The sequence below is a fragment of the Streptomyces longisporoflavus genome, from assembly GCF_014649775.1.
Lineage (GTDB): Bacteria > Actinomycetota > Actinomycetes > Streptomycetales > Streptomycetaceae > Streptomyces > Streptomyces longisporoflavus.
Genome location: NZ_BMTR01000011.1, coordinates 1 through 56,161, shown reverse-complemented (window position 1 = coordinate 56,161; position 56,161 = coordinate 1). Strand labels below are relative to the sequence as shown.

56 protein-coding genes (1 of these 56 cut by a window edge) are annotated in these 56,161 nt (G+C 71.1%); 20 read left to right on the top strand and 36 right to left on the bottom strand.

Translation table 11 applies throughout. The features are described from left to right. Positions 1–26, top strand: the 3' portion of a protein-coding gene (locus tag IE226_RS22710) for a hypothetical protein (protein ID WP_190083168.1). 910 nt of this gene lie to the left of the window's left edge; the window shows 26 of its 936 coding nt (coding positions 911–936); its start codon lies beyond the left edge, outside the window; the stop codon is at positions 24–26. Positions 27–53: 27 nt separating this feature from the next. On the opposite strand, the gene IE226_RS22705 is transcribed toward IE226_RS22710, so the two are convergent. The 3 genes from IE226_RS22705 to IE226_RS22695 form a co-directional block, all read right to left on the bottom strand. Beyond that, positions 54–938: a pentapeptide repeat-containing protein gene (locus IE226_RS22705; RefSeq protein WP_190083167.1), complete on the bottom strand. Its 885-nt coding sequence runs from the start codon at positions 936–938 to the stop codon at positions 54–56. Between the two features lie 184 nt (positions 939–1,122). Further along, positions 1,123–2,790, bottom strand: coding sequence for a DEAD/DEAH box helicase (locus IE226_RS22700; RefSeq protein ID WP_190083166.1), 1,668 nt, complete (start codon positions 2,788–2,790; stop codon positions 1,123–1,125). Positions 2,791–2,884: 94 nt separating this feature from the next. Continuing rightward, the gene (locus IE226_RS22695) at positions 2,885–3,088 is read right to left on the bottom strand and encodes a cold-shock protein (RefSeq protein WP_037661310.1); all 204 of its coding nucleotides are present in this window, start codon (positions 3,086–3,088) and stop codon (positions 2,885–2,887) included. Between the two features lie 374 nt (positions 3,089–3,462). Here IE226_RS22695 and IE226_RS22690 point away from each other — a divergent pair, with 374 nt between their 5' ends. After that, positions 3,463–4,425 carry a tyrosine-protein phosphatase gene (locus tag IE226_RS22690; RefSeq protein WP_190083165.1) on the top strand — a complete coding sequence of 321 codons (963 nt, stop codon included), beginning with the start codon at positions 3,463–3,465 and terminating at the stop codon, positions 4,423–4,425. A gap of 22 nt (positions 4,426–4,447) precedes the next feature. On the opposite strand, the gene IE226_RS22685 is transcribed toward IE226_RS22690, so the two are convergent. Then, positions 4,448–5,173 (bottom strand): vWA domain-containing protein, encoded by a 726-nt coding sequence (locus tag IE226_RS22685; protein ID WP_190083164.1) that lies wholly within the window; start codon positions 5,171–5,173, stop codon positions 4,448–4,450. Positions 5,174–5,240: 67 nt separating this feature from the next. On the opposite strand from IE226_RS22685, the gene IE226_RS22680 reads away from it, so the two are divergent. Next, positions 5,241–5,972, top strand: a complete 732-nt coding sequence (locus tag IE226_RS22680; RefSeq protein ID WP_373307020.1) for an SDR family NAD(P)-dependent oxidoreductase — start codon at positions 5,241–5,243, stop codon at positions 5,970–5,972. A 53-nt stretch (positions 5,973–6,025) separates the two neighbouring features. Further along, entirely contained in the window at positions 6,026–6,922 is an 897-nt protein-coding gene (locus IE226_RS22675) for a chitosanase (RefSeq protein WP_190083162.1), read from the top strand. A gap of 22 nt (positions 6,923–6,944) precedes the next feature. Here IE226_RS22675 and IE226_RS22670 read toward each other — a convergent pair whose 3' ends face one another. The 6 genes from IE226_RS22670 to IE226_RS22645 form a co-directional block, all read right to left on the bottom strand. Continuing rightward, entirely contained in the window at positions 6,945–7,778 is an 834-nt protein-coding gene (locus IE226_RS22670) for a carbohydrate ABC transporter permease (protein WP_190083161.1), read from the bottom strand. After that, positions 7,775–8,731, bottom strand: a complete 957-nt coding sequence (locus IE226_RS22665; protein ID WP_190083392.1) for a carbohydrate ABC transporter permease — start codon at positions 8,729–8,731, stop codon at positions 7,775–7,777. Before IE226_RS22665 ends, IE226_RS22670 begins: the two co-directional genes overlap by 4 nt. Before the next feature lie 52 nt (positions 8,732–8,783). Then, a complete protein-coding gene (locus tag IE226_RS22660) occupies positions 8,784–10,082 on the bottom strand; it encodes a sugar ABC transporter substrate-binding protein (RefSeq protein ID WP_190083160.1) in 1,299 nt (432 codons plus the stop codon). A gap of 297 nt (positions 10,083–10,379) precedes the next feature. Further along, on the bottom strand, positions 10,380–11,840 hold the full coding sequence (locus tag IE226_RS22655; protein ID WP_190083159.1) for a glutamate synthase subunit beta: 1,461 nt from the start codon (positions 11,838–11,840) through the stop codon (positions 10,380–10,382). Next, on the bottom strand, positions 11,833–16,428 hold the full coding sequence (gene gltB / locus IE226_RS22650) for a glutamate synthase large subunit (RefSeq protein WP_190083158.1): 4,596 nt from the start codon (positions 16,426–16,428) through the stop codon (positions 11,833–11,835). Before gltB ends, IE226_RS22655 begins: the two co-directional genes overlap by 8 nt. A 308-nt stretch (positions 16,429–16,736) precedes the next feature. Continuing rightward, positions 16,737–17,468 (bottom strand): VIT1/CCC1 transporter family protein, encoded by a 732-nt coding sequence (locus tag IE226_RS22645; protein ID WP_190083157.1) that lies wholly within the window; start codon positions 17,466–17,468, stop codon positions 16,737–16,739. A 212-nt stretch (positions 17,469–17,680) separates the two neighbouring features. Between IE226_RS22645 and IE226_RS22640 the strand changes: the two genes are divergently transcribed. The 7 genes from IE226_RS22640 to IE226_RS22610 all read left to right on the top strand — a co-directional run bounded on the left by IE226_RS22640 (position 17,681) and on the right by IE226_RS22610 (position 26,043). Continuing rightward, entirely contained in the window at positions 17,681–18,679 is a 999-nt protein-coding gene (locus tag IE226_RS22640) for an ADP-ribosylglycohydrolase family protein (RefSeq protein WP_190083156.1), read from the top strand. Positions 18,680–19,362: 683 nt separating this feature from the next. Continuing rightward, positions 19,363–20,586, top strand: coding sequence for an ADP-ribosylglycohydrolase family protein (locus IE226_RS22635; protein WP_190083391.1), 1,224 nt, complete (start codon positions 19,363–19,365; stop codon positions 20,584–20,586). Next, positions 20,537–21,724, top strand: a complete 1,188-nt coding sequence (locus IE226_RS22630; RefSeq protein ID WP_190083155.1) for an ADP-ribosylglycohydrolase family protein — start codon at positions 20,537–20,539, stop codon at positions 21,722–21,724. Before IE226_RS22635 ends, IE226_RS22630 begins: the two co-directional genes overlap by 50 nt. Further along, a complete protein-coding gene (locus IE226_RS22625) occupies positions 21,721–23,100 on the top strand; it encodes an ADP-ribosylglycohydrolase family protein (protein WP_190083154.1) in 1,380 nt (459 codons plus the stop codon). The genes IE226_RS22630 and IE226_RS22625 overlap by 4 nt, the downstream gene beginning before the upstream one ends. Then, on the top strand, positions 23,097–24,005 hold the full coding sequence (rbsK, locus tag IE226_RS22620) for a ribokinase (protein ID WP_190083153.1): 909 nt from the start codon (positions 23,097–23,099) through the stop codon (positions 24,003–24,005). The genes IE226_RS22625 and rbsK overlap by 4 nt, the downstream gene beginning before the upstream one ends. Beyond that, positions 24,002–25,189: a CaiB/BaiF CoA transferase family protein gene (locus IE226_RS22615; RefSeq protein ID WP_190083152.1), complete on the top strand. Its 1,188-nt coding sequence runs from the start codon at positions 24,002–24,004 to the stop codon at positions 25,187–25,189. Before rbsK ends, IE226_RS22615 begins: the two co-directional genes overlap by 4 nt. Before the next feature lie 20 nt (positions 25,190–25,209). Then, entirely contained in the window at positions 25,210–26,043 is an 834-nt protein-coding gene (locus tag IE226_RS22610) for an HpcH/HpaI aldolase/citrate lyase family protein (protein ID WP_190083390.1), read from the top strand. A 60-nt stretch (positions 26,044–26,103) separates the two neighbouring features. Here the strand turns inward: IE226_RS22610 and lgt are convergent, their stop codons facing one another. The 10 genes from lgt to IE226_RS22565 form a co-directional block, all read right to left on the bottom strand. After that, positions 26,104–27,084 (bottom strand): prolipoprotein diacylglyceryl transferase, encoded by a 981-nt coding sequence (lgt, locus tag IE226_RS22605; RefSeq protein WP_190083151.1) that lies wholly within the window; start codon positions 27,082–27,084, stop codon positions 26,104–26,106. A 100-nt stretch (positions 27,085–27,184) separates the two neighbouring features. Next, positions 27,185–27,961 (bottom strand): DsbA family protein, encoded by a 777-nt coding sequence (locus IE226_RS22600; RefSeq protein WP_190083150.1) that lies wholly within the window; start codon positions 27,959–27,961, stop codon positions 27,185–27,187. A 63-nt stretch (positions 27,962–28,024) separates the two neighbouring features. Continuing rightward, positions 28,025–28,840, bottom strand: coding sequence for a tryptophan synthase subunit alpha (gene trpA, locus IE226_RS22595; protein WP_190083149.1), 816 nt, complete (start codon positions 28,838–28,840; stop codon positions 28,025–28,027). Next, positions 28,837–30,123, bottom strand: a complete 1,287-nt coding sequence (gene trpB, locus IE226_RS22590; protein ID WP_190083148.1) for a tryptophan synthase subunit beta — start codon at positions 30,121–30,123, stop codon at positions 28,837–28,839. Before trpB ends, trpA begins: the two co-directional genes overlap by 4 nt. 99 nt (positions 30,124–30,222) lie before the next feature. Further along, complete coding sequence (trpM, locus tag IE226_RS45265) at positions 30,223–30,444, bottom strand: tryptophan biosynthesis modulator TrpM (protein ID WP_373307012.1); 222 nt, start codon at positions 30,442–30,444, stop codon at positions 30,223–30,225. A gap of 8 nt (positions 30,445–30,452) precedes the next feature. Further along, complete coding sequence (trpC, locus tag IE226_RS22585; protein ID WP_190083147.1) at positions 30,453–31,262, bottom strand: indole-3-glycerol phosphate synthase TrpC; 810 nt, start codon at positions 31,260–31,262, stop codon at positions 30,453–30,455. 187 nt (positions 31,263–31,449) lie between these two features. Then, positions 31,450–31,893, bottom strand: coding sequence for a DUF2752 domain-containing protein (locus IE226_RS22580; protein WP_190083146.1), 444 nt, complete (start codon positions 31,891–31,893; stop codon positions 31,450–31,452). Positions 31,894–32,002: 109 nt separating this feature from the next. After that, positions 32,003–32,242 (bottom strand): HGxxPAAW family protein, encoded by a 240-nt coding sequence (locus IE226_RS22575; protein WP_190083145.1) that lies wholly within the window; start codon positions 32,240–32,242, stop codon positions 32,003–32,005. A gap of 101 nt (positions 32,243–32,343) precedes the next feature. Then, the gene (locus IE226_RS22570) at positions 32,344–33,015 is read right to left on the bottom strand and encodes a TIGR02234 family membrane protein (RefSeq protein ID WP_190083144.1); all 672 of its coding nucleotides are present in this window, start codon (positions 33,013–33,015) and stop codon (positions 32,344–32,346) included. A 7-nt stretch (positions 33,016–33,022) separates the two neighbouring features. Further along, the gene (locus IE226_RS22565) at positions 33,023–34,534 is read right to left on the bottom strand and encodes an anthranilate synthase component I (protein WP_190083143.1); all 1,512 of its coding nucleotides are present in this window, start codon (positions 34,532–34,534) and stop codon (positions 33,023–33,025) included. 78 nt (positions 34,535–34,612) lie between these two features. Between IE226_RS22565 and IE226_RS22560 the strand changes: the two genes are divergently transcribed. After that, entirely contained in the window at positions 34,613–35,080 is a 468-nt protein-coding gene (locus IE226_RS22560; RefSeq protein WP_190083142.1) for a hypothetical protein, read from the top strand. Here IE226_RS22560 and hisI read toward each other — a convergent pair. Further along, complete coding sequence (hisI, locus tag IE226_RS22555) at positions 35,061–35,441, bottom strand: phosphoribosyl-AMP cyclohydrolase (RefSeq protein ID WP_190083141.1); 381 nt, start codon at positions 35,439–35,441, stop codon at positions 35,061–35,063. The two genes, IE226_RS22560 and hisI, sit on opposite strands and share 20 nt — an antisense overlap. Positions 35,442–35,523: 82 nt before the next feature. Between hisI and IE226_RS22550 the strand changes: the two genes are divergently transcribed. After that, positions 35,524–36,159 carry a TIGR03085 family metal-binding protein gene (locus IE226_RS22550; RefSeq protein ID WP_190083140.1) on the top strand — a complete coding sequence of 212 codons (636 nt, stop codon included), beginning with the start codon at positions 35,524–35,526 and terminating at the stop codon, positions 36,157–36,159. Beyond that, complete coding sequence (locus IE226_RS22545; protein ID WP_190083139.1) at positions 36,159–36,560, top strand: VOC family protein; 402 nt, start codon at positions 36,159–36,161, stop codon at positions 36,558–36,560. Before IE226_RS22550 ends, IE226_RS22545 begins: the two co-directional genes overlap by 1 nt. 9 nt (positions 36,561–36,569) lie before the next feature. Here IE226_RS22545 and IE226_RS22540 read toward each other — a convergent pair whose 3' ends face one another. The 10 genes from IE226_RS22540 to hisD form a co-directional block, all read right to left on the bottom strand. Beyond that, the gene (locus tag IE226_RS22540) at positions 36,570–37,826 is read right to left on the bottom strand and encodes an MFS transporter (protein ID WP_190083138.1); all 1,257 of its coding nucleotides are present in this window, start codon (positions 37,824–37,826) and stop codon (positions 36,570–36,572) included. Between the two features lie 14 nt (positions 37,827–37,840). Beyond that, complete coding sequence (locus IE226_RS22535) at positions 37,841–38,446, bottom strand: ArsR/SmtB family transcription factor (RefSeq protein WP_190083137.1); 606 nt, start codon at positions 38,444–38,446, stop codon at positions 37,841–37,843. Positions 38,447–38,565: 119 nt separating this feature from the next. After that, positions 38,566–39,321 (bottom strand): imidazole glycerol phosphate synthase subunit HisF, encoded by a 756-nt coding sequence (gene hisF / locus IE226_RS22530; RefSeq protein ID WP_190083136.1) that lies wholly within the window; start codon positions 39,319–39,321, stop codon positions 38,566–38,568. Beyond that, positions 39,318–39,725, bottom strand: coding sequence for a RidA family protein (locus IE226_RS22525; RefSeq protein WP_190083135.1), 408 nt, complete (start codon positions 39,723–39,725; stop codon positions 39,318–39,320). The genes hisF and IE226_RS22525 overlap by 4 nt, the downstream gene beginning before the upstream one ends. Then, positions 39,722–40,450: a bifunctional 1-(5-phosphoribosyl)-5-((5-phosphoribosylamino)methylideneamino)imidazole-4-carboxamide isomerase/phosphoribosylanthranilate isomerase PriA gene (gene priA / locus IE226_RS22520; RefSeq protein ID WP_190083389.1), complete on the bottom strand. Its 729-nt coding sequence runs from the start codon at positions 40,448–40,450 to the stop codon at positions 39,722–39,724. The genes IE226_RS22525 and priA overlap by 4 nt, the downstream gene beginning before the upstream one ends. A 17-nt stretch (positions 40,451–40,467) precedes the next feature. Continuing rightward, complete coding sequence (hisH, locus tag IE226_RS22515) at positions 40,468–41,109, bottom strand: imidazole glycerol phosphate synthase subunit HisH (RefSeq protein WP_190083134.1); 642 nt, start codon at positions 41,107–41,109, stop codon at positions 40,468–40,470. A 17-nt stretch (positions 41,110–41,126) separates the two neighbouring features. Beyond that, positions 41,127–41,291, bottom strand: coding sequence for a CG2302 family histidine operon protein (locus tag IE226_RS22510; RefSeq protein WP_190083133.1), 165 nt, complete (start codon positions 41,289–41,291; stop codon positions 41,127–41,129). A gap of 4 nt (positions 41,292–41,295) precedes the next feature. Then, positions 41,296–41,889, bottom strand: a complete 594-nt coding sequence (hisB, locus tag IE226_RS22505; protein WP_190083132.1) for an imidazoleglycerol-phosphate dehydratase HisB — start codon at positions 41,887–41,889, stop codon at positions 41,296–41,298. Continuing rightward, on the bottom strand, positions 41,886–43,004 hold the full coding sequence (locus tag IE226_RS22500) for a histidinol-phosphate transaminase (protein ID WP_190083131.1): 1,119 nt from the start codon (positions 43,002–43,004) through the stop codon (positions 41,886–41,888). Before IE226_RS22500 ends, hisB begins: the two co-directional genes overlap by 4 nt. Then, positions 43,001–44,323, bottom strand: coding sequence for a histidinol dehydrogenase (gene hisD, locus IE226_RS22495; protein WP_190083130.1), 1,323 nt, complete (start codon positions 44,321–44,323; stop codon positions 43,001–43,003). Before hisD ends, IE226_RS22500 begins: the two co-directional genes overlap by 4 nt. Positions 44,324–44,572: 249 nt before the next feature. Here hisD and IE226_RS22490 point away from each other — a divergent pair, with 249 nt between their 5' ends. The 5 genes from IE226_RS22490 (at position 44,573) to IE226_RS45530 (ending at position 48,682) form a co-directional block, all read left to right on the top strand. Then, entirely contained in the window at positions 44,573–46,087 is a 1,515-nt protein-coding gene (locus IE226_RS22490) for an oxidoreductase (protein WP_229871500.1), read from the top strand. A gap of 190 nt (positions 46,088–46,277) precedes the next feature. Further along, complete coding sequence (locus IE226_RS22485; RefSeq protein ID WP_190083128.1) at positions 46,278–47,285, top strand: hypothetical protein; 1,008 nt, start codon at positions 46,278–46,280, stop codon at positions 47,283–47,285. Positions 47,286–47,296: 11 nt separating this feature from the next. Beyond that, positions 47,297–48,037 (top strand): LON peptidase substrate-binding domain-containing protein, encoded by a 741-nt coding sequence (locus IE226_RS22480; RefSeq protein WP_190083127.1) that lies wholly within the window; start codon positions 47,297–47,299, stop codon positions 48,035–48,037. Positions 48,038–48,054: 17 nt separating this feature from the next. Continuing rightward, positions 48,055–48,567: a Cys-tRNA(Pro) deacylase gene (ybaK, locus tag IE226_RS22475; protein WP_190083126.1), complete on the top strand. Its 513-nt coding sequence runs from the start codon at positions 48,055–48,057 to the stop codon at positions 48,565–48,567. A 40-nt stretch (positions 48,568–48,607) separates the two neighbouring features. Continuing rightward, positions 48,608–48,682 (top strand): hypothetical protein, encoded by a 75-nt coding sequence (locus IE226_RS45530; protein WP_467690357.1) that lies wholly within the window; start codon positions 48,608–48,610, stop codon positions 48,680–48,682. A 48-nt stretch (positions 48,683–48,730) separates the two neighbouring features. On the opposite strand, the gene IE226_RS22465 is transcribed toward IE226_RS45530, so the two are convergent. From IE226_RS22465 to IE226_RS22450, 4 genes are all read right to left on the bottom strand, one after another. Continuing rightward, a complete protein-coding gene (locus IE226_RS22465) occupies positions 48,731–49,459 on the bottom strand; it encodes a DUF2567 domain-containing protein (RefSeq protein ID WP_229871473.1) in 729 nt (242 codons plus the stop codon). Positions 49,460–49,514: 55 nt separating this feature from the next. After that, positions 49,515–50,333 (bottom strand): ABC transporter permease, encoded by an 819-nt coding sequence (locus tag IE226_RS22460; RefSeq protein ID WP_190083125.1) that lies wholly within the window; start codon positions 50,331–50,333, stop codon positions 49,515–49,517. 106 nt (positions 50,334–50,439) lie between these two features. After that, positions 50,440–51,474 carry an ABC transporter ATP-binding protein gene (locus tag IE226_RS22455; protein WP_373307011.1) on the bottom strand — a complete coding sequence of 345 codons (1,035 nt, stop codon included), beginning with the start codon at positions 51,472–51,474 and terminating at the stop codon, positions 50,440–50,442. A gap of 152 nt (positions 51,475–51,626) precedes the next feature. Then, positions 51,627–52,904, bottom strand: a complete 1,278-nt coding sequence (locus IE226_RS22450) for an NYN domain-containing protein (RefSeq protein WP_190083123.1) — start codon at positions 52,902–52,904, stop codon at positions 51,627–51,629. Positions 52,905–53,151: 247 nt separating this feature from the next. On the opposite strand from IE226_RS22450, the gene IE226_RS22445 reads away from it, so the two are divergent. After that, positions 53,152–53,337 carry a hypothetical protein gene (locus tag IE226_RS22445; RefSeq protein WP_190083122.1) on the top strand — a complete coding sequence of 62 codons (186 nt, stop codon included), beginning with the start codon at positions 53,152–53,154 and terminating at the stop codon, positions 53,335–53,337. Positions 53,338–53,430: 93 nt separating this feature from the next. Here IE226_RS22445 and dnaE read toward each other — a convergent pair. Then, positions 53,431–56,161 (bottom strand): DNA polymerase III subunit alpha (gene dnaE, locus IE226_RS22440; protein WP_190083121.1); only part of this gene is annotated, 2,731 nt, incomplete at its 5' end.

The following is a 56,161-nucleotide window of genomic DNA, read 5'->3' as shown; positions in this document are numbered from 1 at the left end:
GGTCGGTGCTTGAGTGCGACACGTAGAAGCACGGGGGCACGCGCCCTGCCCGGCTAGCTCCAGTGCGCGGGGCGCGCGAGGGCCGGCGGGAGTTTCGTCGCGGCGTCGCCCTTCGCCGCGTTCACCTGGGACTGGGTCAGGAAGATGCTGCCCGTGAGGTCCGCGCCCCGCAGGTCCGCGTCCCGGAGGTCCGCACCGATCAGATCGGCCCTGCGGAGGTCGGCGCCACGGAGGTCGGCGGCGATGAGGTAGGCGCCGCGGAGGGTGACGCCCCGGAGGTCGGCGCCCTTGAGGCGGGCGCCGAACAGGTCCGCTCCCCGGCGGTCCTTCTTCTTCCGGCGGATGTCCGCGCGCACGAGTTCGCTGGTCCGCAGCAGCAGGACGTTGACGTCCTCACGGTGTGCGGCCACGTCCGTTCCGGCCACGTCGGCGGGGGCGCCCCGGGTGAGGTCCTCTGTCCTGTCCAGGGCGCGCCGGAGCTCGGCACCGATCGGGCGGGCCTCCGGCAGGGCGATCGCCTCGGTCAAGTACCAGAGCAGTTCGTGGAGTTGACGCATCACCGGGAAGACGTCGAACATCTGGCGGGCACTGTCCGGGTCCTGCCGCCAGTCGGTTCCGCCGTACGTGGTCTGCGAGACCTTCTGGCCCGCGCCGAAGCAGTCGTAGACCGTGCAGCCCGAGAAGCCCTTCTGGCGCAGGTCCTGGTGGATGCCGCACCCGAAGTCCTGCCGGAGGTTGGCGCAGGGCGTGCCGGCAGCCTTGTCGACGGGGAAGTCCGCTGACTTGGCGAAGGTGAGGGCGACGCAGCAGAGCCCGAAGCAACTCCCGCAGTCGGCCCGCAGATCCTGCCGGTCGTCACCGACGAGGGGCAGCAACTGAGGCTCGCGCGACGGCTGTCGGGTCTGCTCCGACGGCTGCCGGAGCTGCTTCTCGGACATCAGGTCGTTCATCCCGTTCGCTCAGGACTGGACGCGGGGTATCGGGCGGGCGGGAAAGGCCCGCTCGGCAACGGAAGACAACGGAAGGCAACGGAAGCCGCCGGGCATCAGGATGCCCGCCCGGCGGCGGGGCCCGGCACCCGGCAGCGGGGCCTGGCACCCGGCCCGCCGCCGAGCACAAGCACTAAGCCGCCTTGCGCCCCGCACCGCCACCGGAGGGACGGCGCCGGGCGCGCCCCCCGCCGTTCCCGCTGCCCGCGACGGGGCGACCACCGCCGGCGGCGGGACGACCGCCACCCGAGGCGGGGCGACCACCGCCGGCGGCGGGACGGCCGCCACCCGCGGCGGCGGGCTTACCGCCCTGCGACTGCGACTGGGACTGCCCCTGCGGCCGAGCCCGGCGCTGTCCCCCGCCCTGTCCCCCGCCCTGCCCGGCGGGACGCCCCCGCCGACCGCGCTGCGGCGAAGCCTGCTGCTGCTGCGGGACCTCGATGACCACCGGCACCCCGGACGGCTCCCGCGCGCCGGTGATGCGTGCGAGCTCCTCGTCCGTGGACTTCACCCGCGCCGTGTTCGGGCTGATCTCCGCGTCGGACATCAGCCGCGTCATGTCCCGCTTCTCGTCCGGCAGGACGAGCGTGACGACACTGCCGGACTCACCGGCACGCGCCGTACGCCCACCGCGGTGGAGGTAGTCCTTGTGGTCGGTGGGCGGGTCGACGTTCACGACCAGGTCGAGGTCGTCGACGTGGATGCCGCGGGCCGCCACGTTGGTGGCGACGAGCGCGGTGACCTGCCCGGTCTTGAACTGGTCAAGGGTCCGGTTGCGCTGCGGCTGCGAACGTCCGCCGTGCAGCCCCGAGGCCCGTACACCGTTGGCGAGCAGCCGCTTGGTGAAGCGGTCCACCGCGCGCTTGGTGTCCAGGAACATGATCACGCGGCCCTCGCGGGCGGCGATGCGCAGGGCGACGGCCTTCTTGTCGGTCTCGTCCGCCACGTACAGGACGTGGTGCTCCATCGTCGTCACGGCGCCCGCGGACGGGTCGACCGAGTGCACGACCGGGTCCGTCAGGAACATCCGGACCAGGCGGTCGATGTTCTTGTCGAGCGTCGCGGAGAAGAGCATCGTCTGGCCGCCCTGCTCCACCTGCTTCAGGAGCGCGGTGACCTGCGGCATGAAGCCCATGTCGGCCATCTGGTCGGCCTCGTCGAGGACCGTCGTGCGCACCCGCGAGAGATCGGCGTCGCCGCGCTCGATGAGGTCCTTGAGACGTCCGGGGGTCGCCACCATGATCTCGGCGCCGCGGCGGAGCGTGCCCGCCTGCTTGGCGATGGAGAGACCGCCGACGACCGTCGACATGCGCAGGTTCACGGCCGTGGCGTACGGCGTGAGGGCGTCCGTCACCTGCTGTGCGAGCTCGCGCGTGGGGACCAGGACCAGGGCGAGCGGCGAGCGCGGCTCGGCGCGGCGGCCCGCGGTGCGGGCGAGGAGCGCGAGGCCGAAGGCGAGGGTCTTGCCGGAGCCGGTGCGTCCGCGGCCGAGGATGTCGCGGCCCGCGAGGGAGTTGGGGAGGGTGGCGGCCTGGATCGGGAAGGGCTCGGTCACCCCCTGTGCGGCCAGCGTCTTGAGCAGGGCCTCGGGCATGTCCAGGTCGGCGAATGCCTCGACCGCGGGCAGTGCGGGGGTGATGCTCTCGGGCAGGGCGAATTCGCCCTGTACGGGCCGCGCCTTGGGCCGGCCCGGCTTCTTTGCGGCACCCCTCGCCTGGCCGCCGCCGGTCACCGGGGCCTTTCCGCGTGCGTTCGTGGAGCGCCTGCGGGCAGGACGCGCAGGGCGTTCGGAGCGATTCATACGGAAATGCCTTCCTGGGCCTTGGGACAGCACAAGCCGGGACCCGCACCAGTCCGGTGCGGGCCCCGGCTATGAGGTTCGCGTGCTAAGACGTTCAGGCCGGAACGATGTTCTCGGCCTGCAGGCCCTTCTGGCCCTGCGTGACGTCGAAGGAGACCTTCTGGCCCTCGAGGAGCTCACGGAAGCCCGAGGACGCGATGTTCGAGTAGTGGGCGAAGACGTCGGGGCCGCCGCCGTCCTGCTCGATGAAGCCGAAGCCCTTTTCCGAGTTAAACCACTTAACGGTGCCAGTTGCCATGTCAATCTCCTCAACAGGGGCAGAGTAAGGAAAACCACGGAATTGTGGATTCCAAGCGCTGCAATGACCCCCATCACCGGAGAGACCGGAGAAAAAACAATTGTGCGCCCTCGGAGCATTCCCGTCAGGCGCACATAAAGTTCATGGGTACCAAAACTGCGACGCATAAGCCTAACACGGACGGAGGACTGCCCGTCCCGGCCCCCTCGCCCCCTCGGGTACCTGCCGCGCGCCCCCGGCACCTGCCGCCCACCCCCGGGTACCTGCCGCGCACACCTTCCTTGTGCCGGGGCGTCCCGCTACCTTCGTCAACCAAACAATCGCTTGGTTGAGCGACGAGCGGCCACGGCGACCGCTCCCGAGGAGGCGGCCCGATGCGCATCACCCGCACACGTACGGCGGCACGTACAGCGGCACGCGCGGCAGCCGGAGTCGCCGTCTGCGCGCTCACGCTGGGCACCCTGCCCGCCGGGGCCGCCGCCCATGCCGCAACCGCCGCGCCCGAGCGCGTCCATTCCCGCCCGGCGTCCGACGGCGTACGCCTGATACCGCTCCAGGGTGCCGTCAATGTGCGGGACCTGGGCGGTTACCGCACCTATGACGGCGAGCGGGTCCGCTACGGGCAGGTCTTCCGCGCCGACGCCCTGTCGAAGCTCACCGACACCGACGTCGCCGTTCTCGCCCGGCTCGGCCTGAAGAAGGTCGTCGACTTCCGGGTGCCCGCCGAGGTCCGGTACGACGGGCCCGACCGGCTGCCCGCCGGGCTCGCCCCGACGGCCCGGCCCGTCAGCGACAACGGCCTCTTCGCGACGCTGACGGCCGTGATCGGCTCCGGGGACCCGGTCAAGCAGGAGGAGATGCTGGGCGGCGGCAGGGCGGACGCCTTCATGCGCGAGGTCTACCGCTCCTTCGTCACCGACGGCCCCAACCGCGCGCAGTTCGCGGCGACGCTGCGCGACATCGCGTACGGCGGCAAGGGCTCACCAGGATCACCGCTGCTGTATCACTGCACCGCGGGCAAGGACCGCACCGGCTGGACCAGCTATCTGCTGCTGCGCGCCGTCGGCGTCCCCGGCCAGAGCGCCGTACGCGACTTCCTGGCGTCCAACACCTACCGCGGGGCGTACGACGCGAAGGTGCGCGAGGGCCTGAAGCAGAGCGGCCTGATGCAGAACCCCGATCTGCTGATCCCGCTCCAGGAGGTGCGCACCGGCTATCTGGAGGCGGCGCTGGCCGAGGTGAAGGCGGAGTACGGAAGCCTCGACGGCTATCTGCGGAAGGGGCTCGGGCTTGATGTGCGGACGATTCTCGCGCTGCGGGAGCGGATGGTCGGCTAGGAGATCCGGTGGGCGGCGGGGGTCAGGCGGTCACGATCCCCTGTGCCCGCGCCGCCGCGAGCCAGGCCGGGAACTCGCCCACCAACTGGTCGTACAGACGGTCGTCCGGGATGGTGCGCGGGTCCTGCCCCGCGTGGAAGAAGCCCGCGTTGTCGACGGCGCGCTTGGCGGGGACGGCGAGTTCGTCGAGCTTGCGGAGGTAGTCGAACTGCTTGCTCTTCGCGTCCCCGAAGCCGATGAACTGCCAGAACAGCGGCAGCTTCGACGCCTTGCACAGATACCGCTCGGCGGCGAGCTTGTTGATGGGGCCGCCGTCGGTCTGGAAGACCACCAGGGCGGGCGCCGTGGAACCGCTGTCGACGTAGTGGTCGATCACGGCGTCCATCGCCAGGTGGTAGCTGGTCTTGCCCATGTGACCGAGCCCGGCGACGATCTCGTCGACGCGACCGTGGTGGCGGTCGAGGGCGATCTCCGTGACGGCGTCGACGTCCGTGGAGAAGAAGACCGTGGGCACGGTGCCGTCGTCGTCGAAGTGCGCGGACAGACCGAGGACGCGGTCGGCGAGGGCCTGGACGGTGCCGTCCTTGTAGTACGGCTTCATGGAGCCGGAGTAGTCGACGACGAGGTAGACCGCGGCGCGTTCGCCTGCCAGACCGTGCTTGTCGAGGCTGGCCCCGGCGCTCTTGTAGAGGTTCACGAGGGCGGGCGCCGCCTCTTCCACCTTGCTCAGGCTGATCGCCGGTCCCATGTGCCGCTCCACTCTCCCGTCCCTGCCGGACGGCCGAGGGTACGGGAGAGGCGGGAGGCGTGAAGTGATCTCTTACGGACTGGAGGACAAAGCCGTACTGATCACCGGTGCGGGCCGTGGGCAGGGAGCGGCGGAGGCGCGGCTCTTCGCGGCGGCCGGGGCGCGGGTCGTGGTGACGGATGTCCGGGAGGAGGAGGGACGAAAGGTCGCCGAGTCCCTCGGCGCGCAGGGCCTTTTCGTACGCCATGACGTCACGGACGCGGAGAGCTGGGCGTCGGCCGTGGCGGCCGGGGTGGGGGCCTTCGGCCGACTGGACGCGCTCGTGAACAACGCGGCGCTGTGGCGGACGGCTTCGGTGGAGAAGGAGACGTACGAGAACTTCGACGCGCTGATCCGGGTCAATCTCCTCGGGCCGTTCCTGGGCATCCAGGCCGTGCTGCCCGCGCTGCGGGAGGTGGGCGGCGGCTCGATCGTGAACGTGTCATCGACGGCGGGGCTTGTGGGGATACGGGGGCACGCGGCGTACGGGTCCACGAAGTTCGGGCTGCGGGGGCTGACGCGGTCCTCCGCCCTTGACCTCGCGGAGTACGGGGTGCGGGTCAATTCCGTCCATCCGGGGGCGATCGACACCCCGATGATCTCCTCGGCCTCCGCCGGGCGGGACTGGTCCCATCTGCCGCTGGGGCGGATGGGCCGTGCCGAGGAGGTCGGGGAGCTTGTCCTCTTCCTCGCGTCGGAGGCGTCGTCGTACATCACGGGGGCGGAGTTCGCGGTGGACGGCGGGTCGACGACGGGGTGATCCGCCGGATCCGGAAGGCGCGCTACCGCGAAACCGCACGTAATCTTGTGCGAATGAAACGTGCAGGACTCCTCCTTCTCGCCGTCGCCCCGGTCGCCACGGTCGCCGTCTACTTCCTGGGCGGGGACTCCGACAGCGACGCCGCAGCAGGTCAGCACGGGCCCGGCACCCAGCGTCCGTACGACCAGGACAAGTCGGCGGCCGAGATCAAGGCCGACGACAAGCTGATCGCGCAGCTGCCGCCGGGCCTCGCGGCGCCCGCCAAGAAGGAGCTGGCCCAGAAGCTCGTGACGAGCGCCGAGAACTCCACGCTGAACTGGCGCGGCCAGTACGGCTACATCGAGGACATCGGCGACGGGAACGGCTACACCGCGGGCATCATCGGTTTCTGCACCGGCACCAACGACCTGCTGACCCTCGTCGAGCAGTACACGAAGGACCACCCGGACAACGGCCTCGCCCGCTATCTGCCCGCCCTGCGCAAGGTCAACGGCAGCGACTCGCACGAGGGCCTGGACCCCGGCTTCACCAAGGCCTGGAAGGCGGAGGCCGCGAAGCCCGCGTTCCGCAAGGCGCAGGACAGGACGCGTGACAGCGTCTACTTCGACCCGGCGGTCCGCCTGGCCAAGCTCGACGGACTCGGCACGCTCGGCCAGTTCATCTACTACGACGCGATGGTCCTGCACGGCCCCGGCACGGGCCCCCGCGGTTTCTACGGCCTGCGCGAGGCCGTCCTGAAGGAGGCGAACACGCCGGCCCAGGGCGGCAAGGAGAAGGCGTATCTGGACATCTTCCTCGACATCCGCACCAAGGCGATGAAGGAGAAGAAGGCCCATCGCGACACGACGCGCGTCGAGACGGCCCAGCGCCAGTTCCTCTACGACGGCAATCTGGACCTGAAGACTCCGCTGACGTGGAAGGTGTACGGGGAGACGTTCAAGGTGCGCTGACCCCGAACGCCTCCCCGGGGGCTCAGCCCTTGACGGCTCCGGCCGCCAAGCCCGAGCCGAGTTTCCGGTGCACGATCACGAAGAAGATCATCACCGGCACGGTGACCAGCGTGGAGCTGGCCATGACCGGGCCCCAGGCCGTGGAGTTCTCGCCGAAGAACTGGTAGATGCCCACGGCGGCCGTGTACTTGTCGCTGCCCTTCATGAACGTGTACGCGAAGACGAACTCGTTCCACGCCGTGATGAAGGCGAAGATCGAGGTCGCGACGAGTCCGGGCGCCACCAGCGGGAGCAGCACGGAGCGGAACATCCGGAACCAGGAGGCCCCGTCGATGTACGCGGCCTCCTCGACCTCCTTGGGCACGGTCTGCACGAAGCCGCGCAGGGTCCAGATCGCGAAGGGGAGCGAGAGCGCGACGTAGACGATCGTCAGGCCGAGCAGCGAGTTGAGCATGTCGTAGTCCCGCATCTGGATGAAGAGCGGGATGACGAGCGCCTCCAGCGGCACCATCTGCACGATCAGGACCATGATCAGTACGGAGGTGCGGAACCGGAACTTGAAGCGGGCCACCGCGATGGCGGCGAAGAGCGAGAGCACCCCGGCGGCGAGGATCGTGCCGAAGCCGACGAGCGCCGAGTTCAGCAGGTACGTGCCGAAGTTGCCCTTCTCGAACACGTAGGTGAAGTGCTCGAAGCTGATGCCGCTCGGCAGCACGTCCGAGCCGCGGGTGACCGCCTTCGGGTCGAGTGCCGTGGAGATCATCCAGTACACGGGGAAGAGCGTGAAGAGCAGCAGCGCGGCGACCGCGACGGGCAGGCCGATGCGTGCGGCGGGTGTGGCGCGTCGGACACTCACAGGTCCTCCTCCCCCTGCCGGAACAGCGTGCGGATGTAGACGATCGTGATGGCGAGCAGCAGCAGGGTCAGCAGGACGGCGGCTGCCGCGCCGGTGCCGTAGTCGTTCTTGGCGAAGGCCTGGATGTAGGAGAAGACGCCGAGGTTGTAGACCTCTTCGTTGGCGCCGTCGCCGCCCGGCATCAGATAGATCTGGGTGAAGACCTTGAAGTCCCAGATGGTGGAGAGGATGGTCACCACGAGGAAGACGGGCAGAATCGTCGGCACCGTGATCTTCCAGAACCGCTGCCAGGCGTTGGCGCCGTCCAGCTCCCCCGCCTCGTAGAGCTCCTTGGGGATCGTCATCAGGCCCGCGAGGACGGTGATGGCGACGAACGGGAAGCCGTGGTGGACGACGTTCAGGGTCGCGATCGCGTAGAACGGGCCGCGTTCGGTGAACCAGTTGGTGGTCTCGGGGTCGATGAGCCCGATCGAGCCCGCGATCTGGCTGACCATGCCGTCCTGCGGCTGGAAGAGCCAGATCCAGACGTACGTCCCGGTGACGGCGGGCATCGCCCAGGCCGCCAGGATCGCGATGGAGCAGATCAGGCGCCAGGTCGGACCGAGCCGGTTGAGCAGCAGCGCGACGAGCGTGCCGAGCGCGACGGTGAGGCCGACGCAGGCGATCGCGAAGAACGCCGTGTTGGGCAGGACCGTCTTCCACAGGAGTTCGCTGCCGAGCAGGTCGGTGTAATGGTCGAATCCGGTGTACGTGCCCACTCCGCCGCCGAACTTGACGGCGTAGTCCTGCAGGGAGAGCTTGCCGACCTGGATCAGCGGCCAGAGCAGCAGGCCCGCGAGGACCAGGAGGGAGGGGGCGAGGAGCAGCCACGGCCGGGTGAGACCGACCAGCTTCTTCTTGCGGAGTGCCGCTTCGTGTTCCGGGCGGGTGGCGGGGGGACGGACCTCGGTCACCTTCGGTCCGTCCTCGACCAGCGTGTCTTTCACGGTGTCGACTCGCCCTTGCCTACTTGTCCTTGGCGAAGATCGCGTCCATGTCCTCGGCGGCCTTGTCCGCCGCCTCCTGGACGGAGGACTTCCCGGTCAGGATGGACTGCACCATGCCGGGGATGACCTTGGATGCCTGGATCTCGCCGTACGCCTTGGTCTTGGGGACGGTCGCGCCGGCCTCAAGCATCTGCTTGGCGAACGGCTCGACCAGCGGGTCCTTCTTCGCCTCGATCTTCTTCAGCTCGGAGTTCTGACCGGGGAAGTAGTTGGTCTCGGTGGCCCACTTGGCCGCGAAGTCACCCGTGGTCAGCATCTTCACGAACTCCCAGGCCAGGTCCTTCTTGTCCGTGTCGAACGTGGACAGGTAGGAGCCGCCGAGGAAGGACTTGCTCATGCCGCCGGTCTGGCCGGGGATCGGCACGGCGCCCAGCTTGCCCTTGAGGTCCGGGTTGGCCTCGACGATGGCCTTCGGGGTCCAGTTGCCGTTGACGGACATGGCGACCTCGCCCTTGCCCCAGGCGTCGCCGACCTCCTTCTCCGTCCAGGTGTTGACCTTGGCCGGGGAGACCTTGTCCTTGGTGGCGAGGCCCGTGTAGAACTCGATGCCCTTGACGGCCTCGGGCGAGTTGATGCCGGACTTCCAGGTGCCGCCCTGCTCGGTGGCGAGTTCGCCTCCGGCGCCCCAGATGAAGGGGGCGGCGAACATCTCGGCGCCGCCCGCGACCGGGAAGGGGATCATGCCGGGCTCCTTGTCCTTCAGCGTCTTCGCCGCGGACTGGAGCTCCTTCCAGGTGGTGGGGGCCTTGAGCTTGTGCTTCTCGAAGACGTCCTTGCGGTAGACGATGCTGCGGACGCCCGCGTACCAGGGCATGCCGTACTGCTTGCCGTCGAGCGTGCCCGCGTCCTTGAGGCCCTCGACCAGGTCGTTGCCCAGGCCCGACTTCTTGACGTCGTCCGTCACGTCGACGAGGGCGCCGGTCTCGGCGAACTGCGGGACCCAGGTCGTGCCGACCTCGGCGACGTCCGGGACCTGGTCCGCGCCGCCCTCGATGGCGGTCGTGAACTTCTTCTGCGCGGTGGCCCACTGCTGGTACTCGACGTGGATCTTGGCGCCGGTCTTCTTCTCGAAGGCCTTGCCCGCCTCCTTGAAGAACGGCCTGGCGTCGGGGTTGGTCCCCTCCATGATCCATACGGTGAGGGTCTTGCCCTTGCCGTCCGCCTTGTCGCCGCTGTCGCTCCCGTCATCGCCGCCGCATGCCGTCGCGGTCAGTCCGAGCGTCATGGCGATACCTGCCGCGATGACCCGTCGCTTCATACCGGCCCCCTCATGGGTTCGTGCTGATTACTGCGCCGATCCGTTCGTGGGAGCGATTGTGGTCACAGGGGCTCGGCGCGGTCTAGACCCATTCGGCTAAGCGGCGCCGAAACGTGATTTGCGTTGCAAGCAATGAGCGTTGCACGGAGTGCAGCGGATTTCCTCGCGGGGCGGGGCCGGTTTCCTCGCGGGGCGGGGCCTGGAAACGCCACGGCGCCCGCCCTGGTCCGGTCGGGGACAAGGCGGGCGCCGCATCAGTTCCGTACGCCGTTGTACGGGACGTACTGGGGGGCGGTACTAGACCATCAGGGAACGGTCCGTGGGGCGGATCGGGGAGGGCAGGTCGCTGGCCCCGGTGAGGAATCGGTCCACGCCCCGCGCGGCCGAGCGCCCCTCGGCGATCGCCCAGACGATGAGCGACTGGCCGCGGCCCGCGTCACCGGCGACGAAGACGCCGGGGACGTTGGTCTGGAAGTCGCCGTCGCGGGCGACGTTGCCGCGCTCGTCGAGCTCCAGGGAGAACTGGTCCACCAGACCGTTCTCGCGGTCCGTGCCGGTGAAGCCCATGGCGAGGGTGACCAGCTGGGCGGGGATCTTGCGCTCCGTGCCCGGCTTCGGGGTCAGCTTGCCGTCGATGAACTCGACCTCGGTGAGGTGCAGGAACTGGACGTTCCCGTCCTCGTCGCCCTCGAAGTGGGTGGTCGAGACGGAGTAGACCCGCTCGCCGCCCTCCTCGTGCGCGGAGGTGACCTTGTAGAGCATGGGGAACGTCGGCCAGGGCTGGTTGGCGTTCCGCTCCTCGCCCGGACGCGGCATGATCTCCAGCTGCGTGACCGAGGCCGCGCCCTGGCGGTGGGCGGTGCCCACGCAGTCCGCGCCGGTGTCGCCGCCGCCGATGACCACGACGTGCTTGCCCTCGGCGGTGATCGGGGGCGCCACGAAGTCGCCCTCCTGGACCTTGTTGGCCAGCGGCAGGTACTCCATGGCGAAGTGGATGCCGTTCAGCTCACGGCCCGGCACCGGCAAGTCGCGGGAGATGGTGGCGCCGGCGGCGATGACCACCGCGTCGTACCGCTTGCGCAGCTTCGCCGCGTCTATGTCGCGGCCGATCTCCACGCCCGTACGGAACTTGGTGCCCTCCGCGCGCATCTGCTCGATGCGGCGGTTGATGTGGCGCTTCTCCATCTTGAACTCGGGGATGCCGTAGCGCAGCAGGCCGCCGATGCGGTCGGCGCGCTCGTACACGGCGACCGTGTGGCCGGCCCGGGTCAGCTGCTGGGCGGCGGCCAGACCCGCCGGGCCCGAGCCGATGACGGCGACGGTCTTGCCGGAGAGGCGCTCGGGCGCCTGCGGCTTGACGTCGTTGGCGTCCCACGCCTTGTCGATGATCGAGACTTCGACGTTCTTGATGGTGACCGCGGGCTGGTTGATGCCGAGCACGCACGCCGACTCACAGGGCGCCGGGCACAGCCGGCCCGTGAACTCCGGGAAGTTGTTCGTGGCGTGCAGCCGCTCGGAGGCGGCCGACCAGTCCTCGCGGTACGCGAAGTCGTTCCACTCCGGGATCAGGTTGCCCAGCGGACAGCCCTGGTGGCAGAACGGGATGCCGCAGTCCATGCAGCGCGACGCCTGCTTGGAGATGATCGGGAGGAGGGAACCGGGAACGTAGACCTCGTTCCAGTCCCGGACGCGCTCGCCGACCGGGCGGGTCTGCGCGACCTCGCGGCCATGGTTCAAAAAGCCCTTGGGATCAGCCATTGGTCGCCGCCTCCATCATCTTCTCGGTGATCTCGGTCTCGGAGAGACCGGCTCGCTCGGCGGCGTCCTTGGCGGCGAGCACTGCCTTGTACGTGCTGGGGATGATCCTGCTGAAGCGCTCCACGGCGGTGTCCCACTCGGCGAGCAGCTTCCCGGCGACGGTCGACCCGGTCTCCTCCTGGTGGCGGCGCACGACGTCGTGCAGCCACTGCTTGTCGGAGTCGTCCAGGGCCTCGACGGCGCCCACGTTGCCGGCGTTGACGTTGTCCCGGTCGAGGTCGATGACGTACGCGATACCGCCCGACATACCGGCCGCGAAGTTGCGGCCCGTCTCGCCGAGGACCACCGCGTGACCGCCGGTCATGTACTCGCAGCCGTGGTCGCCCACGCCCTCGGACACGACCGTCGCACCGGAGTTGCGGACGCAGAAGCGCTCGCCGGTACGGCCGCGCAGGAACAGCTCGCCGCCCGTCGCGCCGTACGCGATGGTGTTGCCGGCGATCGTCGAGTACTCGGCGAGGTGGTCGGCGCCGCGGTCCGGACGGACGATGACACGGCCGCCGGAGAGGCCCTTGCCGACGTAGTCGTTGGCGTCGCCCTCCAGGCGCAGCGTCACGCCGCGCGGCACGAACGCGCCGAACGACTGGCCCGCGGAGCCGGTGAAGGTGATGTCTATGGTGTCGTCGGGCAGGCCCGCACCACCGAACTTCTTGGTCACCTCGTGGCCGAGCATGGTGCCGACCGTGCGGTTGATGTTGCGGATCGCGACCTGTGCGCGGACCGGCTGGGCCTCGGTGGCGCTGGAGGCGGAGAGCGCGTCGGCGGCGAGCTTGATCAGCTCGTTGTCGAGCGCCTTCTCCAGGGCGTGGTCCTGGGCCGCGATCTGGTGGCGCACCGCGCCCTCGGGCAGCGACGGCACGTGGAAGAGCGGCTCCAGGTCGAGGCCCTGCGCCTTCCAGTGCTTGACGGCGCGCTCGGTGTCGAGGAGCTCGGCGTGGCCGACGGCCTCCTCGATGGAGCGGAAGCCGAGCTCGGCCAGGATCTCGCGGACCTCTTCGGCGATGAACTCGAAGAAGTTGACGATGTACTCGGCCTTGCCGGAGAAGCGCTCGCGCAGCGCCGGGTTCTGCGTGGCGATGCCGACCGGGCAGGTGTCCAGGTGGCAGACGCGCATCATGACGCAGCCGGAGACGACGAGCGGCGCGGTCGCGAAACCGAACTCCTCGGCGCCGAGCAGCGCGGCGATCACGACGTCACGGCCGGTCTTGAGCTGGCCGTCCGTCTGGACGACGATGCGGTCGCGCAGGCCGTTGAGAAGCAGCGTCTGCTGGGTCTCGGCGAGGCCGAGCTCCCAGGGACCGCCCGCGTGCTTGAGCGAGGTGAGCGGGGAGGCGCCCGTACCGCCGTCGTGGCCGGAGATCAGGACGACGTCCGCGTGTGCCTTGGAGACACCCGCGGCGACCGTGCCGACGCCGACCTCGGAGACCAGCTTCACGTGAATCCGCGCCTGCGGGTTCGCGTTCTTCAGGTCGTGGATCAGCTGGGCGAGGTCCTCGATGGAGTAGATGTCGTGGTGCGGCGGCGGCGAGATGAGGCCGACGCCGGGCGTCGAGTGACGCGTCTTGGCGACCCACGGGTAGACCTTGTGGCCGGGCAGCTGGCCGCCCTCGCCGGGCTTGGCGCCCTGCGCCATCTTGATCTGGATGTCGTCGGCGTTGACCAGGTACTCCGAGGTCACACCGAAGCGGCCGGACGCGACCTGCTTGATCGACGAGCGGCGCGCCGGGTCGTACAGGCGCTCCGGGTCCTCGCCGCCCTCACCGGTGTTGGACTTGCCGCCCAGCTGGTTCATGGCGATGGCGAGCGTCTCGTGCGCCTCGCGGGAGATCGAGCCGTACGACATGGCGCCGGTCGAGAACCGCTTGACGATCTCGGAGGCCGGCTCGACCTCGTCGACGGAGATCGAGGGGCGGTCGGACTTCATGTTGAACAGGCCGCGCAGCGTCATCAGGCGCTCGGACTGCTCGTTCACGCGGTCCGTGTACTTCTTGAAGATGTCGTAGCGGCGGTTGCGCGTGGAGTGCTGCAGGCGGAAGACCGTCTCCGGGTCGAAGAGGTGCGGCTCGCCCTCGCGGCGCCACTGGTACTCGCCGCCTATGTCGAGCGCGCGGTGCGCGGAGGCGATGCCGGAGGCCGGGTAAGCCTTGGCGTGCCGGGCGGCGACCTCCTTGGCGATGACGTCGAGTCCGGCGCCGCCGATCTTCGTCGTCGTACCGCTGAAGTACCGCTCCACGAAGGCCTCGTCGAGACCGACGGCCTCGAAGACCTGCGCGCCGCGGTAGGAGGCGACGGTCGAGATGCCCATCTTGGACATGACCTTCAGGACGCCCTTGCCGAGCGCGTAGATCAGGTTCCGGATGGCCTGCTCGGCGCCGCCTTCTTCGTCGGCGGGCAGGAACGTGCCGGCGCGGACGAGGTCCTCGACGGACTCCATCGCGAGGTACGGGTTGACGGCCGCGGCGCCGTAGCCGATGAGGAGGGCCACGTGGTGGACCTCGCGGACGTCGCCCGCCTCGACGAGCAGGCCCACCTGGGTGCGCTGCTTCGTGCGGATGAGGTGGTGGTGGACGGCGGCGGTGAGAAGCAGCGAGGGGATCGGCGCGTGCTCGGCGTCGGAGTGCCGGTCGGAGAGCACGATCAGGCGGGCGCCGGCCTCTATGGCGGCGTCGGCCTCGGTGCAGATCTCGTCGATACGGGCGGCGAGCGCGTCGCCGCCGCCGCTGACGCGGTAGAGACCGGAGAGGGTCGCGGCGGTCATGCCGGGCATGTCGCCGTCGGCGTTGATGTGGATGAGCTTGGCGAGCTCGTCGTTGTCGATCACCGGGAAGGGCAGCGTCACGCTGCGACAGGTCGCGGCGTTCGGCTCCAGGATGTTGCCCTGCGGGCCGAGCGAGGAGTGCAGCGAGGTGACGAGCTCTTCACGGATGGCGTCCAGCGGAGGGTTGGTGACCTGCGCGAACAGCTGCGTGAAGTAGTCGAAGATCAGCCGCGGGCGCTCGGAGAGCGCGGCGATCGGGGTGTCGGTGCCCATGGAGCCGAGCGGCTCGCCGCCGGTCTTGGCCATCGGCGCGAGGATGATGCGCAGCTCTTCCTCGGTGTAGCCGAAGGTCTGCTGGCGGCGCGTGACGGAGGCGTGCGTGTGCACGATGTGCTCGCGCTCGGGCAGGTCGGAGAGCTCGATCTCGCCGGCCTCCAGCCACTCCTCGTAGGGGTGCTCGGCGGCGAGGGCGGCCTTGATCTCGTCGTCCTCGACGATGCGGTGCTCGGCGGTGTCGACGAGGAACATCCGGCCGGGCTGGAGCCGGCCCTTCTTGACGACCTTCGCGGGGTCGATGTCCAGGACGCCGACCTCGGAGCCGAGGACGACGAGGCCGTCGTCGGTGACCCAGTAGCGGCCGGGACGCAGACCGTTGCGGTCGAGAACGGCGCCGACCTGGGTGCCGTCGGTGAAGGTGACACAGGCCGGGCCGTCCCAGGGCTCCATCATCGTGGAGTGGTACTGGTAGAAGGCGCGGCGGGCCGGGTCCATCGAGGCGTGGTTCTCCCAGGCCTCGGGGATCATCATCAGGACCGAGTGCGGAAGCGAACGTCCACCGAGGTGGAGGAGTTCGAGCACCTCGTCGAAGGACGCCGAGTCGGACGCGTCCGGCGTGCAGATCGGGAAGATGCGGTCCAGCTTCTCGGTGCTGGTCTCGCCGGCGGAGGCGAAGAGGCCGGAGGCGAGCTGCGACTCACGCGCCCGCATCCAGTTCCGGTTGCCCTTGACCGTGTTGATCTCGCCGTTGTGCGCGACGAAGCGGTACGGGTGTGCGAGCGGCCAGCTCGGGAACGTGTTCGTGGAGAAGCGCGAGTGGACGAGCGCGACGGCCGTGGCGAAACGGCGGTCGGACAGGTCGGGGAAGAACGGCTCCAGCTGGCCGGTGGTGAGCATGCCCTTGTAGACGATCGTCCGGGCGGAGAGCGAGGGGAAGTAGGTCCCGGCCTCACGCTCGGCACGCTTGCGCAGGACGAAGGCCTTGCGGTCGAGCGCGATGCCGGTGCTCTCGCCGTCGGCCACGAAGATCTGCCGGAAGACCGGCATCGTGGAGCGGGCGGTGGAGCCGAGCAGCTCGGGGGCGACGGGCACGTCGCGCCAGCCGAGGACCGTCAGGCCTTCCTCCGAGGCGATCGTCTCGATCTGTGAGACGGCGGCGTCGGTGGTGCCCGCGGTGTCGACCGGCAGGAATGCGATGCCGACGGCGTAGGCGCCGGCCTCGGGGAGCGCGAAACCCGCGACCTCGCGCAGGAAGGCGTCCGGCACCTGGAGCAGGATGCCCGCGCCGTCACCGGAGTCCGGCTCGGAACCGGTGGCACCACGGTGTTCGAGATTGCGCAGTACGGTCAGCGCCTGTTCGACCAGCTCATGGCTGGCTACACCGGTGAGGGTGGCCACGAACCCGACACCGCAGGCGTCGTGTTCGTTACGGGGGTCGTACATGCCCTGGGGGGCGGGGCGACCGTCCATGGGCGACCAGGCGTGCGTACGCATTGGCTCTCCCGTCGTCGTCGTGGCATAGGCATAAAAGCGAGGGACGACGTTGGCCCAGGCAAAATTTCGAGCAGGTTACATGATGGAGCGCTTCTCGAAAAGCGGATAACTCATTCCACCATGTGGACACCGCCCATAGGCGTGGGAGCGGTGAGGGGGGACCCCTGCGGACAGATCGATGACCGTAGGCCCGAGCGCGGCACGAGCCTCATTGCCCGCAGCGCTTACGGCTCATGCCCAGTGTTCAAGGATTCGAAACCCGTGAGTAACGGCTACTTATGCAGGGTCCCGCATAGACCTGCAAGGGTTCATCCTACGGCGGTACCGAACAAACTGCCCAGGGCGTACGTCACACCCGCCGCCGCCCCGCCGAGCGCGAGCTGCCTGAGGCCGCTGAACCACCAGGACCGCGCGGTCACCTTCGCCACCACGGCGCCGCAGCCGAAGAGGCCGGCCAGGGCGAGCAGCAGCGCGGGCAGGAACGTGTTCGCGCCGAGCAGGTACGGCAGTACGGGGAGCAGGGCGCCGAGCGCGAAGGCACCGAAGGAGGAGACCGCGGCGACGGTCGGCGAGGGCAGATCGCCGGGATCGATGCCCAGCTCCTCGCGCGCGTGTATCTCCAGGGCCTGCTCGGGGTCCTTGGACAGCTGCTTGGCGACCTCGCGGGCGAGCGCCGGCTCGACGCCGCGCGACTCGTACAGCGCGGCGAGCTCCTTCTCCTCGTCCGCCGGATGCTTGCGCAACTCCCGCCGCTCCACGTCGAGTTCGGCCTGTACGAGCTCACGCTGCGAGGCGACGGAGGTGTATTCGCCGGCCGCCATGGAGAAGGCACCCGCGGCGAGACCGACCAGACCCGTGACGACGATGGTCCGCTGCGAGACGGCTCCGCCGGCGACACCGGTCATCAGGGCCAGGTTGGACACCAGGCCGTCCATCGCGCCGAAGACGGCGGGGCGCAGCCAGCCGCCGTTGACGTCGCGGTGGGTGTGGTTGTCGCGGTGCGCCTCGTGCAGTGCCGCTTCGGTCTCGATGATCGCCATGGTGGGCCCCCTCAGTGCTTGGACGATCTCGAAAGTACGCGCGAAAAAACGCTCTCGCCAGCAAGGAAGGCCGTACTTACCTGCATGAACAAGCGTCTGTCGAACCGGTGAGCGGGTGGGGCGGAGGGGTGACGTGGGCGGCGCGGATGCTCGTGCGGGGGGCGTCGCGTGGCAGGGATACACGCAACGTCTCGGCACCATGGAGGCACGGCATGACGAGCTTGACCGGTGTGACAGGAGTGAGTGGAGATGTCGGCCTGAGAGAGCGGGCGCGCGGCGCCCTTCTCGGCCTCGCGGTCGGAGACGCGCTGGGCGCGCCCGCCGAGAACATGAAGCCCTCGGAGATCCGCCGCCGCTGGGGCCGCATCACCGGGTACGTCGCCGAGCACCCCTCGGGCACGGACGACACCGAGTACGCGATCTTCTCGGGGCTTCTGCTCGCCCGGCACGGCTCGCAACTCGGCGTCGCGCATGTCGAGGCGGCCTGGCACGAGTGGATCGCGGACCTCGACGAGGGCCCCTTCCGGGGCGCGGGCTTCAGTGAACGCGGCACGCTGGAGAACCTGCGCCGCGGTCTCGCGGCGCCCATCTCGGCACAGCACCGGCACGCGTGGAGCGACGGCCTCGCGATGCGGGCCGCCCCCTTCGGGGTCTTCGCCGCGGGCCGGCCCGCCGAAGCGGCCCGGCTCGTGGCGATCGACGGTTCGGTCAGCCATGACGGCGAGGGCATCTACGGCGGGCAGGCGGTGGCCGCGGGGGTTTCGGCGGCGATGGGCGGGGCCGCGGTGGAGGCGGTGGTGGACGCCGCCCTGTCCGTCATTCCGGAGGACTGCTGGACCTCCCGTTCGCTGCGGCGGGCGGTGGCGGTGGCGCACCGGGGCGAGCGAGCGGTCCGTACCGCCGTGGTGATCGGCGGCTACCCCTGGACCGACCTCGCTCCCGAGGCGGTCGGGCTCGCCTTCGGTGCGTACGCGTCGGCCTGCGGCCGCTTTCCGGACGCGGTGCTCACCGCCGTCAACATGGGGCGGGACGCGGATACGACGGCGGCGGTGGCGGGGGCGCTGGCCGGGGCGTCGTGCGGGGCGGCGGCGATTCCGCAGCGGTGGGCCGCCGCGATCGGCCCGGCGCGGGGGAGCTGCCTTCCCTCCATGCGGGGGCATCACGTACTGGACGTGGCGGATCTGCTTGTCTCGGGCCGGGGGGCCTCATGAGTACGGAGGGGCCCGCGGGGTGGCTGGGAGCCGCCGAGACCGGCGACAAGGCCGCCGCGGAGTGCCCCGGAACCGCCGACGCCGCCGACAAGACCACCGCGGGGTGGCCCGGAGCCGCCGAAACCACCGACAAGCCCGCCGCAGAGTGGCCCGGAACCGCCGAAACCACCGACAAGCCCGCAGCGGGGTGGCCCGGAGCCGCCGAGGCCGCCGACAAGCCCGCCGCGGAGTGGCCCGGAACCGCCGACGCCGCCGACAAGCCCGCCGCAGAGTGGCCCCGAGCCGCCGAAACCACCGACAAGCCCGCAGCGGGGTGGCCCGGAGCCGCCGAGGCCGCAGCGGGGTGGGCCGGAGCCGTCGAGGCCGCCGACAAGCCCGCCGCAGAGTGGCCCCGAGCCGCCGAAACCACCGACAAGCCCGCCGCAGAGTGGCCCGGAGCCGCCGAGGCCGCAGCGGGGTGGCCCGGAGCCGCCGAGGCCGCCGACAAGCCCGCCGCGGAGTGGGCCGGAGCCGCCGAGGCCGCAGCGGGGTGGGCCGGAGCCGCCGAGGCCGCAGCGGGGTGGGCCGGAGCCGCCGAGGCCGCCGACAAGCCCGCCGCGTCGCGGCGGATCTCTCCCGCCCACCCACCCGTGCACCCCGCCACGGGCAGGCCTTCCGCAGGGCAATCGGGGTTTCCCGCCGTGATGCCGGGGGCGGACGGCGGAAGCGGCGGCCGCCGAAGCGAGGCGTCCGGGGCGCGCGTCGAGGGCCTGCTGCTCGGCCTTGCCGCAGGCGACGCCGCCGGGTGGCCCGCCGCCCGGCACAGAGCCGCCCGCATGCCCGAGTGGACACGAAGACTCACCCGCGAACTGGACACCTTCGCCGAGCAGAACGCCACCACCACCCTCCCCGTCCCCATCGCCCTGAACCAACCCCCCGAACCCCTCCGCCTCGGCCCCTCCGACGACGCCGAATGGGCGGCCTTCACCGCCGAGTCGCTGCTCCGCGCGGCGGCCGGCGCCACCGGCCCCCGGCTGCCCCGGGACCACCGGGTCCGCGCGGCCATCGACCTGTCCTGGACCACCCTCGCCGGCGAGATCGCCGCCGCGGCGGCCCGCGCCCCCGAGGTCGAGTCCGCCGTACTCCCCCTCCGCGCCCGTATCTCCGTACGGGCGGGCCTCGGCAACCTCGCCACGGGCCTGCGTCCGCCCGCCACCGGCCACGACAACCCCCACTTCTTCGACGACGCCGCCTGCGTACGCGCCTGCGTCCTCGCCCTGGTCCATCCGGGCGACCCCGAACAGGCCGCCGCGCTCGCGGAGTTCGACGCCCGCTACACCCAGGACGGCGACGGCGTGCACGGTGCCCGCGCGATGGCCGCGGCGATCGCGGCGGCCATCGGCGGCGCCGACGTGGACGCCGCCGTGGACGCCGCCCTCGCCCAGCTGCCGGAACACACCGAGATCGGCCGCAACGCCTGGCACGCCGTCAAGCTCGCCCGCACCCAGACGGACGACGGCGCCTTCGGCCTCGTCCCCCTCCTGGAGCACCAGATCGTCGACCACGTCTACAGCTACGGCATCGCCGCCGCCGAGACCGTCCCGGTCGCCCTCGCCCTGACCACCGCGTCCCGAGGCCGTATCCGCGAGGCGGTACCCGCCGCCGCCTGCCTCTCCCGCGTCGCCGACTCCGCCCCCGCCCTGGCCGGCGCGCTGACCGGCGCGCTCGGCACGGCCGCCGCCATCCCCGAGACCTGGCGCGAGGTCTGCCGCACGCTCTCCGGCTGCGCGCTCCCCCGCCTCGCCGGCACCGACCTGGTGAAACTCGCCGGGCAGCTGGCAGCCACGGAACTGACCGCTCCGGGAGGACAATTCCGGCATGACGTCACCAAAGCCCCGGACACTGCCCACCGTCCTGCCGCCCGATGACCTTCCTCTCGCCGACCGGATCACCGCCTGCCTGGTCGGAGCAGCCGTCGGCGACGCCCTGGGCGGCCCGGTCGAGGGCTACTCCCCCGAGCAGATCACCGAACGGCACGGCGGACGCGTACACGGCATCGTCGGCCCCTGGAACGGCGACCACTGGCGCACCGCCCGCCCCATCGCGCCGTACCACAAGGGCGACGGGCACGTCACCGACGACACCCTGATGACGCACGCGCTCATCCGCGTGTACGCCACCGTCCGCGACCATCTGGACGCCTACTCGGTCGCCGACCACCTGGTCCCCGACCTCATGACCACTCCCCGCTGGATCCCGGAGCTGGAGGCGGACACCATCCCCCTCCAGCGCCTCTTCCTCGCCGAGAAGTGGATCGTCGCCCGCCTCCATTACGGCCACGTCGACCCTCGCGAGGCGGGCACCGGAAACATCGTCAACTGCGGTGCGGCGATGTACATGGCACCGGTCGGCCTCGTCAACGCCGCGAATCCCAAGGGCGCGTACGCCGAGGCCCTGGACATCGCGGGCGCACACCAGTCGTCGTACGGGCGCGAGGCGGCGGCGGTCTTCGCCGCGGCGGTGGCGGCGGCGTGCGCGCCGGGCGCGACGCCGACTTCGGTGATCGACACCGCCCTCTCCCTGGCGAAGGACGGCACACGGGCCGCGATCGAGTCCGTGGTCGAAGTGGCCGCCCACCACCGGGACTTCGAGTCCGCGCTGACCCCGCTGCGCACCGCGGTCACCCCCTTCGACACGGTCGGCCCCGACTACCGCGCCCCTTCGCTCGGCGCCCGCCGCCCCTCCCGCCTGCACTCCATCGAGGAACTCCCCGTCGCGCTCGGCATGCTCCTGGTGGGCGACGGCGACTACCGCCACACGGTCCTCGGCTCGGTCAACTACGGCCGCGACTGCGACTCCATCGCGACCATGAGCGGCGCGATCGCCGGCGCGCTCGGCTCGGAGGCGCCGCCCGAGTGGTCGAAGACGGTCGCGGAGGCCAGCCGCCTGGACCTGCACGCCCCCGCGCGGACCCTCACGGAGGTCACCGGGGAGATCTTCACCCGCGACGTACGACGCCGCCGCGCCCACGAATCGGCGTACGCGACCCTGACGGCCACCCCATGATCCGCCTCACCTGGGTCCAGCCGGAGGACTTGGTGGGCCACGAACTGCGCCAGGCACAGGAGGAGGGCAAGGACGTCGAGGCCATCAAGTCCCGCTGGCTGACGGCAGGCGGCCACCTGGCCCCGCCCACAGCGGGAGCGTCCCCGACCCCGGCAGGCCCTCGCCTCCGAGCACTGGCAGAACAGCTCCTCGACGAACTGGACGATGCCACCCACCTTCCCGCACCGGAGAACAAGGCCCCGCGGCAGGCGGTTTCGGGAGGGGGCGCCCGCGCGCGGAGCGCGCTGATGAGGCACAGCGGAGAAAGAGAGGCCCTACGTCACCGCCTGCACGCCGCCTGGCTGGGCAGAGCGGCAGGCTGCCTCCTGGGCAAGCCAGTGGAGAAGCTCCCCCTCACCGCCATCAGAAGCCTGGCCAAAGCAACAGGCAACTGGCCCCTCACCACCTGGTTCACGGAGAAGGGACTCCCCCCGGAGCTAAGGGAAGCCCACCCCTGGAACAAGCGCTCCGCGCAAAACTCCCTCGCCGAGAACATCGACGGCATGCCCGAGGACGACGACCTCAACTACCCCCTCCTCAATCTCCGCCTTCTCCGACGCCACGGCAGAGACTTCACCACCACGGACGTGGCGAAGCTCTGGCTGGACGAGCTGCCCGCGGCCCGCACCTTCACCGCCGAACGCATCGCCTACCGCAACCTCCTCAGCGGCATCGAGCCCCCGCACACCGCCACCCACCACAACCCCTTCCGCGAATGGATCGGCGCCCTGATCCGCGCCGACGTCCACGGCTGGACACACCCGGGCGCCCCCGCGGCAGCCGCCGACAGCGCGTACCGCGACGCATCCCTCACCCACACCGCCAACGGCGTGTACGGAGCGATGTTCGCGGCGGCCGTCATCGCCGAGGCGGCGGCAGGCGGCGGAGACGTCCACCACTGCCTGCGCACGGGCCTGACCGTCGTACCGCCGGACTCACGCCTGGCCCGCGCCGTCCGCCACGGCATCCAACTGGCCGCCCGTACAACGGACTTCGACGACGTCGTGGACCAGCTGCACGCCGCCTACGGCCACCACCACTGGGTCCACGTCATCCCCAACGCCGCCCTCCTGGCCGCCGCCCTCACCCACGCCGGAGGCGACTTCACCGGCTCCATCACCCGCGCGGTCTCCGGCGGCTGGGACACCGACTCGAACGGCGCGACCGCCGGCTCGATCGCGGGGCTGCTCGCGGGCCACCCGGACGCGCTGCCCGACCGCTGGACCTCCCCGCTCAAGAACCGCGTCGCCAGCTCCGTCCCCGGCTTCGACGGCATCGGCTTCGACACCCTCGCCGACCTCACCACCGAACTCGCCCAGGAGAGACCTCGCCCATGACCCACATCGCCGTGCTAGGCAGCACGAACATGGACCTCGTCGCGTACGTCGCCAAGGCACCGCAGCGCGGAGAGACCGTCACCGGGCGCGAGTTCCGTACGCTTCCCGGCGGCAAGGGCGCCAACCAGGCCGTAGCCGCGGCCCGCGCGGGCGCCGACGCCGTGTCGATGATCGGCGCGGTCGGCGCCGACGCCTTCGGCACCCAGCTCCGCAGCGCACTCGACCACTCCGGCGTCGACACCGACCTGCTGCGCACCGTCGAGGCCGAGGCCACCGGCACCGCGCACATCGTGGTCGACGACGAGGGCGGCAACGCGATCGTCGTGATTCCCGGCGCCAACGGCACACTCACCGCACTCGCCCCGGGCGACGAGGGACTGATCGCCTCCGCCGACGCCCTTCTCCTCCAGCTGGAGATCCCCGTGGAGGGGGTGCTCGCCGCCGCGCGGGCCGCCCGCAGGCACGGTGTACGCACCATCCTCACCCCCGCTCCCGCACAGCCCCTGCCACCCGAACTCCTCGACGCCGTAGACCTGTTGGTGCCGAACGAGTACGAGGCGGCGACCCTCACCGGCCTGACCGATCCGCACGAAGCCGCACGCTCGCTCCTGTCCCGGGTTCCCGAAGTCGTCGTCACGCTCGGCGCGCGCGGCAGCCTGTACGCGACCCGTGACGCCGAGCCGGTGCTTGTCGCCGCCCCGCGCGTCACCGCCGTGGACTCCACGGGCGCGGGCGACACGTTCGTCGGCACCCTCGCGGTCGCCCTCGCCGAGGGCGGCTGTCTGCCGGACGCGCTCACCTGGGCATCCTCGGCCGCCGCACTCTCCGTCCAGCGCACGGGAGCCTCGTCGTCCATGCCGTTCCGCTCCGAGATCGACGCCCGGGCGAACGGGGCGACCTCATGACGGCGCCCCTCAGCGGTCTGCGCGTACTCGACCTGGCGACCCTCTTCGCCGGCCCGCTCGCCGCCACGATGCTCGGCGACTTCGGCGCCGAGGTCATCAAGGTCGAGCATCCGCGCAGGCCCGACCCGTCGCGGGGACACGGCCCGTCGAAGGACGGCGTCGGCCTCTGGTGGAAGATCCTGGGCCGCAACAAGCGCACGATGACCCTCGACCTCTCCGCGCCGGGCGGCCGCGAGACCCTCCTGCGCCTTGCCGCGACGGCGGACGTGATCGTCGAGAACTTCCGGCCGGGCACCCTGGAGAAGTGGGACCTCGGCTGGGAGGAGCTGAGCGCCGCCAACCCCCGCCTGGTCCTGACCCGCGTCACGGGCTTCGGCCAGTTCGGCCCGTACTCCCGCCGCCCCGGCTTCGGCACGCTCGCGGAGGCCATGAGCGGCTTCGCCGCGATCACCGGCGAGCCGGACGGGCCGCCGACCCTGCCGCCCTTCGGGCTCGCCGACTCGATCGCGGGGCTCGCGACGGCGTACGCGGTGATGACGGCGCTCGCGGCCCGCGACCGGACGGGCAGGGGCCAGGTGGTGGACATGGCGATCATCGAGCCGATTCTCACGGTCCTCGGCCCGCAGCCCACCTGGTACGACCAACTGGGCCATGTGCAGCCCCGTACCGGAAACCGCTCCACCAACAACGCGCCCCGCAACACCTACCGCACGGCGGACGGCAGTTGGGTCGCCGTGTCCACGTCGGCCCAGTCGATCGCGGAGCGCGTGATGCGCCTGGTGGGCCGCCCCGAACTGATCGCCGAGCCCTGGTTCGCGTCGGGCGCGGACCGCGCGGCCCACGCGGACGTGCTCGACGGGGCGGTCGGCGCCTGGATCGCCCGGCACACCCGCACGGAGGTGATCGAGGCCTTCGAGAAGGCGGAGGCGGCGGTCGCTCCCGTCCAGGACGTACGCGACGTGATGACGGACCCCCAGTACGCGGCCCTGGACACCGTCACCACGGTCGACGACCCGGAGCTCGGCCCGCTGCGCATGCAGAACGTCCTCTTCCGCCTCTCCGAGACACCCGGCTCGATCGGCTGGGCGGGCCGCCCCCACGGAGCGGACACGGAGCAGGTCCTGAGCGAACTGGGCCTGTCGGAGCGCGAGATCGCGGGGCTGCGCAAGGAGGGCGCGCTGTGAGGAGCACGGACCGGGACACGGTGAAGGGCACGCCGCTGACCTGGCTGTACGCGCCGGGCGACCGGCCGGCCGTGGTGGCGAAGGCCCTGCTCGCGGGCGCCGACGTCGTCATCGTGGACCTGGAGGACGCGGTCGGCCCCGACCGCAAGGAGTACGCGCGAGCGGCCACGGCCGAGCTGCTCTCCGAGCCCCCCGCCGTCCCGGTCCACGTCCGCGTGAACGCCCTGGACGGACCCCTCGCCGAGGCCGACCTGCGGGCGATCGCGCACCTGCCCGGCGTCGGCGGCCTGCGCCTGCCCAAGGTGACCCGCCCGGCCGACGTCGTACGCGTCGCGGAACGCTCGGCACCCGCGGACGGCGGTGCCCCCGCCCTGCACGCCCTCATCGAATCGGCGGCCGGCCTGGAGCACGCCTTCGCCATCGCCACCGCCCACCCGGCCCTGCACGGGCTCTCCATCGGCGAGGCGGATCTCCGCGCGGACCTGGGCGTACGCGACGACGCGGGCCTCGACTGGCCGCGCTCACGCGTGGTGGTGGCCGCCAGGGCGGCGGGCCTGGCACCGCCCGCGCAGTCGGTGTACCCCGACATCCGTGACATCGCGGGCCTGACGGCATCCTGCGCGCACGGCCGCTCCCTGGGCTTCCTGGGCCGCGCCGCGATCCACCCCCGCCAGCTCCCCGCCATCGAACGCGCCTATCTCCCCACTCCCGAGGAGATCGACCACGCCGAGCAGATCGTCAAGGCATCCACGACGGAGGAGGGCGCCCTGGCGCTGCCGGACGGCACGTTCGTGGACAAGGCGGTGGTGGAGGGGGCGCAGCGGGTACTGGATCTCGCGCGGCGGCGCCCATAGCGGCGGGGCCGCCGGATCGGTGATCCGGCGGCCCCGTCGACGTACGAAGCGGAGGGTGCGTCAGCCCTTCTTGGCGGACTCGGCGGCGCCGTCCTTGTCCGCCTCCTTGTCCGTCTGCTTGTCCGTCTCCCCGTCCTTCTTCTCGTCCTTGCCTCCGGCCGTGTCCTTGTCCCCCGCGGCGGATGCGGCGTCGTCGTCCCCGTCCTTCGCGGACTCCTCACCGGCGGGCACGGGCTCGACGATCTCCTCGCGGCCCGGGCGGCTCCGCGCCGAGAGCACGAAGTAGACGACGGCGAGCACGAACACCACGATGGCGGTCCAGACGTTGAGCCGCAGACCGAGGACGTGGTGCGCGTCGTCCACGCGCATGTACTCGATCCAGGCGCGGCCCGCGCAGTAGGACGCGACGTACAGCGCGAACGCCCGGCCGTGTCCCAGCTTGAAGCGGCGGTCGGCCCAGATGACCAGGAAGCCGACGCCGATGCACCAGAGGGACTCGTAGAGGAACGTCGGGTGGTACGTGCCGGGCACCCGGCCGTCCTCCACGGACGTGATCTTCAGCGCCCACGGCAGATCCGTGGCCTTGCCGTACAGCTCCTGGTTGAACCAGTTGCCCCAGCGGCCGATCGCCTGGGCGAAGGCGATGCCGGGGGCGAGGGCGTCTGCCCAGGCGGGCAGCGGGATGCCGCGCCGGCGGCAGCCGATCCAGGCGCCGACCGCGCCGAACGCGATCGCGCCCCAGATTCCGAGGCCGCCCTCCCAGATCTTGAAGGCGTCCACCCAGTCACGGCCCTCGCTGAAGTACAGCTGGTAGTCCGTGATCACGTGGTAGAGACGCCCGCCGACGAGGCCGAACGGCACGGCCCAGACGGAGATGTCGGCCACGGTGCCTGGGCGGCCCCCGCGAGCGATCCACCGCTTGTTGCCGAGCCAGACGGCGACGAAGACGCCGATGATGATGCAGAACGCGTAGCCGCGCAGCGGGATGGGTCCGAGTTCGACCACTCCGCGCGAGGGGCTGGGAATGAAGGCAAGGTCCATGGCAGGTCCGACGCTACCGTGCCGGGCGGTGCCCGAGGCAACCAGCCCGGCTACGTCTCCATAACAGGGGCCCCGCGAGGAACCCGCTCCGGGCGGGCCCCTAGCCCTTGTTCGCCGCTTCCACCTTGGCCTTCAGCTGCGCCGGGGTCATCGGGTTCTGCTGGTCGGCGAAGATGTTCTTGCCGTCGAGCAGCACACTCGGCGTGCCCTGGAGGCCCGCTTCCTGGAAGGCCTTGTTCGACTTGAGGGCCCAGCTGTCGTGCTCCCCGTCGTTCACGCACTTCTTGAAGGAGTCCGTGTCCAGTCCGTTCACCTGGCCGGCGAGGTCGATCAGCTTGTCGTTCTTGCTGAACGCGTCGTCCGGCTCGGGGGGCTGGTTCTTGAACAGCACGTCGTGGTACGCGGTGAACTTCCCGGCGTCCTGGGCGCAGGCCGCCGCGTTGGCGGCGCGCAGGGAGCCGCTGCCGCCCATGTTCCCGTCGATGATCGTCGCCAGGTGATACTCGACCTTGAGCCGGCCCTTGTCGGCGAGTTCGTGGATGGTCGTGCGGAACCTGTCCTCGAACGACTTGCAGGCGGGGCAGCGGAAGTCCTCCCAGATGGTGAGGGTGGACTTGGCGCTCGCCTTGCCGACGGGGATGGAGAGCTGGTCCTTGCCGCTCGCCCCCTTGGGCGCCGACAGGGGGCCCGAAGTCTCCTTGTCGTCGCCGGAGTTGGCAGCGACCAGGCCGGCCACGGCGGCGAGCGCGAGCACGCCCACGACGGCGGCACTCACGATCAACACCCTGCGCTGCTTGTCCCGCGACTTCTGCCGCTCTCGCTCTTCCGCCAGCCGGTCGCGGGCCGCGCGCTTTCCCTCACGGTTCTTCTCGCTCACACCCGGCCAACGAACCGGGGAGGCACGAGCGTGCCTCCCCGGCCCCGGGTCCACCCGTACGAGTTACGCGCTGCCGCGAACTCCCTTGGCCAGATCACCGGCGAGTTCGCGGACGGCGTCGAGGCCCGCCGCTTCGTCCGGCGCGTCCAGCAGCCGTTGGACGAAGGCGGAGCCGACGATCACGCCGTCGGCGAAGCCCGCGACTTCTGCGGCCTGCCGGGCGTTGGAGACGCCGAGGCCGACACAGACCGGCAGGTCGGTGGTGGCCTTGGTGCGCCGCACCAGCTCCTGCGCCTGCTCGCCGACCGACTCGCGGGTGCCCGTGACGCCCATCAGCGACGCCGCGTAGACGAAGCCCGATCCTGCCGACGTGATGGTGGCGAGCCGCTCGTCCTTGCTGCTCGGGGCGACGACGAAGACCGTCGCGAGGCCCTGCTTCTCGGCATGCTCCCGCCAGGTCGTCGACTCCTGTACGGGCAGGTCGGGCAGGATGCACCCGGCGCCGCCCGCCTCGGCGAGCTCGGCGGTGAAGCGCTCGATGCCGTAGCGGTCGATCGGGTTCCAGTACGTCATCACGAGCACCGGCTTGCCGGTCGCCTCGTACGCCTCGCGCACGGTGCGCATCACGTCGGCGATCTTCAGGCCCGCCTTGAGCGCGATGTCGTCGGCGGTCTGGATGACGGGGCCGTCGAGGACCGGGTCGCTGTGCGGCAGACCGACCTCCACGACATCGGCTCCGCCGTCGAAGACGGCCTTGATGGCCGCGATGCCGCCGTCCACGGTCGGGAAACCGGCCGGGAGGTAGGCGATGAGGGCGGACCGGCCCTCGGACTTGGCTGCCGCGAGGGTCTCGTCCAGCAGTCGGATGTTGCCGCTCACTTGGCGTCCCCCTCGATCTCCGCGGCGTCGCTGCCCGCGTCCGCCTCGACGGCGGCGTCCGTGTCGTACAGGCCGAAGTAACGGGCGGCCGTGTCCATGTCCTTGTCGCCGCGCCCGGACAGGTTGATGACGATCAGCCCGTCCTTGCCGAGCTCCTTGCCGACCTCAAGGGCTCCGGCGAGCGCGTGGGCGCTCTCGATGGCCGGGATGATGCCCTCGGTGCGCGACAGGAGACGCAGTGCCTGCATCGCCGCGTCGTCGGTGACGGCGCGGTACTCGCCGCGTCCGCTGTCCTTGAGGAAGGCGTGCTCGGGGCCGATGCCGGGGTAGTCGAGGCCCGCCGAGATCGAGTAGGGCTCGGTGATCTGCCCCTCCTCGTCCTGGAGGACGTAGGAGCGGGAGCCGTGCAGGATGCCGGGCTCGCCCGCGGTCAGCGTGGCCGCGTGCTCGCCGGTCTCGACGCCGTGGCCCGCGGGCTCGCAGCCGATGAGCCGCACGTCGGCGTCCGGGATGAAGGCGTGGAAGAGGCCGATGGCGTTCGAGCCGCCGCCGACGCAGGCGACGGCGGCGTCGGGCAGGCGTCCCGCGCGCTCCAGGATCTGCCGCCTGGCCTCGACGCCGATGACGCGGTGGAAGTCGCGCACCATGGCGGGGAAGGGGTGCGGTCCCGCCACGGTCCCGAAGAGATAGTGCGTGCGGTCCACGTTGGCGACCCAGTCGCGGAACGCCTCGTTGATGGCGTCCTTCAGAGTGCGGCTGCCGGACTTCACGGCGATGACCTCGGCGCCGAGCATGCGCATGCGGGCCACGTTCAGGGCCTGGCGCTCGGTGTCGATCTCGCCCATGTAGATGGTGCATTCGAGGCCGAAGAGCGCGCAGGCGGTGGCGGTGGCGACGCCGTGCTGGCCCGCGCCGGTCTCCGCGATGACGCGGGTCTTGCCCATGCGCTTGGTGAGCAGGGCCTGGCCGAGCACGTTGTTGATCTTGTGCGAGCCGGTGTGGTTCAGGTCCTCGCGCTTGAGGAAGATCCGGGCTCCGCCGGCGTGCTCGGCGAACCGGGGCACCTCGGTGAGGCTGCTGGGCCGGCCGGTGTAGTTGACCAGGAGGTCGTCGAGCTCGCGGGCGAACTCGGGGTCGTTCTTGGCCTTGTCGTACTCGACGGCGACCTCGTCGACGGCGGCGACGAGGGCCTCCGGGATGAATTTTCCGCCGAAGGCGCCGAAGTAGCCTTCGGCGCTGGGGATCTGACCCTCTGGGTCGGGGTGGAAGTACTCGCTGGACATGCCTCTACCTCACGTGGCGTGAATGGGTGATCTGCGATGCGATCGACCCCGCGAGGGGCACGGGAACTGCGCGAGCAGGCCCCACCGGGGTGAGGACGGCTACGCGCCGTAAAGGGCGGACGGTTCGTCCGGCCGACGCGACGCCGTGGCTGGTCGCGCAATTCCCCGCGCCCCTGACGGGGCGCTCGGCCATCGCATCCCGTTCACCTGGCCCGGCTCGTCGCCGATGACGTACCGCACCCTGCGACCCCGCACACGCCGCGCGGGCGCCCGGCAGCCGCGGGGGCGGCAGCCGGGTGCGAGGCGGGCGAAGGCGGTCATCGGGAGGGTCAGCTCCGCCCGTGCCGGAGGGCCGGGTGCGCGCCCGCGGCGACCAGGTCGGAGACCGCGCTCTTCGGGTCGCGGCCGGTCACCAGGGACTCGCCCACGAGGACGGCGTCGGCGCCCGCGTTGGCGAACGCGATGAGGTCGTGCGGCCCGCGGACACCGGACTCGGCGATCTTGACGACGCTGTCCGGCAGCTCGGGGGCGACCCGCTCGAAGGTGGAGCGGTCGACCTTCAGGGTCTTGAGGTCACGGTTGTTGACGCCGATGACCCGCGCCCCCGCGTCCACGGCCCGCTCGGCCTCCTCCTCGTCGTGCACCTCGACGATCGGCGTGAGGCCGATCGACTGGGCGCGCTCGATGAGCGACTCCAGGGCGGGCTGCTCCAGGGCGGCCACGATCAGGAGCACGAGGTCGGCGCCGTACGCCCTGGCCTCCCACAGCTGGTACGAGGTGACCATGAAGTCTTTGCGGAGGACCGGGACGTCGACCTTGGCCCGGACGGCCTCCAGGTCGGCGAGCGATCCGCCGAAGCGGCGCTCCTCGGTGAGCACGGAGATGACGGCGGCGCCGCCCGCTTCATAGTCCGCGGCCAGGCCCGCCGGGTCGGCGATCGCGGCGAGGGCGCCCTTGGACGGGCTGGAGCGCTTGACCTCGCAGATGACCTTGACGCCGTCGCCGCGCAGGGCCGCGACCCCGTCCTTGGCCGCAGGAGCCTTCGCCGCGCGCTCCTTGAGCTCGTCGAGGCTGACGCGCGCCTGCCGTTCCGCGAGGTCGGCACGGACTCCGTCGATGATCTCGTCGAGCACACTCACGCGAGCGGCCCCCTTCCCTGACGGTGAAGCTGCTGTTTGAACCTCAAGCTTGTTCGGCTGCCTCATCAGGCATTTCCGATGGTCACTGCGATGGTATCCGCAGGAGGGCGAAGGCCCCGCATCCGGTTGACGCCAGTCCCACGACTCGGACACCCCGCAAGCCCGCTGCCTGCGGTTTCGCCGTACATCAAGGATGCAGCCATGCCCCGAACGGCAGATTGCGCACGACGGTGAACACGGCGATGAGCACCCCGATCCCGTACAGCTGCGCGGTCCCCAACTCGATCCGCGACCCTCGCCCGCGCGCCGCGCGGACCGCCCACAGGGTCCACACGACCGCGAAGACGACGTACCCGGCGACGGCGAGGGCGTTGGCGCCGAGCGCCGTGGCGAGGTCGCCGTGGACGAAGGCGTGGGCGCTGCGCAGCCCGCCGCAGCCGGGGCAGAACACGCCGGTGAGTCGCAGCAGCGGGCAGGCGGGGTAGTGGCCGGGTTCGTTCGGATCGACGGCGCCGACGTAGGCGAAGGCGGCGATCACCGAGCCGAGCACGCCGGCGGGCACGGCGAGCCGTCGCAGGGCGGGGCCGACGGCTGGTGCCGCGCTCCCGGGGTCAGCGTCCACTCGACGCATTGTGCCCGCGGGCGCCGGTCGCCGCCCGTGGGGGACACGAAAGGAGGCGGCCCCGGCAGCTGCCGGGGCCGCCTCCCGCGTACGACGATCGAGGACGCGGGCCGGGGGCTCAGCCCTCGGAGTGGGCGAGCTGCCCCTTCGGCTGCGGCTGCGAGCGCTTCGCCTGGCCGAGGCCCGCGGCACGCATGAGCAGGCCCACGACGCCACCGGCGGCGACGATGACCATGCCGGCCCAGAAGCCCAGCGGGTTGGCCAACACCATGAAGGCACCCGATACGCAGAAACCGATGAAGGCGATGATGACACCGGTCCAGGCGGCCGGGGTGTGTCCGTGGCTGCTGCCCGCCATGACTTGCTCCTCGTTGCTGTATGCGTGGTGGTGATGCACGGGGTGAGCCGAATGCCCACCGCCCCATTGTCCCGCACGCGCGCGCGTGCCCGAGCCCGGGGTCATGCCTCGCGTGTGGGGTCCTCGCCGCGGTCGAGCGCCTTCCACAGGTCCTCGGGCCGGTCCGGGTCCACCTCGGGCGCCGCCTTGCGCGGGCGCGGGGCGCCGTCGCGTTCGTAGCGTCCCGACATCGCGGGCCAGGACTTTCCGTACGTCAGGGCGAGCAGCCCGGCGATCAGGATCAGCGCGCCCGCGGCGGCGGCCGCGTACGGCCAGGCGGTGTGGCTGAGATCACCGATGGTGGCGGCGGTGTCGCCGGAGGCCTCGGCGGCCTTCTCGTCGAGGGCGCGGCTGTCGTTCGCGGCCAGGAGGGCGGCGGCCACGGTGCCCGCGCCGCTCAGCGCGAGCAGCAGCGCGACCAGCATCCGGCCTGCCCTGCGGACGGCGAAGACGGCGACGAGCGCGGCGAGACCCACTATCGCCAGGGCCGCGGGCACGCCCGTGACGTCGCTGCCCGTGGCGCTCAGCGGCAGCTCGCCGCCCGCCACCGAAGCGGTGCCGTTCGCCCACGTCTGGCGGGACGCGAGCAGGGCGAGGGCCGCGCCGACTGCGCCGGACAGCAGGGCCACGGCGATGCTGCGCCGGCCGCTGCGCTGGGCCCGGGTCTCGGGCTCGGCAGGGGCGTCGGCGGCGTCGGCGGCCCGGGTGCGGGGCGGAGGTACGGCAGAAGTCACCCCTCCACTATCCCTCACGTCCGGCGGGGTTCCGCAGCCGGTTCGCCGTGTGGACGGCCCGCAGGACGGCCGCCGCCTTGTTGCGGCACTCGGTGTCCTCGGCGACGGGGTCGGAGTCGGCGACGACCCCCGCCCCGGCCTGCACATACGCCGTGCCCTCGCGCAGCAGGGCGGTGCGGATGGCGATGGCGGTGTCGGAGTCGCCGGCGAAGTCGAGATATCCGACACAGCCGCCGTACAGGCCGCGCCGGGAGGGTTCGAGCTCGTCGATGATCTGCATCGCACGCGGCTTGGGGGCGCCGGAGAGGGTGCCCGCGGGGAAGCAGGCGGTGAGGACGTCGAAGGCGGTGCGGCCCCCGGCGACCTGGCCGGTGACCGTCGACACGATGTGCATGACGTGGGAGTACCGCTCGATGGACATGAAGTCGACGACCTCGACCGATCCCGGCTCGCAGACCCGCCCCAGGTCATTGCGGCCCAGGTCGACCAGCATCAGGTGCTCGGCCCGCTCCTTGGGATCGGCGAGCAACTCCTCGGCGAGCGCCTGGTCCTCCTGCGGGGTCGCGCCGCGCGGCCGGGTGCCCGCGATGGGGTGCACCATGGCGCGCCCGTCCTCGACCTTGACGAGGGCCTCGGGCGACGAGCCGACGACGTCGAATCCGTCGAAGCGGAAGAGGTACATGTACGGCGACGGGTTCGTGGCCCGCAGCACGCGGTAGACGTCGAGCGCGCTCGCGTCGCAGGGCGTCTCGAAGCGCTGCGAGGGGACGACCTGGAAGGCCTCGCCCGCGCGGATGCGCTCCTTGATGTCCTCGACGGCTTCCTGGTACTGCTCGCCGCCCCACAGCGCGGTGTACTCCGGGAGCTCGGAGGGCGGCAGCGCGGCCGGGGGCTGGGAGACGGCCCGCGACAGGTCGGCCTCCATGGCGTCGAGGCGGGCGACCGCGTCGGCGTACGCCTCGTCGACGCCCGTCTCCAGGTCGTTGTGGTTGATCGCGTTGGCGATCAGGAGCACGGAGCCGTCCCAGTGGTCGAGGACGGCGAGATCGCTGGTGAGCAGCATGGTCAGCTCGGGCAGTCGGAGGTCGTCCCGCTCGCCGGGGCCGATCTTCTCCAGGCGGCGCACGATGTCGTAACCGAGGTACCCGACCATGCCGCCGGTGAAGGGCGGCATCCCGGAGGCCAGGTCGTGCGGTGTGTGCAGGGCCTGGACGGTGGCGCGCAGGGCGTCGAGCGGGTCGCCGGAGGTGGGGACGCCGACGGGCGGGGTGCCCAGCCAGTGCGCCTGGCCGTCGCGGGTGGTGAGGGTGGCGGCGCTGCGGACGCCGACGAAGGAGTAGCGGGACCACGAGATGTCGGTGCGGCCGTTCTCCGCGGATTCGAGGAGGAACGTGCCGGGGCGTTCGGCGGCGAGCTTGCGGTAGAGGCCGACGGGAGTGTCGCCGTCCGCGAGGAGCTTGCGGCTGACGGGGATCACTCGGCGGTCGCTCGCGAGCTTGCGGAAGGTCTCGAGATCCATGGGAGGAGCTTACGGCCGTGCGGGTGGCCCACGGTGTTGCGGCCCGACAGGTGGAACGTCTGCCGCTAGAACTGGACGATGACCAACCGTCGTACGCTGTCCGCCCTTGTCCTCGTCCTCGCCTCGACGGCGTTCGGGGCCACCGCCCCCGAGCCCGTCGTGTGGCCCGCCCCCAAGGACGTACCCGAGAGAGTCCGGGCCGCGGGCCTGGAGATGCTCGACTCCGAGGCGATGGACATGCACATCCACACCACTTTGAAGGTGTACTCGGGCGGCCGTCCCGTCACGGTCCCCGCGGACATCGGCATCGACCGCTCGGGCCCCAAGCCCCGCTACAGCCCGCTGCACACGCACGACACCACCGGCACCCTGCACGTGGAGTCGGAGGAGTGGCGGGACTTCACGCTGGGTCAGTTCATGACCGAGTGGGGCGTGAGCACGGCACAGAAGAAGTGCCGCGGCGACGTCGGAGGGCGGGCCCTGGCCGGCGATCCGTCCCGCATCGTGCTGCGGGACGGCGAGACGATCACGCTCCGGTGCCGGTGAAGGTGACCGTGAGGGAGTCGGAGTCGAAGCACGTGCGCGTGCCCGTGTGACAGGCGGCGCCGATCTGGTCGACCTGGACCAGGACGGTGTCCGCGTCGCAGTCCAGGGCCACGGACTTCACGTACTGGAAGTGGCCGGACGTGTCGCCCTTGACCCAGTACTCCTGGCGGCTGCGCGACCAGTACGTGCAGCGGCCGGTGGTGAGGGTGCGGTGCAGGGCCTCGTCGTCCATCCAGCCCAGCATCAGCACCTCGCCGGTGTCGTACTGCTGGGCGATGGCGGGGACCAGGCCGTCGGCGCCGCGCTTGAGGCGGGCGGCGATCTCGGGGTCGAGGCTGCTGGGCGGGGGTGTGGCGGTCATGGGGCCATTGTGCCGCGCCCGCGCGGATCGGCCCGGCCGTGTCCACTGGGCGGGCCGGTTGCCGAGTCGTAGGCTGGACGGCATGTCGACCCATGCCAAGCGTGAACGACTTCTCCTCGCCGACCTGTTGGAGGCCGAAGGCCCTGACGCCCCCACCCTCTGCGAGGGCTGGAACACCCGTGACCTCGCGGCCCATGTGGTGGTCCGCGAGCGCCGCGCGGACGCCGCGGGCGGGCTGCTGATCAAGCAGCTCGCCTCGCGCCTGGAGCGTGTGCAGGCCGAGTTCGCCGCGAAGCCGTACGAGGAATTGATCCAGCTGATCAGGACGGGGCCGCCGCGCTTCTCGCCCTTCTCCCTCAAGCAGATCGACGAGACGTCGAACGCCGTCGAGTTCTACATCCACACCGAGGACGTACGCCGCGCCAGGCCCGACTGGACGCGGCGCGAGCTCGACCCGGTCTTCTCGGACGCCCTGTGGTCCCGCCTGGAGCGGATGGCCCGCCTGATGGGCCGCAAGGCGCCGGTGGGCATGGTCCTTCGGCGCCCCGACGGCCAGACGGCCGTGGCGCACCGCGGCACTCCCGTGGTGACGGTGACCGGGGAACCGTCCGAGCTGCTCCTGTACGTGTACGGCCGGCAGGAGGCGGCCGACGTCGATCTCGACGGCGAGAAGGACGCGATCGCCCGCCTGCACGAGACCAAGCAGCTGGGACTTTGATGATCAAGATCGCCATGACCGGTGTGTACGTCGACGACGTGGCGAGAGCCCATGCCTTCTACACGGACGTGCTCGGCTTCGAGACCCGGCACCACGTGGACATGGTGGCCGGCCAGGTCTTCGTCACCGTCGGGGCGGCGGGCGGTCAGAGCGATGTGGAACTGCTCCTCGAACCGGGCGACGGTCCCATCGCGGAGCCCTATCGCAAGGCTCTGCACGAGGCGGGCATCCCGTGCATCGTCTTCGGGGTCGACGATGTACGGGCCGAGCACGAGCGCCTGACGGGGCTCGGGGTGCGGTTCACCCAGGGCCCCGAGGAGCAGGGACCGGTGATCACCGCGGTGCTTGACGACTCGGTGGGGAATCTGGTGCAGCTCATGCAGGACGCGTCCGCTGGGTAGGAGCGGGCGTCAACTCGGCAGTTCGGTGCGGCGCAGGGCGCGGGAGCAGAGGCCGAGCACCCCGCCCGCCGCGCTCACCGCCGCGCTGACGGCGAAGACCGGTTCTACGCCCCAGGTGCCGATCGCCGCGCCGACGACGGGGTACGAGACGGGGGCGACGCCCACTGTGAAGAGGGTGGCCACCGAGGTGACGCGGCCCAGGTAGGCGGAATCGGTGACCGTCTGCAGCAGGGCGGCGATCAGCGCGCCGCCGAGCCCGGTGCACAGTCCGACGCAGAGCCCTGCCACCGCCGCGAGGGAGACCGAGGGCGCGAAGGCGATCGCGCCCAGTGCGACGGAGCCCGCCACCACTCCCCAGGACTGGACGGCTCCGGCCCGCGCGACACGACCCCGCACCGCGAGCAGCAGCGCCGCGGCCCCGGCACCTACTCCGAAGCCCCCGATGATCCACGCCATACCGGCGGCTCCCCAGCCGCGCTGGTCGGCGAGGAGCACGACGCCGATGTTGGCCGGACCCGCGAAACCCAGCTCCGTCACCCCGGCCACCAGGAGCAGCGGCGCGAGTACGCGGTGCCCGCGGATGTACGCGAGGCCGTCCACGAGCTGACGCCAGGCGCTCTCGCTCGTCCCCGCCTCCTCGTCCGGTGCTAGCTCCTGGACGCGTACCGCCATCAACAGCACCAGTGAACCGGCGAAGAGCACACCCGCCGCTCCGAACCCCGCCGCGGGACCGCCCACCGCCACCGCGAGGCCGCCCAGTGGTGCGGCGGCGACCGTGGCCACCCGCTGCGCGAACCCCCGCATGCCCTGCACCCGGCCGAGCTGCCCCGGCGTGGTGATGCGCGCGGGCAGGGCGCCGACGCTCGGCAGGAACAGTGCGTCCACTGCACCGAAGACCAGGGCGACGGGGATCAGGAGCCAGATCCCGGGAGTGGTCACCAGGAGCAGCACGGCGACGGCGAGAATCACCGCGCAGCGCACCGCGTCGCTCCCGATGACCACCCTGCGGGGCCCGAACCGGTCGGCGATCACGCCTCCGCCGAGCATGAGCGCGGCACGCGGCAGGGAGCCGACGGCCAGGACGAGCCCCGCCTGTGCGGGGCTGCCGCTGCGGGTGGCGGCCCAGGAGAGCGCCACGAAGTAGATGCTGTCGCCGACCATCGAGGCGGTGTAGGCGGCCAGCCAGCGCAGGACGTTGCCGTCCCGGTGCGCGGGTATCTCAGTGGCTGAAGCGGCGGGAGTCGTACGTATGCCGGTGGTGGACATCGCGGAACGCCCTCTCAGAGCCGGAAGGGAAAGCTGGCCAGGTGGACGGCGACGTTCTCGCGGCCCTCGGTGTCGCCCGCCGCCTCGGCGGCCTTGCCCTGCTCCTCGTACGTCTTGACCAGGGCATGGATCTCGGCGTTGAGCCGCTTCAGTTCGGCCGGGTTAAGACGGGCGAGGAAGTCCGACTGATCGGCCGCGATGCGCCACTCGGCGCCCCACGCCTCCTGCTGGGCCAGGTAGGTCTCGTACTGCTCCCTGCGGTACGCGATCAGGCTGCGGACGACGGCCGCGTGGGTGGCCGCTCCCTCCGGCGTGTCCTTGAAGTCCTCGTGCCGGAAGCTCAGGGTGTCCTGCGCCGCCTGCCACCACCGCTCCCGCGCGTCCTCGCTCTGCACGTCGGCCTCTTCGATGAGGCCGTGCTCGGCGAGCTTGCGCAGGTGGTAACTGACGAGCGAGACCGCCTCGTCGACCTGCGAGGCGAGCTGGGAGGCAGTCGAGGGGCCCGAGACCCGCAGCGTGCCGTAGACCCTCAACCGCAGCGGGTGCCCCAGCGCCTTGAGCGTGCCGAGGTCGGTGATGCGGCGGGGTTCGCCGCCGGGCTCGGGCTGTTTGTCGTCCATGCCGTCACCGTAGACAGGAAAGAAAACTTGCGCAATATAAATTGCGCAAGTTTTCTTTCGCATCTCGGCGGCAGAGAGCCCTGGCCACTCGGTGGCCAGGGCTCAAGCGCGCGAACCGCTCAGCGAACGGGGCGTCCCGCCTCCCGCAGCGTGTCCTTCACCTCGCCGATCCGCAGATCCCCGAAGTGGAAGACCGAGGCCGCGAGGACCGCGTCCGCGCCCGCCTCGATCGCGGGCGGGAAGTGGTCCAGGCGGCCCGCGCCGCCGGACGCGATAACAGGGACGGTGACGTGGCGCCGTACCGCCGCGATCATCTCGATGTCGTAGCCGTCCTTTGTGCCGTCCGCGTCCATCGAGTTGAGCAGGATCTCGCCCGCGCCCAGCTCGGCGGCGCGGTGCGCCCATTCGACGGCGTCGATCCCGGCGGACTTGCGGCCGCCGTGCGTCGTGACCTCGAAGGAGCCCGAGGACGTACGCCGGGCGTCGACCGAGAGCACGAGCACCTGGCGGCCGAAACGCTCCGCGATCTCGCGGATCAGCTCCGGGCGTGCGATCGCGGCCGTGTTGACCCCGACCTTGTCCGCACCCGCCCGCAGCAGTTTGTCGACGTCATCCGCCGTGCGGACGCCGCCGCCCACCGTGAGCGGGATGAAGACCTGCTCGGCGGTGCGCCGGACCACGTCGTACGTGGTCTCGCGGTTGCCGGAGGACGCGGTGATGTCCAGGAAGGTGAGTTCGTCGGCGCCCTCGGCGTCGTACACCTTGGCCATCTCGACGGGGTCGCCCGCGTCGCGCAGGTTCTGGAAGTTGACGCCCTTGACGACGCGGCCGTTGTCCACGTCGAGGCAGGGGATCACCCGTACGGAGAGCGTCATTCCCGCTCACCCGCCCTCGGGCCGTAGGCCTCCACCTCGACCTCGACGACCAGGCTCGGGTCGACGAAGCCGGAGACGATGAGCATCGACGCGGCGGGGCGGACGTCGTCGAAGAGTTCCTTGTGGGCCCGGCCGACCTCCTCCACGTCGCGTGCGTGGGTCAGATACATGCGGGTGCGTACGACGTGCTCCCGGCCGAGGCCCAGCTTCTTCAGGGCGTCGAAGGCGACCTGGAAGGCGTTCACGGCCTGCTCGTAGGGGGTTCCGGCGTCTATGACGCCGTTCACCACCGACGTGCAGCCCGAGACCAGTACGAGGCCGTTGGGCAGCTCGACGGCGCGGGAGTAGCCGATGGTCTCCTCCCACGGTCCGCCCGAGCTCACCCTGCGCACGACGTCACTCATGACGCGGCCACCGCGGCCAGGGCCTCTTCGAGCGTGAAGGCCTTCGCGTACAGCGCCTTGCCGACGATCGCGCCCTCGACGCCCTGCGGGACGAGCTCGGCGATCGCGCGCAGGTCGTCCAGGGACGAGACGCCGCCCGACGCGACCACGGGGCGGTCCGTCGCCGCGCAGACGTTGCGCAGCAGCTCCAGGTTCGGGCCCTGCAACGTGCCGTCCTTGGCGATGTCGGTGACGACATAGCGGGCGCAGCCCTCGGAGTCGAGGCGCGCCAGGGTCTCGTAGAGGTCGCCGCCGTCGCGGGTCCAGCCGCGGCCGCGCAGGGTGGTGCCGCGGACGTCGAGGCCGACGGCGATCTTGTCGCCGTGCGAGGCGATGATCTTGGCGACCCATTCCGGGGTCTCCAGGGCGGCCGTACCGAGGTTCACACGCGTGCAGCCGGTGGCGAGCGCGGCCTCCAGGGACGCGTCGTCGCGGATGCCGCCGGACAGTTCGACCTTGATGTCCATGGCGCCCGCGACCTCGGCGATCAGCGCGCGGTTGTCGCCGGTGCCGAACGCGGCGTCCAGGTCCACCAGGTGCAGCCACTCGGCGCCCGACCGCTGCCAGGAGAGGGCGGCCTCCAGCGGGGAGCCGTAGGAGGTCTCAGAGCCGGACTCGCCATGGACGAGGCGTACGGCCTGGCCGTCGCGGACGTCGACGGCGGGAAGGAGTTCGAGCTTGCTCACAGAGGTCCCTGACATTCCTAGAGGGTTCCGATCCAGTTGGTGAGGAGCTGGGCACCGGCGTCGCCGGACTTCTCGGGGTGGAACTGCGTGGCCCACAGCGCGCCGTTCTCGACGGCGGCCACGAAGGGCTCGCCGTGCGTGGTCCAGGCGACCTTGGGCGCGCGGAAGGAGGGGTTGCCGACCTCGAAGTCCCAGTGGTGCACGGCGTACGAGTGCACGAAGTAGTAGCGGGCGTCGGCGTCGAGGCCCGCGAACAGCTGCGAGCCCTCGGGGGCCTGGACGGTGTTCCAGCCCATGTGCGGGACGATGTCGGCCTTCAGCGGCTCGACGGTGCCGGGCCACTCGTCGAGGCCCTCGGCCTCCACGTCGTGCTCGATGCCGCGCGCGAAAAGGATCTGCATGCCGACGCAGATGCCCATCACGGGCCGGCCGCCCGCGAGCCTGCGGCCCACGATCCAGTCGCCGCGCGCCTCCCTGAGCCCCTGCATGCAGGCGGCGAAGGCCCCGACGCCGGGGACGAGGAGGCCGTCGGCGGCCATGGCCTTGTCGTAGTCACGGGTGATCTCTACGTCCGCACCCGCGCGCGCGAGGGCACGCTCGGCGGAACGGACGTTCCCGAAGCCGTAGTCGAAGACGACGACCTTCTTGGGAGCGGTCATACGTGGATCAGCTCCCCTCAGTTCCAGTAGTCGAGTCGCAGGATTCCCGCGACGAGGCACATGGCCGCGCCGATGGAGAGCAGCGCGATCAGGCTTTTCGGCATCCCCTGCTTGACGAAGGAGATGATGCCGCCGATCAGGAAGAGACCGACGACGATCAGAACGGTGTTGAGGCCGGTCATGGCTTTACAGCGCGCCCTTCGTGGAGGGAAGGATCCCGGCGGCGCGCGGGTCACGCTCGGAGGCGTAACGCAGGGCGCGGGCCAGGGCCTTGAACTGGCACTCCACGATGTGGTGGGCGTTGCGGCCGTAGGGCACGTGCACGTGCAGGGCGATCTGCGCCTGTGCGACGAAGGACTCCAGGATGTGCCGGGTCATCGTCGTGTCGTACGTGCCGATCATCGGCGCCATGTTCTCGGGCTCGGTGTGCACGAGGTACGGACGGCCGCTGAGGTCGACGGTCACCTGAGCGAGCGACTCGTCGAGCGGGACCGTGCAGTTGCCGAAGCGGTAGATGCCGACCTTGTCGCCGAGCGCCTGCCTGAAGGCGGCGCCCAGGGCGAGTGCGGTGTCCTCGATGGTGTGGTGGGTGTCGATGTGCAGGTCGCCCTCGGTCTTGACCGTGAGGTCGAAGAGGCCGTGGCGGCCGAGCTGGTCGAGCATGTGGTCGTAGAAGCCGACCCCTGTGGATACCGCCACCTCGCCCTTGCCGTCGAGATCGATCTCGACGAGGACCGAGGTCTCCTTGGTGGTCCGTTCGACCCGTCCAACGCGGCTCATGCCTGCTGCTCCTTCTTGAGTTCGCGTACCGCATCGAGGAACGCGTCGTTTTCGGCGGGGGTTCCCGCGGAGACCCGCAGCCACCCCGGCACTCCGTTGTCCCGGACCAGGACGCCCCGGTCGAGGATCTTCTGCCAGACGGCGTGGGCGGCCCCTTCGCCCTCGAACCGCCCGAACTGGACGAAGTTGGCGTCGGAGTCGGTCACTTCGTAGCCGATCGCGCGCAGCTCGCTCACCAGGCGGTCGCGCTCCCGCTTCAGCTGCTCGACGTACTTCAGGAGCGTGTCGGTGTGCTCCAGGGCGGCGAGCGCCGTTGCCTGCGTGACGGCCGAGAGGTGGTACGGCAGGCGTACGAGCTGCACGGCGTCGACGACCGCGGGGTCGGCGGCGAGGTAGCCCAGGCGCAGCCCGGCCGCCCCGAAGGCCTTCGACATGGTGCGGGAGACGACGAGATGCGGCCGGCCCGCGAGCAGCGGGAGCAGCGAGTCGCCGTGGCTGAACTCGACGTAGGCCTCGTCGACCACGACCATCGACGGCTTGGCGGCCTGCGCGGCTTCGTAGAGCGCGAGGACCGTGTCGGCCGAGACGGCGTTGCCCGTGGGGTTGTTGGGGGTGGTGATGAAGACGACGTCGGGCTGGTTCTCGGCGACGGCCTTCGTCGCCGCCTCGACGTCGATCGTGAAGTCCTCGCCGCGGGGGCCAGAGATCCAGCCCGTGCCGGTGCCGCGCGCGATGAGGCCGTGCATCGAGTACGAGGGCTCGAAGCCGATGGCAGTGCGGCCGGGGCCGCCGAAGGTCTGGAGCAGCTGCTGGATGACCTCGTTCGATCCGTTGGCCGCCCACACGTTCGCGAGGGTGACCTCGTGGCCGCCGGTGCGCGTGAGGTAGCGGGCGAGCTCCGTGCGGAGCTCCACGGCGTCCCGGTCGGGGTAGCGGTTGAGGTCGCGGGCCGCCTCGCGGACCCGCTCGGCGATGCGCTCGACGAGCGGCTCGGGGAGGGGGTACGGATTCTCGTTCGTGTTCAGGCGTACGGGTACGTCGAGCTGGGGCGCGCCGTAGGGGGACTTGCCGCGCAGTTCGTCGCGTACGGGGAGGTCGTCGATCCGGACGGTCACTGGTTCGGCACCTTCCATCCGAAGCGGGCCTTCACGGCCGCACCGTGCGCGGGCAGGTCCTCGGCCTCCGCCAGCGTCACCACGTGGTGGGCGACGTCGGCGAGCGCGTCCCTGGAGTAGTCCACGATGTGGATGCCGCGCAGGAACGACTGGACGCTGAGCCCCGAGGAGTGGCAGGCGCAGCCGCCCGTCGGCAGGACGTGGTTGGAGCCCGCGCAGTAGTCGCCGAGGGAGACGGGGGCCCAGGGGCCGACGAAGATCGCGCCCGCGTTCTTCACCCGGTCCGCGACGGCCGCGGCGTCCGCGGTCTGGATCTCCAGGTGCTCGGCGCCGTACGCGTCGACGACGCGCAGGCCCTCCTCCAGGCCGTCGACCAGGACGATCGCGGACTGTCTGCCCGCGAGGGCGGGGGCGATCCGGTCCTCGACGTGCTTGGTCGCCGCGACCTGCGGCTCCAGCTCCTTGACGACCGCGTCGGCGAGGGCCAGGGAGTCGGTGACGAGCACGGCGGCGGCGAGCGGGTCGTGCTCGGCCTGGCTGATCAGGTCGGACGCGACGTGCACGGCGTCGGCCGTGTCGTCGGCGAGGACCGCGATCTCGGTGGGGCCCGCTTCGGTGTCGATGCCGATGCGCCCGGTGAAGTAGCGCTTGGCCGCGGCGACCCAGATGTTGCCGGGGCCCGTGACCATGTTCGCCGGCGCGCAGGTCTCGGTGCCGTACGCGAACATCGCGACGGCCTGGGCGCCGCCGACCGCGTACACCTCGTCGATGCCGAGGAGGGCGCAGGCGGCCAAAATCGTGGGGTGCGGAAGTCCGCCGAACTCCTTCTGCGGCGGGGACGCGAGCGCCATCGACTCGACGCCCGCCTCCTGCGCCGGGACCGCGTTCATGATCACGGAGGAGGGGTAGACGGACCGGCCGCCCGGGGCGTAGAGCCCGACACGCTCGACCGGCACCCACTTCTCGGTGACCGAGCCGCCGGGCACGACTTGGGTGGTGTGCGGGGCGCGGCGCTGCTCGGCGTGGACGACGCGGGCACGCCTGATCGACTCCTCCAGCGCCTCGCGGACGACCGGGTCGAGGCCGGCCAGGGCCTCGGCGATGGCGGTCGCGGGGACGCGGACCTGCGTCAGCTGTACCCCGTCGAACTTCTCCGCGTATTCGATCAGCGCCGCGTCGCCACGATGATGCACGTCCTCGCAGATGGGCCGCACCTTCTCCAGGGCGGCCGCGACGTCGAAGTCGGCACGGGGCAGCAGGGCGCGCAGGGCGGGACCCTCGGGGAGGGCGTCGCCGCGCAGATCGATTCGGGAGATCACATGGCCAATTCTCTCAGACCGTCATTCCGGGTCGGACGCCCGTATCACTGGCTGATATAGATCCCGGAAGACCCGTTCACCACTAGCGTTCAGCCCGTCACTGAACGGGCATGAAACAGGTGTACGAGACAGCGGCACATCGCACACGGGATTGCGGTACCAGATCGCGGTACGGGGAGGACAACAGCAGTGGTCGACGGCACCGGCACCGGGGACCCGCCGGATGGACTGACCGCGGCCGAGATCGGCATGTGGCAGGCCTTCCGCAACGGCAGCGTCTACGACCTCAGGTCGGGGGACCCGATGGCGGACGATCCGCACGGCGGCCACCCCTGGGGCCCGGAACGCAGTGTGCGCGCGCGCATCGTGTGCTGGCTGCTCCTGGAGGGGCCGCCCGCGCTCGCGGGCCGGGTCTCGTCGCTGAAGCTCTCGGGGCTCCAGATCACGGACGTACTGGATCTGGCGGGCGGCGAGATCCTTCCCTACGCCGAACTGAAGCACTGCCGCTTCGAGAAGGAGATCCTGGTCCCGGAGGCCAAGTTCACCACCCTGCGCCTGGTCAACTGCTCGATCCCGCGCGTGGAGGCGGCCCGCGTGCACACGGAGGGCGACCTGCATCTGCCGCGCTGCCGCATCCACAACGGCATGCGCCTCACGGACGCCCAGATCGGCACCGACCTGCTGATCAACCAGGCCGTGATCTACCGCGACCGGCGCGGCAACTCGATCATGGGCGACGGGCTCTCGGTCGGGCAGGACCTGCAGGCCGAGATGATGGAGTCGCACGGCCAGCTGAGCCTGCGCGGCGCGAAGATCGGCGTCTCCTTCAGCCTGCGCGGCAGCAAGCTCGCCAATCCGTACGGCCCGCGGGCGCTGAACGCCCCGCAGATGTCCGTGGAGCGCACGCTGTACATGACGCCGTCCGCGCTCGGCGATCCCCCCATGACCAGCGGCACGACTCCCCCGCGCGGCACCCGCGTCCAGCGCTTCGAGTGCCAGGGCGGCCTGCGGCTCGACGACGGGCGTTTCGGGGACGCCGTCGACCTGGCCCAGGCGCGCTTCACCCTGGAGAACGACCAGGAAGTCTCGCTGCGCCGCGTCCAGACCCCCGAGCTGCGCTTCCTCGGCGAGGCCCCGCAGCGCGGCAAGATCATTCTGTCCGGCGCCAAGATCGTCACGCTGATCGACAAGTCGACCAGCTGGCCGGGACCCGGCGGCCTCCAGATGGGCGGCTTCAGCTACGAGAACCTCGTCCCGCAGGGCAGTTTCCCGCTCTCCCGGCGGCTGGCCTGGGTGGCGGCGGCGACCGCCGAGTACAACCCCGAGCCGTACGAGAAGCTGGCCGCCGTCCTGCGCAACGGCGGCGAGGACGCCGACGCCCGCGAGGTCCTGCTCGCCAAGCAGCGCCGGCGCCGCGAGACCCTGCCCCTGGCCGCCAAGCTCTGGGGCTTCGCCCAGGACTGGACGGTGGCGTACGGCTACCGGCCGGGCCGGGCCGCCCTCTGGATGGCCGTGCTCTGGGCGGTGAGCGCGGTGGCCTTCGCGCACTCCGAGCACCCGGCGATCAAACCGGGCGAGCACCCGAACTGGAACCCCGCGCTCTTCTCGCTCGACCTGCTGCTCCCGGTGATCAACCTCGGCCAGGACAGCTACTGGCAGTTGCGCGGCATCTGGCAGTGGTTCGCGGCGATCCTCATCCTGCTCGGCTGGGTTCTCGCGACGACGGTCGCGGCGGGGGCGACGAGGCTGCTGCGCAGGAACTGATGGCGGCACCTCAGCGGCCCTCAGCACCCCTCAGGGCCCCTCAGGGCCCACCGGCACCCGCCGGTGCCCACTCGGGGCCAGAGATTTTACTTTCCCTTGACCATGTGTCAGGCAACCGGCCGATCGATGCGAAAGCTTCACCCGCCATCCTCTGGTACTGCCCCGACCTGCGGCTTTCAATACCCACACGATGGCATTCCTGCGCGCCCTGATCCGCACCGCACGCATGGTCAGGAACACACCACTCCTCGCCGCCGGCCTGACCCCCGACGACGAGGTGCTCCTCGACGCACCCGACGACCGGCTCGGCCCGGCGCTCGTCGCCGCGGGCCGGGGCGACTACGACCCCGCCGCCAAGCTCCTCGCCATGACCCGCGAGGACAACGAATGGGAGAACCGCGACCGCTACACCACGCGCCTCGCGGCCTTCGCCCGCTCCCGCCCCGAGTGGTTCGACGACTGGCAGTGCGCGGCGCCGCACGATCCGGACGCGCTGCTCGTCAAGGCCGAGCTCGCCGTGGTCCGCGGCTGGGAGTCGCCCGCCCGTGCCGAGCTGCTGCGCGAGACGGCGCCCCTGATCACCGCCGCCGCCGAGGCGGACCCGCGCGACCCCGTGCCGTGGCGGATCGCCCTGGACCACGCGCGCGGCACCCATGCCCCGCACTCGGTCTTCGACACGCTGCGGACCGAGGCGGTACGGCGCTCCCCGCACCACTACGGCTGCCACGCCTCGGCGCTGCGGTACCTGTCGGCGGCCTGGTACGGCTCGCACCGCCAGTGCTTCGACTTCGCCGAGCAGGCGGCGCGGGACGCACTGCCCGGCTCGCTGATCCAGGCGCTGCCCGCGCGGGCCGCGTTCGCCTACCTCACCAGCGCGTCGGGGAGCGTGCCGCGCGAGCGCCTGGACGCCGCGGCCGACCTCGGGATCGCCCTGTCCCGTGAGTACGAGGCCGGTGATCCCTGGCCCGCGGAGGTCCGCAACGTCCTCACGTACGTCCTCGTGCGCCTGGAGCGGTGGAGCGATGCCCTCGAACAGGTGCGCCTCATCGGGCCCTACGCGACGTCCTTCCCCTGGGACCGCATGTCCGACGACCCGCTCGGCCAGTTCCTGGAACTGCGCGACGGCATCCGCATCGAGGTGGCCTCCACGACCCCGCTGCGCACCGGCGGCGGACGTACGGACTCCGGCGACCATTAGGCTTCAGGCTCGTGACCACCGTCCGGCTTCCGCTCTTCCCGCTCAACTCGGTGCTGTTCCCGGGGCTCGTACTCCCGCTGAACGTGTTCGAGGAGCGTTATCGCGCCATGATGCGCGACCTGCTCAAGACCCCCGAAGAGGAGCAGCGCCTCTTCGCCGTCGTCGCGATCCGCGACGGCCTGGAGGTGGCGCCGAGCGCGCCCGGCCTCCCGGACCCCACCGCACAGCCCGAGCAGGGACCGACCGCCGGCTTCGGCGACGACCCGCTCAGGGCCTTCCACGCGGTGGGCTGCGTGGCGGACGCGGCGACGATCAGGGAGCGCGCCGACGGCGGCTTCGAGGTCCTTGCCACCGGCACCTCACGCGTGCGCCTGCACTCGGTCGACGCGTCGGGCGCCTTCCTGACCGCCGAGGTCGAGGAGCTGCCGGAGGAACCGGGCGAGGAGGCCGGCACCCTCGCCGAGGGCGTCCTGCGGGCGTTCCGCGCCTACCAGAAGCGGCTTGCGGGAGCGCGGGAGCGGTCCCTGTCCACGGGCGCCGAGCTGCCGGACGACCCGTCCGTGGTGTCGTACCTGGTCGCGGCGGCGGCCGTCCTGGACACCCCCACCAAGCAGCGGCTCCTGGAGGCGCCGGACACGGCGTCGCGCCTGCACGAGGAGCTGAAAGTCCTTCGCGCCGAGACCGCGATCATCCGTAATCTGCCGTCGTTGCCCGCGACGGACCTCACGCGCGGCACGACAAGCCTCAACTGACGTAAGGCGCGAGCGCTTTGGCGAAGAAGCAGAAGAAGCAGCACAAGCAGTCGGGCACGGGCGGCACCCCCGCGACGGTCGCCCTCACGGCGGCGGGCACCGCGTACACCGTCCACGCCTACGAACACGACCCCGCCCACCCCTCGTACGGCGAGGAGGCGGCGCAGGCCATGGGGGTCTCCCCCGACCGGGTCTTCAAGACCCTGGTCGCGGAGGTCGACGGCGAGCTGACGGTCGCCGTGGTCCCCGTGGCGGGCACGCTGGACCTCAAGGCCCTGGCCGCGGCGGTCTCGGGCAAGCGCGCGGTGATGGCGGACCCCGCCGCCGCCGAACGCACCACGGGTTACGTACGGGGCGGCATCTCCCCCCTCGGCCAGCGCAGGAAGCTGCGCACCGTCCTCGACGACTCGGCCTCGTCGCACGCCACGATCTGCGTGTCGGCGGGCCGCAGGGGCCTGGAAGTGGAGCTGGCCCCCGGCGACCTGGCCCGCCTCACGGACGCGGTACTGGCCCCGATCGGGCGTGAATAGGCCCTCGACGGGGCCCGTCGGCTCGACTAGTACCACCCTCATGTCGAAGAAGACGCGCAAGAGGAAGTGGCGGGTACGCAAGGGCAAGGCGAACCACGGGAGGCGCCCCGCCTGACACCGGCGGAACACCGGCCGGCGTCCGGGGCGCCCGCACGCCGGTCTCTCACGCCCCGGCGGAGTCCGGGCGGCCGTCGGCCCGGCCGGGCTCCCCGTAGGGCGCGGCGTCGCCGTAGGGAGCCGCGTTGTCGTAGGGCGCGGTGTCTCCGTAGGGCAGGGGGTAGGGCTCGGGGTCGCGCGGACCGAAGAGTCCGGTCAGACCCAGGTGCACGAGCAGCGCGGCCACGGGCCAGGCGAGGAGAGCGCCCTTCGCCTTGAGCTCCAGGGGAGCGTCGAACGCGACGCCCTCGCCCACGGACTTCGCGTGGGCGGCGACATCCGTCCCGGGCCCGAGGAAGATGCCGAGCCGCCAGGCGATCACGGCCCCGAGGAGACCGCCTGCCGTGAGCCCGACGACCAGCGGAATTCCGCCGCGCTTGCGCAACAGGAAGACCACGGCGCCGGTCACCGCGCCGAAGGCGAGCGCGAGCAGGGCGAACGATCCGTCGACCCCGATCGCCTGCTCCCCCTCGGTGTCCTTGAGGTACACCGCCTTGTCGTCGGCCACCAGCGGGACGCGCGGCGCGAGCCACAGCCACAGAAGGCCGAGCAGAACACCGCAGACCGCGATCGCGACCATGATCACTACGGCCTGCCGCACTTCGGTCTTCATGCCGGGACCGTCCTCCTCGTCCGCCGGAGAGGAAACGGCTCCGGAAGGCTGGGCAGTCTGCTGCCAGGGGTCGTGCGGGGGACGGCCGTGGGGCGGTTGGGAGGGCGTCAGCGGTGCAGTCACCCACACATGGTGCCAGTACTACCTGATTACCGCTTCACCGCACAGCGGGGCAGCGTCAGCGTACGGCCGCGCGGCGGTACGCCCAGGTGGCGATCGCGAGCGAGGCGACGCCGACCCCCGCGCAGACCGCGAGATCCAGGGCGACGGCCGCCCAGTCCGGGTGCGGCCCAAACGTACGGGCGAACGCCTCGACCCCGTACGTCGAGGGCAGCAGGTCACGCGCGTACTGCAGGACGCCCGGCATCCGCTCGGCCGGGAGCACGCCGAGCAGCAGCGCCGCCGACATGCCGAGCTGCCCGAGCAGCGTGGCCAGTTCGGGCCGCGGTGCGAGAAGGCCGAGGGCGGCACCGAGCCCGGCGAGCGCGGCACCGGCCAGCGGGATCACGGCGGCGAGCACCCACAGGTGCCCCAGCGGAAGCCCGAAGAGGCCGCACCCGACGACCGCGGTGACGACGGTGCCCGGCACGGTGAACGAGGCGTAGGCGCCCGCCGCGCCGAGGACCACCGCGGCGGGCGGTACGGGCAGCGTGGCGTAGTGGTCGAGGCCGCCGTCGGCCCGCAGCTGCCCGAAGTACTGCGCGAGCAGGTTGAGCGCGACGAAGGCGACGACGAGCACGGAGGAACCGGCGACGACGGCACGCGCCTCGTCGCCCCCGTCGACGACGCCCCGCATCAGGATCATGATCCCGACGGACTGGAAGGTGGCCACGAAGAGCAGCGGAATCCGCGCGACCCGCGCCCGGGACAGCTGCGCCCGGTAGACGGCCGCGAGCGCGGGAAAGAGCCGCGCGCGGGGTCCGAGGGGCGCGGCGGCTTCGGCCGTCCGCTCGCGGTCGTCGGCCCGTACCGCGGCTTCCAGGGGAACGGCGCTCACCGAACGACCCTCCTGTTGCTGTTCGTCCGGCTGCTGCTGTTCGACCGGCTGCTGCTGTTCGACCGGCTGCGGTTCGTCCGGCCGCGGTTCGTCCGTACGGCGAAGGTCATGCCTTCACCAGCCCTTCGCCGTTGCCGCCCAGTGCGAGATACACGTCCTCCAGGCTCGGTGTGGCCAGGGTGAAGTCGTCCAACGCGGCGAAGGCGGCCCCGCCGGTGACCGCCGCGACGGCGGCCCGCGCCTCGTCGGGGGCGAGCCGCAGCGACCACCGCCGACCGGACTCGACCGCGGACGAGCGCAGTGCGGCGACCTCGGGGACGTCGAGCGGCGCCCGCTCCCGCCACACGAGCTCCACCCGCACCTCGCCCGCGACCTGCTCCTTCAGCCCGACGGGGCTGTCGCAGGCGATGACCTTGCCGTGGTCGAGGACGGCGACGCGGTCCATGACCGTCTCGGCCTCGATGACGTTGTGGGTGACGAGCAGCACCGTCGTGCCGCGCTCGGCCCTGCGCCGGTCGACGGCGCCCCAGACGGCGCGCCGCGCGATGGGGTCCATGCCGGTCGTCGGCTCGTCGAGGACGAGCAGGGGCCGCTCCCCCACCAGGGCGGTGGCGAAGCAGGCGAGCCTGCGCTGGCCGCCGGAGAGCTTCTTCAGGGGGCGCGAGGCCAGCGGGGTGAGCGCGAGCTCTTCGAGTACGTCGTCCCGCTCGGCCCGCGCCGCGCGCACGTCGAGGCCGCGCAGCCGTGCGGTCGTCTCGACGGCGAGCGAGACGGTCAGCTCGTCGAGCGCGGTCGACTCCTGCCCCAGGTACGCGAGGATCCGCGCGGCCCGCTCGGGGTGGCGCAGGATGTCGTGCCCGAGGATCTCGACGCTTCCGCTGTCGGGCCGCATCAGGCCGGTCAGCTGGCGCACGAGTGTGGACTTGCCGGCGCCGTTGGGCCCGAGGAGGCCGAAGATCTCGCCGCGCCTGACGTCCAGGCTGATGCCGTCGGTGGCGCGCACCTCGGGCGTCGCGGGCGTGCCGCGCCTGCCGCGGGCGGCCGGATATGTCTTGACGAGGTCGCGCACCGCGCAGACGGCATCACTGCCGTGACCCTGTCGGAGCCCTTGTCGGACTGCCTGTGCCGAGCGCGTACTCACGAAGGACGAGGGTACGGGGTCCGGCGCCCGGTCCGGCGCCCGGGGCGCCCCGTACGCCCCGTATCAGTCATCTGCGGTGGTCCTCCGTCACCCGTTGGCGTGCTCGGCCGGTCACTCGCCGGAGCGATCGCCTGTTACGCCGGGCGGTCGGCTCACTCGCCGGAGCGGTCGCCCACCGGCGCGTGCTCGACCGCCGTGCGGGAGTCGACCTCGCGCCAGAAGCCCGCCCGGATCGCGTACCGGTCGTGTTCGTCGATCTGGTCGTCCTTGTGGGCGAGCAGCCCGAAGCGGGCCGCGTACCGCAGCAGCTCGCCGTCGACGCGGTGCGGGATGCGCGGGTACATCGTCGAGAGCTTCTGCAGGTTGTGCTGTTCCGGCAGGCGGGCCATCCAGCGGCGCGCGAACACCTGCCCGACCTCGAAGGGGTCACCGCCGACGGTGGTGATGTCCTCCTCGCGGTCCGCCCAGCGCTGCTCGGCCGTCGTCAGCTGGGCGAGCGTCGGCAGGGCGGCGGCCTCCGGGCTCTCGGCGGCACCGCCGGGGCGCTCCACCCAGCCCTTGTCGGAGGACCAGCGCAGGGTGGCGTTCGTGGGCTGCTGTGCGGCCGGTGTGCCGGGGCCGCGCAGGGCGGCCAGGTCCTTGGGGGTGGGCACGCCCTTGCCCGGCGGGATGTGGTGGGCGCCGGCGCTGTCGCCGTTGGTCCCCGCCTCGCCGTGCCGGTTGTGCTCGCCGTGCTGTCCGGGCCGGCCGTGGTGCACCCCCGCGGCCTCGTCGGCGGCCCGCTGGGCGCTGGCCGCGAGCGCGGACTCCGGGAGGGGCGCGGAGAGGATCGCGGCGATCTCGGGGCGCGGGACGGGCGCTGGCGCGCAGACGCCGGTGAGTTCCTTGGGGCGTACGGCCTTGGTGATCCAGGCGCGGTCGAGGACGCGGCGCTCGTCGGCCTCGGCCACGAGGTCCTCGGACTGGTTGTAGTCACCGTCGGCGGCCTGGACGGCCCACAGGTGGACGGCGACGCCGTGCTCCTTGGCGGCCATCATGCCGGGCAGCAGGTCCCCGTCGCCGGTGACGAGCACGATGTCCGAGCAGGCGCGGTTGCGGGCCAGTTCCGTCAGCTCGGCGTGCATGGCGGCGTCGACGCCCTTCTGGGCCCACCGTCCGTCGCTCCGCGTCAGGGCGCCGAGCCGGACCGTCACGCGCGGCATCACCCGCAGCCTTCGGTGCTCGGGCTGGGGTACGCGGTCGGGGGCGCCGTCGAACCAGTAGATCCGGAGCAGAGGGCGCTCGGTGTCCGATTCGGCGCGCTCGCGGATGCCCTGGATCAGGGCGGTGTGATCGACGGTGATCCGGGACCGGGACGGCTCGCCCGCGAGGAGGCTCGCGGCCGCACCCAGCAGATACCCGGCGTCCACCAGGACGATGCAGCGGTCCACGCGATCCACCCTCTTTCCCTGGAGATTCCCTGGAAGCAATGGTTCGGGTTTTCTTCGAGTCTGCCCGACCCTGCGGAGGTTAACGGCCGGAACTCGATCTTCGGCGTGGCGTATCGCCACTTCACTCTTCGACAGGGGTTCGACAGGGCTTATTACGCACGGTAATTCTCTGAAATGCGCAGCTTGTCGCCATATGTGAATCTGGTCGCGTCCTGGCCCCCAGATTTCCTTCAGGAGGAAGATCACTATGGCCAAGAACAAGAACCGCAAACAGGGCGGCGAGCAGAACCGCGCGTCGGCCGCGGAGCAGGCACAGGAGCAGGCCAAGTCCTCCGCGGAGCAGGCCGAGCAGCGGGTGCAGTCCTCGGTTCAGTCGCAGGGCAGCCCGGCGGAGGTCGCCCGCAAGCACCAGCGACGCTTCGGCCACAACTGACGCGCGCACAGGCGTACATGCGTGAAGGGGCGCACCCGGAGTTCCGGGTGCGCCCCTTCGTCCGCGTCCGGAACCAGCGGGCGGAGGCCGGTTCTAGCCGGCCAGGCAGGACGCTCCGAGCAGCACCTTCAGGTCACCGAAGAGGGCGGCGTCCGGTTGCACGCGGTGACGGTCGAGCCGCAACACGGTCGTCTTCTGCGCCCCCTGGAGCTTGATCCGCACCTCGCTGTTGCCCCGGTGATGGCTGAGAATCTCACCGAGCCGGCTGACCATCGGCGGGGTCACCCGCACCGTCGGGATGGTGATCATGACGGGCGCGTTCGTGCCCGCGTTCGACAGGTCGGGGACCTGCATCTCCATCGCGACGAGGCGCGGCACGTCCTCGCGCTTGTCGAGCCGGCCCTTGACGAACACCACGGCGTCCTCGACGAGTTGGGTCGACACCAGCTGGTACGTCGCCGGGAAGAACATGCACTCGATGGAGCCCGCGAGGTCCTCGACGGTCGCGATCGCCCAGGCGTTGCCCTGCTTGGTCATCTTGCGCTGGAGGCCGGAGATGATGCCGCCGATGGTGACGATCGAACCGTCCGAGTAGTCACCGCCGGTGAGCTGGCCGATACCCGCGTCGGCCTTGTCGGAGAGCACGTGCTCCAGGCCGAAAAGGGGGTGGTCGGAGACGTACAGACCGAGCATCTCCCGCTCCTGGGCGAGGAGATACGTCTTCTCCCACTCGTCGGTGGAGAACTCCACGTCGAGCCCGAAGCCCGGCTCGTCACCGCCGTTCTCGTCGCCCATGCCCCCGAAGAGGTCGAACTGCCCTTCCGCTTCCTTGCGCTTGACCTGTACGACGTTGTCGATCATCGGCTCGTACTGCGCGGTGAGGCCCTTGCGGGTGTGCCCCATCGTGTCGAAGGCGCCCGCCTTGATCAGCGACTCCGTGGTCCGCTTGTTGCAGGCGGCGGCCTCGACCTTGTCGAGGTAGTCGGGGAAGGAGGCGAACTTCCCCTTGGCCTTGCGCGAGCGGACGATCGACTCGACGACGTTCGTGCCGACGTTCCGGACGGCCTCCAGGCCGAAGAGGATCACGTCGTCGCCCTGGGCGGCGAAGTTGTGCACGGACTCGTTCACGTTGGGCGGCAGGACCTTGATGCCCATGCGCCGGCACTCGTTCAGATAGACGGCCGACTTGTCCTTGTCGTCCTTCACCGAGGTGAGAAGCGCGGCCATGTACTCGGCGGGGTAGTTCGCCTTGAGGTAGGCGGTCCAGTACGTGACGAGGCCGTACGCGGAGGAGTGCGCCTTGTTGAACGCGTAGCCGGCGAAGGGGACCAGGACGTCCCACAGGGCCTGGATCGCGGCGTCCGAGTAGCCGTTCTTCCGGGCGCCCGCCTGGAAGAGGACGAAGTTCTTCTCCAGCTCCTCGGGCTTCTTCTTGCCCATCACGCGGCGCAGGATGTCGGCTTCGCCGAGGGAGTAGCCGGCGATGATCTGCGCGGCCTTCTGCACCTGCTCCTGGTACACGATGAGGCCGTAGGTCAGGCCGAGCGTCTCCTTCAGGGGCTCTTCGAGCTCCGGGTGGATCGGCGTGATCTCCTGGCGGCCGTTCTTGCGCTCGGCGTAGTTGATGTGCGAGTTCATGCCCATCGGGCCCGGCCGGTACAGGGCCGAGACGGCGGAAATGTCCTCGAAGTTGTCGGGCTGCATCTGGCGGAGCAGCGAACGCATCGGGCCGCCGTCGAACTGGAAGACGCCGAGCGTGTCACCGCGGCAGAGCAGTTCGAAGGTCTTGGGGTCGTCGAGCGGGAGCGAGAGCATCTCCAGGTCGATGCCCTTGTCGTTGCGCACCATCTTGACGGCGTCGTCCATGATGGTGAGGTTGCGCAGGCCAAGGAAGTCCATCTTGAGCAGGCCGAGCGACTCGCACTGGGGGTAGTCCCACTGCGTGATCGTCACGCCGTCCGTGTGCCGCACCCAGATCGGCGCGTGGTCCACGATCGGCTCGCTGGACATGATCACGCCGGCCGCGTGCACACCCATCTGCCGGACCAGGCCCTCGACGCCCTTGGCGGTGTCGATGACCTTCTTCACGTCCGGTTCGTTCTCGTACATCCCCCGGATCTCGCCCGCCTCGCTGTAACGCGGGTGCTTGGGGTCGGTGATGCCGGAGAGGTCGATGCCCTTGCCGAGGACGTCGGCGGGCATCGCCTTGGTGAGGCGGTCGCCCATCGCGTACGGATATCCGAGCACACGCGCGGAGTCCTTGATGGCGTTCTTCGCCTTGATCTTGCCGTACGTACCGATCATGGCGACCTTGTCGGCGCCGTACTTCTCCGTCACGTACCGGATCACCTCGACGCGCCTGCGCTCGTCGAAGTCGATGTCGACATCGGGCATGGAGACGCGCTCGGGGTTGAGGAACCGCTCGAAGATCAGGCCGTGCGTGATCGGGTCGAGGTCGGTGATGCCCATGGCGTACGCGACGATCGAGCCGGCCGCGGAGCCTCGGCCGGGGCCCACCGCGATGCCGTTGTTCTTGGCCCACATGATGAAGTCGGCGACCACCAGGAAGTACCCCGGGAACCCCATCTGGATGATGATGTCCATCTCGTACTCGGCCTGCTGCTGCCGGTCCTCGGGGACACCGCCCGGGTAGCGGCGCTCCATGCCGCGGCGGACCTCCTCCTGGAACCAGGTGACCTCGGTGAAGCCCTCGGGGATGTCGAACTTCGGCATCAGGTCGCGCTTCTCGAACATGCCGGTCGTGTCGATCTGCTCGGCCACCAGGAGCGTGTTGCGGCAGCCCTCCTGCCAGGCGTCCGAGGAG

What these genes read in the sequence shown, in the direction of transcription:
- IE226_RS22705 (WP_190083167.1), bottom strand. Translation starts at nt 938, where the DNA reads ATGTCCGAGAAGCAGCTCCGGCAGCCGTCGGAGCAGACCCGACAGCCG.
- hisI (WP_190083141.1), bottom strand. Translation starts at nt 35,441, where the DNA reads ATGACCGCCACACCCCCGCCCAGCAGCCTCGACCCCGAGATCGCCGCC.
- IE226_RS22485 (WP_190083128.1), top strand. Translation starts at nt 46,278, where the DNA reads ATGGCATTCCTGCGCGCCCTGATCCGCACCGCACGCATGGTCAGGAAC.
- IE226_RS22675 (WP_190083162.1), top strand. Translation starts at nt 6,026, where the DNA reads ATGAAACGTGCAGGACTCCTCCTTCTCGCCGTCGCCCCGGTCGCCACG.
- IE226_RS22655 (WP_190083159.1), bottom strand. Translation starts at nt 11,840, where the DNA reads ATGGCTGATCCCAAGGGCTTTTTGAACCATGGCCGCGAGGTCGCGCAG.
- trpM (WP_373307012.1), bottom strand. Translation starts at nt 30,444, where the DNA reads ATGACCGCCTTCGCCCGCCTCGCACCCGGCTGCCGCCCCCGCGGCTGC.
- IE226_RS22490 (WP_229871500.1), top strand. Translation starts at nt 44,573, where the DNA reads ATGTGGCAGGCCTTCCGCAACGGCAGCGTCTACGACCTCAGGTCGGGG.
- rbsK (WP_190083153.1), top strand. Translation starts at nt 23,097, where the DNA reads ATGACCCACATCGCCGTGCTAGGCAGCACGAACATGGACCTCGTCGCG.
- IE226_RS22635 (WP_190083391.1), top strand. Translation starts at nt 19,363, where the DNA reads ATGCCGGGGGCGGACGGCGGAAGCGGCGGCCGCCGAAGCGAGGCGTCC.
- hisH (WP_190083134.1), bottom strand. Translation starts at nt 41,109, where the DNA reads ATGACCGCTCCCAAGAAGGTCGTCGTCTTCGACTACGGCTTCGGGAAC.
- IE226_RS22685 (WP_190083164.1), bottom strand. Translation starts at nt 5,173, where the DNA reads ATGGGACCGGCGATCAGCCTGAGCAAGGTGGAAGAGGCGGCGCCCGCC.
- trpB (WP_190083148.1), bottom strand. Translation starts at nt 30,123, where the DNA reads ATGTCCAGCGAGTACTTCCACCCCGACCCAGAGGGTCAGATCCCCAGC.
- IE226_RS22535 (WP_190083137.1), bottom strand. Translation starts at nt 38,446, where the DNA reads ATGGACGACAAACAGCCCGAGCCCGGCGGCGAACCCCGCCGCATCACC.
- hisF (WP_190083136.1), bottom strand. Translation starts at nt 39,321, where the DNA reads ATGACGCTCTCCGTACGGGTGATCCCCTGCCTCGACGTGGACAACGGC.
- IE226_RS22550 (WP_190083140.1), top strand. Translation starts at nt 35,524, where the DNA reads ATGTCGACCCATGCCAAGCGTGAACGACTTCTCCTCGCCGACCTGTTG.
- IE226_RS22660 (WP_190083160.1), bottom strand. Translation starts at nt 10,082, where the DNA reads ATGAAGCGACGGGTCATCGCGGCAGGTATCGCCATGACGCTCGGACTG.
- IE226_RS22575 (WP_190083145.1), bottom strand. Translation starts at nt 32,242, where the DNA reads ATGGCGGGCAGCAGCCACGGACACACCCCGGCCGCCTGGACCGGTGTC.
- gltB (WP_190083158.1), bottom strand. Translation starts at nt 16,428, where the DNA reads ATGCGTACGCACGCCTGGTCGCCCATGGACGGTCGCCCCGCCCCCCAG.
- IE226_RS22640 (WP_190083156.1), top strand. Translation starts at nt 17,681, where the DNA reads ATGACGAGCTTGACCGGTGTGACAGGAGTGAGTGGAGATGTCGGCCTG.
- lgt (WP_190083151.1), bottom strand. Translation starts at nt 27,084, where the DNA reads ATGGACCTTGCCTTCATTCCCAGCCCCTCGCGCGGAGTGGTCGAACTC.
- IE226_RS22695 (WP_037661310.1), bottom strand. Translation starts at nt 3,088, where the DNA reads ATGGCAACTGGCACCGTTAAGTGGTTTAACTCGGAAAAGGGCTTCGGC.
- IE226_RS22560 (WP_190083142.1), top strand. Translation starts at nt 34,613, where the DNA reads ATGACCAACCGTCGTACGCTGTCCGCCCTTGTCCTCGTCCTCGCCTCG.
- IE226_RS22690 (WP_190083165.1), top strand. Translation starts at nt 3,463, where the DNA reads ATGCGCATCACCCGCACACGTACGGCGGCACGTACAGCGGCACGCGCG.
- IE226_RS22565 (WP_190083143.1), bottom strand. Translation starts at nt 34,534, where the DNA reads ATGGATCTCGAGACCTTCCGCAAGCTCGCGAGCGACCGCCGAGTGATC.
- IE226_RS22545 (WP_190083139.1), top strand. Translation starts at nt 36,159, where the DNA reads ATGATCAAGATCGCCATGACCGGTGTGTACGTCGACGACGTGGCGAGA.
- IE226_RS22645 (WP_190083157.1), bottom strand. Translation starts at nt 17,468, where the DNA reads ATGGCGATCATCGAGACCGAAGCGGCACTGCACGAGGCGCACCGCGAC.
- IE226_RS22540 (WP_190083138.1), bottom strand. Translation starts at nt 37,826, where the DNA reads ATGTCCACCACCGGCATACGTACGACTCCCGCCGCTTCAGCCACTGAG.
- IE226_RS22625 (WP_190083154.1), top strand. Translation starts at nt 21,721, where the DNA reads ATGATCCGCCTCACCTGGGTCCAGCCGGAGGACTTGGTGGGCCACGAA.
- IE226_RS22445 (WP_190083122.1), top strand. Translation starts at nt 53,152, where the DNA reads ATGGCCAAGAACAAGAACCGCAAACAGGGCGGCGAGCAGAACCGCGCG.
- IE226_RS22525 (WP_190083135.1), bottom strand. Translation starts at nt 39,725, where the DNA reads ATGAGTGACGTCGTGCGCAGGGTGAGCTCGGGCGGACCGTGGGAGGAG.
- IE226_RS22700 (WP_190083166.1), bottom strand. Translation starts at nt 2,790, where the DNA reads ATGAATCGCTCCGAACGCCCTGCGCGTCCTGCCCGCAGGCGCTCCACG.
- IE226_RS22580 (WP_190083146.1), bottom strand. Translation starts at nt 31,893, where the DNA reads ATGCGTCGAGTGGACGCTGACCCCGGGAGCGCGGCACCAGCCGTCGGC.
- hisB (WP_190083132.1), bottom strand. Translation starts at nt 41,889, where the DNA reads ATGAGCCGCGTTGGACGGGTCGAACGGACCACCAAGGAGACCTCGGTC.
- IE226_RS22630 (WP_190083155.1), top strand. Translation starts at nt 20,537, where the DNA reads ATGACGTCACCAAAGCCCCGGACACTGCCCACCGTCCTGCCGCCCGAT.
- IE226_RS22615 (WP_190083152.1), top strand. Translation starts at nt 24,002, where the DNA reads ATGACGGCGCCCCTCAGCGGTCTGCGCGTACTCGACCTGGCGACCCTC.
- IE226_RS22510 (WP_190083133.1), bottom strand. Translation starts at nt 41,291, where the DNA reads ATGACCGGCCTCAACACCGTTCTGATCGTCGTCGGTCTCTTCCTGATC.